This window comes from Flavobacterium sp. W21_SRS_FM3, assembly GCF_052113625.1.
Taxonomy (GTDB): Bacteria; Bacteroidota; Bacteroidia; order Flavobacteriales; family Flavobacteriaceae; genus Flavobacterium.
In genome coordinates this window covers 519042-576712 of sequence record NZ_JBGQOD010000001.1, presented here as the reverse complement: position 1 = coordinate 576712, position 57671 = coordinate 519042, and the positions used below count along the sequence as shown (strand labels likewise).

The window sequence follows — 57671 nt, the reverse complement described above, 5'->3', positions numbered from 1 at the left end:
CTTACTTTGACCCAATTATCATGCTGAGCCAAACGCTAACTTTCCCAGTAGGAAAAAAAGAAGTGGCATCTTGGCCCTTAATAGGCTATTTATGTAAAGTATCAGGAGTGATTTTTGTAGATCGAAAAGACCCGGACAGCAGGCAACAAACCTGCGATCGTATTAAAGATGCTTTAAGCAAAGGGTACTCCGTAATAAATTTTCCAGAAGGGACCACACATGACCTTCCAAAAACAATTGATTTCAATTACGGCTCGTTTGCCATGGCAGCAAAATTAAAGTCGGCAGTGATTCCAGTAGCTATTGATTATAAAGAACGTACAGACGCTTTCATTGGTGACGATACTTTTATACCTCATTTTATGAAGTGCTTTGGTAAACCTACTACAGAAATAAAAATTACGTATTTTCCACCCATTTATTCAGATGATCCTTGTTATTTGCTTACCAATACAAAAGAAATGATTGATAAAGAGTTAATCCGCTTTAGAGAAGAATGGGATAAAGAAGAAAGTAAATAATACTACTGCTTATTGATCGCTTTAATCATAGCATCTTCTTTTAAAACAACCTCGTAGTATTTACTTTCGCCATAAAGTTGGCGAGCAAATTCAGCAGTTAGATAACGCTTGACGATGGCTTTATTTTTAATTAATTTCAAATCAAGTCCGTTGCTCAAAAGAAAATTTTGAAACGTATTAAAATACAAATCGGTTGCGTTCATCTTTTGAACAAACTGTTCAAATGCAATTCCTTTAAACGCTTTTCGATCTTTATCTAATTGCTCGAAAACGAAGTTTCCTACAATTCCAGATTGCATTAAATAAACGGTGTTTTCATTGCCATGTTCCACTTCTAAACCAACGAATAAATCAGGAACGATTCCGCCTCCACCATAAACAATTTTACCTTTTGGTGTCCTGAACTTTAAGCTATCTGCAACTTTAATACTGTCTTTTTCATAGAGTTCTCCGCTGGCAAAACGCGCCTCTGATTCTTTTAAATAGCCAGATTCATCGCCCTTAGCGTATGGTTTTTGAATAGAACGTCCCGTAGGAGTATAATAACGAGCAACGGTTAATCGTACCGCTGACCCATCGTCAAAATCCATTTCGCGTTGTACTAATCCTTTCCCAAAAGATCGTCTTCCAACAATTATTCCTCGGTCATTATCCTGCACTGCTCCAGCCAAAATTTCACTAGCAGAAGCACTATTTTCGTTAATTAACACAAAAACTTTTCCGCTTTCAAAATTTCCTTTTTTAGTAGCAAAAGTTTTTTGGATACGTCCATTCTTATTTTTTGTAAAAACAATTAACTGTTTGTCTTTTAGCAATTCATCAGCGATTTCTATTGCTTCTTCCATGTAACCTCCCCCATTATCACGCAGATCTATCACCAGGGTTGTAGCACCTGATTTCTTTAATCTAAGTAAGGCGCTTTTGAATTCTTCATAAGTAGTTTCGGCAAAGCGGTTAATCTTTACATAACCCGTTGCTGCATTTACCATTACCGCTGCATCAACGCTTTTAAGAGGAATAATATCGCGTTTAATGGTAAGCTTTATTTTTTTATGTTCTGATTTTCTATAAATAGTAAGCTCCACCTCAGACCCTTTCTCTCCTTTTAATGAAGAGAACAAGCTATCACTGGGTAATTTTCTGCCAAACAATTTAGTTTTATCAGCATACAAGATTCGGTCGCCCGCTTTGATACCCGCTTTTGCCGACGGTCCATTTTCAACAGGTCTGATTATTGCCAGAGAGTCATTGTACATATAGAAGTTAACTCCAATACCTACAAAATCACCTTTCATACTTTCGGCAACTTGTACTTGCTCACTTGGCGGAACATAGATGGAGTGTGGATCCAGCTGACCCATGATATTATCTACAGTAACATTGACAATAGAATCTGTATTAACATCATCTACATATTCGTTATCTATAAAATCAATAAGTTTATTGAGTTTGTTTTTTGAACCATTTTTAACCAAGAACTGATTATGATTACTGGTACTCAAAGCACCACCAATAACCACTCCCAGCGCAAGGGTTGCGCCAATAAGCATTGGTAGGTATTTTGGGTTCGTTTTCATTTTATTCTTCTAATACGGGTATATGATCAACAATCACTCCTGCTTTTATCAAAAATTGAATTCCTGAATCATCTCTGTAGCCATTATGATAGACCACTCTTTTTATTCCAGATTGATGAATCAATTTACTGCATTCTTTACATGGCGACAATGTAATATACAAGGTTGCCCCTTCACAAGATTGCGTGGATCTTGCTACTTTTAATATCGCATTCGCTTCTGCATGTAAGACATCCCATCGCGTTAATCCTTCGTCATCTTCACAGCAATTCTCAAATCCCGTAGGCGTACCATTATAACCGTCTGATATTATCATTCGATCTCTAACAATAATGGCTCCTACTTGTTTGCGCTTACAGTAAGAAAGCAAACCCCATTCGGTAGCAATTCTTAGATAAGCTTTATCGTATTTATTCAATTTTTGTACTTCCATTTTTATCTGATCCATATTTCATTTTCGATAATCATTGGTAAAACAACACCAATAATAAATGCCGACATTACAAGTGTCCAATCTCTCTTAGAAAATCTAAAAACAGTTTGAACAATATACGACAAAATTAAAACAATAAAAACAACTACAATCTGCGCTGCTTCTATTCCTAAAGCAAATTCTCCTAAAGGCAATAGTTTTGAAGTAGCAGAACCACCAAGTATAGATTTAAAATAATTTGAAAAGCCAAGGCCATGAATGATTCCGAAAAACAATGTTATAAAGAAAACTAAATTGAGACTTTCCTTTTTATTTGACTTACCTGCGGTAAAAAGATTAAACAATGCGGTAATTAAAATTGTAATGGGAATCAACAGTTCTACAACATTAACTTTAATTGCAATAATTCCAAAAACAGAAAGAAACAAGGCCATAGTATGCCCCAGCGTAAAAATTGACACTAACAACACAATGCGTTTCCAATCTTTAAAAGAAAAAGGTATTGCTAATGCAATTAAAAATAAGACATGATCATAGGAATTGATGTCTAAAACGTGTTTTAATCCTATTTGAAAGTAAATCCAAAATTCTGACATTGGTAATTATATTAAGTTGATTTAAGGGTTGTAAACATACGATTTTTTTAAAAAAAGGGAGTTAGAAAAATCAATTGCTACAGGAAAAATTCAATTATAAGCTAGCCGAAGAAAGAAAAATTAAAAAGAAAATTAAAAATTTAAAAATTGAATTATCTTTGTACGATATAAATAAAAAATTAACTATGTCATTTTCAGATTTATTTGATAGCGAATTCAAACAAAGAAATAAAGGTCACTTTTCATCTATTGTAAGATTAGCATTAGCAGATGGGGTTTTTGCTCCAGAAGAAAAAGAGTTTTTAGACAAATTAGCGATAAGACTTGAAATTTCAGCAGCAGAATACGAAGAAATTTTAGAAAACCCTGCAAAATACCCAATCAACCCTCCTTACTTAAACTCACAAAGAATTGAGCGTTTATTTGACTTGGCACGTATCGTAAATGTAGATCATCATTTAGGAGACAATCAAGAGGTAATGTTGCAAAAACTAAGTTTAGGTATTGGCTTCACTCCTGAAAATGTAGAAGCAATTGTTGCTAAAGCACTTTTATTAGCAGATGAAAAAGCAGACTTTGATACTTTCCTTTCAGAAATTGAAAAAACTGAAAAATTAAGCAAATAAATAAAATAAAAAAGCTTCCAAATTAACGGAAGCTTTTTTTATATCTTTTAGTATTTACTCAACTTGGCATCAAGCATGAATTCTTCGGCTTTCTCGACCATATTGTAACTTCCACAAAAGAACGGCACACGCTCGTGAAGTTCTGTAGGTTGTATTTCCATAATACGTCCAAAACCATCAGAAGCTTTTCCTCCAGCTTGCTCCACTATAAAAGCCATAGGATTGCATTCATACAGCAATCTTAATTTTCCTTTTGGTGCTTTAGAACTAGTTGGGTAGATATAAATACCTCCCTTAATCATGTTTCTATGAATATCAGAAACCAAACTACCGATGTAACGAGAAGTATACGGCCTGTCTCCTTCTTCTGATTGACAATATTTAAGATAATTTTTAACTCCTTGCGGAAAATGGATATAATTCCCTTCATTAATGGAATAAATATTTCCATCTTCAGAGAACTGCATATTAGGATGAGACAAGTAAAAGGTACCAATAGCAGGATTTAAAGTAAAACCATTGACACCATGACCCGTTGTGTAAACAATCATAGTAGATGTTCCATAAATGACATATCCTGCAGCTACTTGATTAATTCCAGGTTGTAAAAAATCATCTATCGTAACTGGGCTACCTATGGGTGTAATTCTCCTATACACTGAAAAGATAGTCCCCACAGAAACATTGACATCAATATTAGATGACCCATCTAATGGATCCATCAACACCACATATTTATTATTATGACTATTATCGCTGCCTTCAACTGTGATAAATTCATCATTTTCTTCTGAAGCAATACCACATACAATCTCGCGATTGATTAAAGTTTGAATAAAAACCTCATTAGCGTAAACATCTAATTTTTGTTGGTCTTCCCCTTGAATATTTTGCTCTCCAGCAGCTCCCACGATATCAACTAATCCCGCTTTATTTACTTTGTAGTTCACTACTTTGGCAGCCAAACGAATGGAATTAATAATTCGGGATAACTCGCCAGACGAATACTGAAAGGCATTTTGGTTTTCAATAATAAATTCCCCTAGGGTCTTGTTGCGTTCTTCCATTACTCAATCGTTGTAGTTAGTTTGAAGTCACAAATATCGTTTTTTTTGTGAAAATGAATTCAATAAAATTTACTTAGTTTATCAGTATTGTATATTTGTCTAAAAATGAACTAATTTACGGGATAGAATTACACTATGTTAAATCAAAAATCCCAAAAAAAACGAAAATCATGATTATCAGAAAAGGACAAAGCGAGGACATGGCTGCTGTATTAGAGTTAATTCAAGAATTAGCCGATTTTGAAAAAGAACCTGATGCGGTTTTAATAACTGTTGACGACTTGATTAAAGATGGCTTTGGTCCCAATCCACTATTCAATGTTTTCGTTGCTGAAGTAGCATCAGAGGTTGTAGGAATTGCATTGTACTATTACCGTTACTCCACTTGGAAAGGTAAAACCATTCATTTAGAAGACCTAGTTGTGAAAGAGAAAATGCGTGGTACAGGAGTAGGTTATGCTTTATACTCAGAAATTATTAAACAGGGTAAAAAAGATCAGGTACGCAGAGTAGAATGGAATGTTCTAGATTGGAATACTCCCGCAATTGATTTTTATGAAAAATCAGGCGCAAAAGTCCTTAGAGATTGGTACGTAGTTCAAATGGACGAAGCAGGTGTCAATGATTTTGTGACCAATAAATTAAAAGATTAAAAAAGTTAGAAGTACAATTTTTGCATAATTTAACATGAGAGTATTTAAATTTGGAGGTGCATCTGTAAAAGATGCCGATGGAATTAAAAACGTTTACAGCGTTTTACAGCAAGTAGGTTATGAAGATGTATTGTTAGTGGTCTCAGCAATGGGAAAAACCACCAATGCACTTGAGGTAGTTATCAAAGATTATTTTGATAAATCATCCTCTTTAAAATCGTCTGTACAGGAAGTAAAGAAATACCACAACCAAATTTTAATGGATTTGTTTGAGGACGACAAACAGGATGTTTTTATTGCTGTTAACAAGCTTTTTGCTGATTTTGAATACTTTTTGAGCCATAATAAATCTCCAAATTATAATTTTGTTTACGATCAAATCGTGAGTTTTGGAGAATTAATCTCCACAACAATCCTTGCTCATTTCATGAACTTCATGGGCATTAAGACAGAGTGGATTGATGTACGCAACTTCATAAAAACAAACGCAAATTATAGAGATGCCGAAGTAGACTGGGAGTTGACTCAAAAAAATATTTCAAAAAACATCAAAAGAAAGTCTTTAAATATCACTCAAGGTTTCTTAGGATCTGATGAGAATAATTTCACTACAACATTAGGTCGTGAAGGATCTGATTACACTGCCGCAATATTTGCTTACTGCTTAAATGCTGAAAGTGTTACCATCTGGAAAGATGTTCCTGGAGTAATGAATGCTGACCCTCGTTATTTTGAAAATGCTAGTTTGCTAAACCAAATTTCGTATCGTGAAGCGATAGAACTCGCTTTTTATGGTGCCACTGTAATTCACCCAAAAACGCTGCAACCCTTACAAAAAAAGGAAATTCCTTTGTATGTAAAGTCATTTATCAACCCTCTGTTAAAAGGAACAAGCGTTTCTAAAGGGACCGCATTAGAACCTTACCTGCCTTGTTTTATCGTAAAAAGGAATCAATTGCTTATCTCTCTTTCTTCTATCGATTTCTCGTTTATTATGGAAGAAAATATTAGCGAAATTTTTGCATTATTTCACCGTTTTAAATTGAAAGTGAATTTAATACAAAACTCGGCAATTAGTTTCTCTGTCTGCGTTGAAGACAAATTTAACAACTTCAATGAGCTAAATGCCATCTTATCAAAAAAATTCAAAGTAGATTTTAGCAAAGAGGTAACTTTATATACTATTAGACACTTTAATGATTTAGCTGCAGAGACTGTAGAACTGGGTAAAAAAGTTATTTTAAAACAAGTGAGTACAGAGACGATGCAAATTGTCACCCAAGAAAACTAAAATTTGTCAAGAAGAGCTTATTTATAGCAAGCCCTAACTTTTCATATAGAATACACTACTTTTGAAGTATAGACGTTATACCCTTTATGCTACAAAAAGTATGGCTATTAGCGATGATTATTTGTTTTTCTGGGCTGCATGCTCAGGAAAACAACTCGCTATACAAAACAAAAAAAATCCCGGTTACTAGAGACACTCTATTTATAGAAAACGTGAGTATCAACTCTAGTTTTTTTGAATTAGTAGACTCTAATAATAATGTTATAGACAAGAAAGCATATACTGTCAATTTTCAATCAGGAAGCCTTATTTTAAATGAGCAATTCGCTATCAAAAATGATTCTATAACTGTCAATTACCTCAAATTCCCAGATTATCTTACTAAAGAATATAGCGCTTATGATTCCAGTCAAATTGTAAGTACCGACATCGCCTCTGAAAAATTATATAAAATAAGTGAGGAACCCACTGAAAAAAACATTCCATTTGACGGTCTCAACACTTCGGGTAGTATTACGAGAGGCCTAACAATAGGTAACAATCAAAATACAGTATTAAACTCTAATCTCGATTTACAGATTACTGGAAAACTCTCCGAAAAAGTGAGTTTAAGAGCTTCTTTACAAGATAGTAACATCCCTTTACAAGATGGGGGCTACTCCCAAAAACTAGATCAGTTTGACAATATTTTTATGGAACTTTTTAGTGACCGCTGGAACATTCGGGCGGGTGACATCTTCCTTGAAAACCACCAAAGTCAATTTCTAAATTTCGATAAGAAAGTACAGGGGCTTTCAGCAAGTTTTGATTTAGGGACTGACGACAATAAAACTACTGTTTTTACATCTGCAGCACTAGTCAGAGGGCAATATGCTAAAAGCAGTTTCCTCGGTCGAGAAGGCAATCAGGGACCTTATAAATTAAAAGGGAAAAACGGTGAACTGTATGTACTTGTAATCTCAGGTTCAGAAAGGGTTTATGTTAATGGACTCTTACTCGAAAGAGGAGAAAATAACGATTATACTATAGATTATAACGCTGGGGAAATTACATTTACAGCCCTATTTTCCATTACTTCCGAAATGAGAATTACTATTGAATACCAATATTCTGATAGAAGTTATAGTCGCTTTGTTAGTTATACGGGTGCTACGCATGAAAATAAAAATTGGGATTTTGGCGGATATTTGTACTCTGAAAATGACATTAAAAACCAACCTTTACAGCAAAATTTATCTATTGAACAAGCACAGATTTTAGCTGATGCAGGTGACAATCAAAGTGCAATGATTGCATCATCGGCTTATATAGACAGCTATTCTGACAATAAAATCCTCTATGTTAAAAAGCTTGTGAATGCAGCAGTAGTTTTCGAATATTCAAATAATCCTGACCTTGAATTATACAATGTCCGTTTTAGCGCAGTTGGTATAAACAACGGAAATTATGTCATTAAAAACGCATCGGGGATTAGTACAATCTATGAATATGTGGCACCTATTAATGGTGTTCCACAGGGACAATACGAACCTATAGTACCTCTCATTGCTCCTACAAAAATTCAGGTAGCCACGTTTTTAGGCAAATACAACCCCTCAGACAAAACTGTTATAGATTTTGAAATTGGCGTTAGTAATGCTGACGAAAATTTGTTCTCTAAAATAGATGATAATGACAACAAAGGATTAAGCGGAAAAATAAATACAAAACAGCGTTTGCTTTCACAAAAAGGAACACTAGATGTTTTTGCTAATTATCAATTTACACAAAAAAACTTTAGATCTGTAGAGCGCATCTACACCATAGAATTTGACCGAGACTGGAATCTTAATCCTGGTCTACAGGCTAATCAGAGTTTGTTAGTGTCAGGTTTAACGTTTAATTTGAGTCCGAAAATAAGTCCTACTGCACATGGTACCTTGCAATATGAATTCCAAAAATTAGATTTCAGTGACCTTTTCTCTGGCAATAGACAACTCATTCACGGTCAATTTCTGTTTAACAATTGGACTGTTCAAGAAAAAGGAAGCTACCTTAAAAGCAACTCAACAACAAGCGATTCTAAATTTGCAAGGAATGACTTCCAAGTGCGTTATCATTTAAATCATAATTGGATTGGTGCCAGTCACCGTTTAGAAGACAATCAACAAAGAGAAATCGCTACAAATAAACACTCACCACTTAGTCAACGATTTTATGAATATGGATTTTTAACTGGTCGTGGTGATAGCACAAAGGTTTATGCTCAGATAGCTTATAAAATTAGAGCTAACGACAGCATACAAAACAGCTTATTGCAAAGAGTTAACATGTCACACACGTATACCTTTCGCTCAAAATTAATTCAAACTACTAAAAGTGACTTAGCGGTGTATGCTAACTATAGAACCTTCACTTTTGAAGATACTTCTCAAAAAGAACAGCAAACACTTAATTCGAGAATCATATACAATGACCACTTCTTTAACCAATTAATTCAGAGCACAAGTGCTTATGAAACGAACTCCGGTTCCTTACCACAACAAGAATTTACCTACTTAGAAGTTCCGGTTGGACAAGGTGTTTACACTTGGAATGATTACAATGGAAATGGCATTCAAGAACTACAAGAATTTGAAATAGCTCCTTTTATTGATCAAGCTAAATATATACGTATTTATTTACCCAATCAACAGTACATTAAAACACATCAAACTAAATTTTCACAATCACTCACGTTGAACCCTACGCAATGGCAAAACGAAATAGGATTAAAAAAAATAGCTTCATTGTTCTATAATCAAACCTCTTTTTTAATTGATCGTAAAACTAAAAATGAAGGCGGTAATTTTGAACTAAATCCGTTCAAAGCTTCACAGGAAAATGTGTTAGGTTTGAGTTCCAATTTTAGAAACAGCCTCTTTTACAATCGGGCCAAACAAAATCATTCAATCACCTATTCGTACTTAAAAAACCAAGCTAAAAATTTATTATCAATAGGATCTCAAGAATCTAAAAATAGTTCTCATCAGTTACAGTATACACATTTGTATCATAAAAGCTGGCTTTTTAGTGCTTTCGCAAAAACAATCCAGACGAGTCTGTTATCTGAAAATTTTGCAGAGATAAACTACAGCATCAGCGGCTACCAATTAGCGCCAAAGATTAGTTACTTATTTTCTAAAAACACTAGCTGGGATCTTTTTTATGAGTTACAGCAAAAAGAAAATCAGATTGGAGCATTAGAAACGCTACTGCAAAACAGGATAGGAACATCATTCTCATATTCAGGCAAAAATAACATAACAATGAATGGCGAGATATCCTTTTACCAAAATAGATTTGAAGAAAGCGAATTTGGAGCTGTAGGTTTTCAAATGCTGGAAGGACTGCAAACGGGGCAAAATCTTACTTGGCGTTTACTATTGCAAAAGAACATCACGCAATTTCTAGATATTAACCTCAACTATCAAGGCAGGAAGAGTGAAAAAACCCAAGCCGTTCACACTGGAAACATTCAATTAAGAGCGTATTTCTAATTTTAAAACAAATGCTTGATCATAGAAAACTAATAAATTAATAGTTTAGTAATCTATTGTAAATACCTCTGAAACATTGTAGCTGTATCTTACACTATTATAAATAGTATAATCTATGAATTTAGACGCAAAATGTAAAACAATATTGGTCGCACCGTTAAACTGGGGCTTAGGTCATGCTACAAGATGTATTCCTATAATCAAGGCATTACAAGATCATAATTATATTCCTATAATTGCTTCCGATGGTGCTGCACTGGATTTATTAAGAAAAGAATTTCCGTATATAAAGGCAATCCGTTTACCGTCCTACCAAATAGAATATGCTAAAAACGGTAAAAATTTCAAATGGAAATTACTGCAAAACAGCCCCAAGATGATGGACGCTATCTGGTCTGAAAAGCAATTAGTTAAAAAATTAATTGAGAAATATGCTATTGATGGCATCATTTCGGATAATAGATTGGGTATTTATAATAAAAAACTCCCTTGCGTATTCATCACCCATCAGCTTAATGTGATGACAGGGAATACCACTTGGTTCACCAGCAAGCTACACCAACACATCATTAAGAAATACAAAGAATGCTGGGTTCCAGATGTGGCTGAGAAGCCCAACTTAGCAGGAGCACTAAGTCACGTTAGTCACTCCAATTTAAATTTAAAATACATAGGCCCTATTAGTAGAATGCACAAAAAAGAGGTGGCTCTAAAATACGATTTAATGATCATCCTTTCTGGACCAGAACCACAAAGAGGACTCTTAGAAGCAATATTAAAAAATGAAGTTCAACGCTTTACAGGAACAGTTGTTTTTATAAAAGGAATTGTAGAAAAAGAGCAAATTAAAGTACAAGAAGGTTACATTTGTTACTATAACTTTATGAATAGTCGTCAATTAGAGCAAACCTTTAACGAGAGCGCTTTGGTACTATGTCGCTCTGGTTATACAACCATCATGGACTTGGTTAAATTAGAAAAAAAGGCGTTTTTTATTCCTACTCCAGGCCAGTATGAACAGCTGTATCTCGCTGAAAAGTTGAAACAAGAAGGCCTTGTTCCCTTTGCTGAACAAGAACGTTTTAAAATAGAAGATTTGAATGAAATCGCAGATTATAGGGGACTGTCTACTTTCAATGAGAAAATAAATTGGCAACAATTATTTGAAGTTTTCCAATAGTAAACAGTATCAAATAAAAAATGACTTTCCATCTTACTGAAGATGCGAAAGTCATTTTTTTATGCTTAGAAAAAAAATTTATTTCTTCTCTATGAATTTTTCGTGCTTGATTGTCTTAGCATTGATCATGAAGTAAACAGATTCAGCAATATTAGTACAATGATCAGAAATTCTCTCAATATGCTTCAAAGCAAGAATAAGATTTGTTCCTGAAACTACTGTTTTCGAATTGTTTTTCATTTCACCAATGATGTTATCAATTGCGTCTGAACTTTTATCTTTAATGGTATTATTTAAAATAAAAATTTCTTCAATTGTTGGTTCGTCAAGATTTTCAAAACACTCATTTGTTTTCAATGTTACCATTTCTACTTCTCTAGCGATAGTGACAATATCAAATTTTGTAATTAACTCGTGCTTTTCTTTAATGCTTTTAGACAATTTAATGATACTCATTGATAAATCACCAATTCTTTCAATTTGATTGCTAATTTGCATTGCCGACATAATAAAACGCAAGTCAGATGCAACAGGTTGTTGCAATGCAAATACACTTTGACAAATATCATCGATTTTCACATCAAGTTTGTCAATTTTATTTTCGGTCTTTTTAACCTCTTTAGTCTCTGAACCTGGTTCTGAAAGCAATGACTTCATTGCTTCACTTACCTGAGATTCAGCTAAGTTACCTATTTTTATAATTATACTTTTAAGCTTTCCTAGCTCTGTTTCTAAGTGTGATGCCATTTTTTGTAAAGATTTAAAGATTTAAAGTTAAACGATTCTGCTTTCAAATCAAAATCAATATTATCCAAATCTTCCTGTTATGTAATCTTCTGTTTGCTTTATAGCTGGTTTTGTAAAGATTGTTTTTGTCTTATCACACTCAATTAATCTACCCATGTAGAAAAAAGCAGTATTATCACTTACACGTCCCGCTTGCTGCATATTGTGCGTTACAATTACAATAGTGTATTTATTTTTCAGCTCATAAATAAGCTCTTCAATCTTTGAGGTAGAAATTGGATCTAAAGCAGAGGTAGGCTCATCCATTAATAATACAGATGGCTGTATTGCTAAAGCTCTTGCGATACACAAACGTTGTTGCTGACCACCTGAAAGCTCAAAAGCGGACTTCTTTAGTTTGTCTTTAACTTCATCCCATAGCGCTACCTGCTCAATAGAAGTAATAACGCGTTCTTCAATTAATTTTTTATCTGTTATCCCATTTACTCTCAATCCGTAAGCAACGTTTTCAAAAATAGTTTTAGGAAAAGGATTTGGCTTTTGAAAAACCATCCCCACATTTTTACGTAAATCATCTACGTTAGTATGCTTTTCATAAATATCTTTTCCATCAATAAGAATACTCCCTGTCATTTGAGTATTATCAATCAAATCATTCATTCTGTTTAACAAACGTAAATAGGTAGATTTACCACAACCAGAAGGTCCAATTAATGCTGTCACAGTATTTTCCTTCATTGATATCGAAATATCGTGTAAGGCCTGAAATTCTCCGTAATTAAAATTTACGTTTTTTGATTCTATTTTATGCATGTTAATTCATTTTTACTTTTTTTCCATAATATTTACGAAGAGCATTCGCTAATAAATTAGAAATTAATACAATTATAATTAAAACAAGTGCCGTTCCATAAGCCATAGCTCTAGAAGCTTCAATATTAGTACCACTTGTAGAGATCACGTATAAGTGATACGGTAAGGCCATTGCTTGATCAAAAATGGAAGTCGGTAATTTAGGTAAGAAATAGGCCGCCACAGTAAATAAAATTGGCGCTGTTTCCCCAGAAACCCTTCCTATTGATAATATTAAACCGGTAATCACATTGGGAAAAGCAATAGGAAAAACTACTTTACTTGTTGTTTCCCATTTACTGGCTCCTAAACCAAAACTAGCTTGTCTAAAGGTATCATCAACAGCTTTTAAAGACTCTTCTGTCGTTCTAATAACAATAGGCAATACTAATAGTCCCAACGTTAAACCTCCCGCTAGAATGGAATCTCCAAAACCCATTTTATTCACAAATAAAGACATCCCAAAAAGTCCAAAAACAATTGATGGTACTCCTGCAAGATTGTTGGTCATTTGCTTGATGATTTTTTTAATCCAACCATCTTTAACATATTCACTCATGTAAATTGCAGCTAAAACCCCTACGGGAAAAGCAAATACCATACTTACTAAAACCAAGCATAGCGTACCTACAATGGCCGGGAAAATTCCTCCTTCGGTCATTCCATTTTTAGGCATTTCAGTTATAAAATCCCAACTAATAACTCCAATTCCTTTAATGACGATAAAAGCTAATATTATAAATAAAAGAGCAACGATGGCATAACTTGTAAAGCTAAATATACCAAAGGCAATTTTTTGATTTCTTCTTTTTTTCTTTGCTAAACTATTCTCTACACTCATCTTAATGTTTTTTATGAGATTTACGGTTTGTCACCATTTCTACTAACATATTAATTCCGAAAGTAATTATAAACAAGATGCAACCTAATGCAAACAAAGCCTCATAATGCAATCCTCCGTTTGGAGCTTCTCCTAATTCTGCCGCAATTGTAGCTGGAATTGTCCTTACTGGCTCTAAAAGTGTAGTAGGAATAACCGCAGCATTACCTGTTACCATTAAAACAGCCATAGTTTCACCAATTGCTCTACCAATACCTAATATAGCTCCCGCTGTAATTCCAGATGCTGAGTACGGTATAACGACTTTATAAATCGTTTGCCATTGACTTGCTCCTAAAGCTAAACTAGCTTCTTTCATTGCACGCGGAGTGTTACGCATTGCATCCTCAGAGATAGTAATAATTGTTGGTAAAGCCATAATCGCTAAAACAACACTACCGGCTAAGCCTGTTTCCCCTACTGGTAAATTAAAGGTACTTTGAATAAGTGGTACAATGATGACCAATCCGAAGAAACCATAGACTACAGAAGGTATACCCGCCAGTAACTCGATTAGTGGTTTTAATAAACTTCGGGTTTTTTTCTTTGCAATTTCGCTTAAATAAATAGCCGCTGCTAATCCTATAGGCAGTGCTAAAAGGATGGCTCCAAAACTCACCCATAACGTACCATATATTAATGGCTTTACCCCCATTTGAGCAATAGGTTGTGCCGTGGGAAACCACTCTTCACCAGATAAAAACTCAAAAACCTTGATTTTATCAATATCTAATTCTCTACCTGTGAATTCTTTGGCTTTATATTTATCAGAGAAGAAAGCAATGATACCAGGAGTTTTAGCTATAAGTTCATTAATTTTATCAGGGAAGTATTCAAAATTTTCTCCTAATTCTTCATCTGTATAATAGTCAGTAATATCACTAGTGCGGAACAATACTATTTGCTGATCTTTTCCGCCTAGTTCTTTCCAGTTCGTGATTTTTTGATCAAAAATGTCCTTTATCTGGGAAGGTTGTAATTTTTTTACTGGATTACTATTTTCTACTGCTAGTAAAAAACCATCATCAATGGGTTTTTTAGTAAAAACACCAGCACCTTCAATGAATAGAAAAAAGACAATTAAAACAACCGTAATACTAGTAGCAGCGCTACTCAGCATCAAAATAGATTCAATTAACTTTTCTTTAATCTGTTTAAAATTTGTTTTCAAATCAGTATGTTTTATTTTTAGCAAAACTACGCTAGCTATTCATGCCTAATGTTTTTACATCATTAACCTTATGTTAACTTAATGTTAAGTAAACTTTGTGGGCTTGAATTTACGATTAATTTTTAAATAAAAAAAGGTTGCCTTTTACAAGACAACCTTCTTTAAGAATATAATAAAAACCGATTATTATATTATTTCAATGGTACATATCCTACTTCAGAAACAATTTTTTGTCCTTCATCAGATAAAGCAAAGTCTACGATAGTTTTCACTTTTGCAGCATTTGTTTTATCAAACATATAATATAAAGGTCTTGATATTGGATACGTTTTATCTTTAGCACTTGCTACAGAAGGCTCAATAAAAGTTTTACCTTGGTCATAAGATACAGCAAGTTGCTTCACTTCTTTAGTTTCATAAGCTAATCCGATATACCCAATTGCCCCTTTAGTTTGACCCACAGCCTGAACAATAGCTCCTGTAGCTGGTAAACTTAATATGTTAGATGCATAATTTTTTTTATCTAAAACTTCATCCTTAAAGAACTCATATGTTCCTGATGATGATTCTCTTGAATAAGCTACAATTTTAGCATCTTCACCGCCTACTTCTTTCCAGTTAGTTATTTGTCCTGTGAAAATTTTCTCTAATTGTTCACGAGTTAATTGAGACACTTTATTTGCTGGATTTACAATTACAGTTAATGCATCGTAAGCAATAATCACTTCTTCTATTTCTTTTTTCATTTCAGAGAACTTCAATTTCTCTTCTGTTTTCATGTCTCTAGAAGCCATTGCAATATCAGTAGTTCCATCGATCAAAGCTGTTAGTCCAACACCTGAACCACCACCTACAACAGTTACACTTACATTAGCATCTTTTTTCATTAAATCTTCTGCTTCTTTTTGTGCCAATGGCAATACAGTATCACTACCTTTTATTGTTACAGAAACTGCTGCTGAAGTATTTTCAGCACCTTTATCTTCTGTTTTAGCTTTACCACAACTTAACATACCAATTAATGGTAACATTAAAAACAATTTAGTTTTATTCATTTTATTTGTTTTATTAGGTTCTATTTTAATTTTTGACAAAAGTATTACTTCAATGTTAACTGGATGTTAAGCCAGTATTATTCAATTTCTATTATTTTAAGTAGACCTTTATTTTTTAAGCACTTCCTAAAATAAGTTTTTTTTAAATTCCAATTTCTACTTGCATACGCACATACCAACTTCCAGAGGTATCACCAGAAATAAATTTCTTGTTTTCATAAGAACATTCTGTCTGCACTTTTAATTTATGTCCGAAAATGTATTTAGAAAGACTCACAGCATATTCATCCGTATCAGGAGTGAAAGCATGAATTTCACTATCTACTGTTTGAGTAGAGAATCTTCCAGCAATTTGATACTTAGAAGGAAAAACATAACTCAATTGTGTATCAAAACCTTCTCCTACAAAAACAGCTTGCGTTTTAGTAACATCTAAAGGATTCACAGTAATAGGATCATCTGACATTCTTGACATATAACTAGCAGTTGCTGACCAACCATTGTATTTTAACATCGTATCAAAAAACAAAGACTGTAAAGTTCTTTTTTCAAAAAGCTCATTCCCTAGTTGCCCTTGAGCTCTACGTGCATTATTATTTTGGCTAAAAGCCCCTGAAATCATCCATTTTGGCGTTTTCTCTCTAATTAAATCTCCTTCTGAATGAGAGCCATTTTTAGTAAATGCTCCCAAAGGGAATAATTCAACTTTTCCTGTCAAAGCAATACCATCGTCTTCTGTTTTAACCCAGTTTCTACCTTCACCTTTAGTTATAGCACCTTTCAATGCATAAGAAAAGTTGTTTGGTTTTTCCTCTGCGTAATCGATAAATACACCAAAATCACGATCGATATTGAATTTAGAGTTATTTATTGTTCTATCTGTAAACTCTAAAGACCCTGAAGAAATGACACGCTGATTATTTCCAGGCAATTTGGTTTGACCAAATGCTATAGTCCATTTATCAGTAGGCTTATAAAAAAGTACTCCATCTAGTATTACATTTTCATTATTTCCTGCTTTAATAACACCTAAATCACCTGCTGAAAATCCTAATTCAACTTTATAACCAAATTTAGGATTGTAAATAAAACCATCTAATTTAAGTCGCATTCTTCTGATTTCACCTTCTACAACTCCAGTCTCTCCATCCGTTTTTTGAAAACCAGCTCTACTTTGAACTCTAAAACCAATGTTAACCTGAAACAAACTGTCTCTTTCTGTAAAACCTAATTTCTTATCAGAATTATAATAAGACTTTAAGTCTAATTTTTTATCTGCAGGTTTTCCTTCTACTTTCCCTTCTTGCGCTGTTGCCAATATTGAAAATAACAGTACTGAACTTAATAAAATATTTTTCATTTTAAGTATAAATTAACATTATATTATTTTTTTGCAAACCTAATATTAATTAAACGCTTTATTATTAAGACAAGGTTACCTTTACAAGAATTTAATGCAACCTTAAAGATACAAAGAAACTTGTTTAAATGTTTTTAGAGCTTGGTAATTTTTTTAAATATCATATAATCAAGACCTTAATCCCTTTTATTTGCTTAACAATAAATTAACATTGCTCAATTTTAGCTACAAAATAGCTACAAAAATTGATCGATTTTTGATAGAAAAATCAGTTCTGAACAAAAAAAAGCGTGTAGTTTAATTAACTACACGCTTTTTTTATACTAGAATACTTAACTGCTAAGTATATGGGCTTTTATTTGTTAGCCCATAGCTTCTTCATAAAAAGTAACCAATCCAGTAGCAATATCATGAGTTCCCCCAACAATATTGATTTCCCCATTCTCAATCATCTGTTTTAAAATAGGGCTTCGTTCCATAATTGCATTTACAGATCGCTTTACATTAATCACTGCTACTTTTTCTACAAATTCTGGATTTGCTGAACTGCGATCAGCTGTTTCAGATTTCTCATCATAAACTGCTGGCTGTATTTTACTCAGTAATGCTGTTAAGTTTCCCATTTCAACATGGTCGCACGCACCTTTCACAGCTCCACAGCGAGTATGCCCCAAAACTACAATCACTTTTGCTCCCGCTACTTTACAGCCAAATTCCATACTACCCAGTATATCTTCATTGATGATATTCCCGGCAATACGTACACTAAAGACATCTCCTAATCCTTGATCAAAAATAAGTTCTGCGGAAGTTCTAGAATCAATACAACTCAAAATAACTGCAAAAGGGTGCTGCCCTTCTACTGTCTCATTTGCTTGTTGTAAAAGGTTGCGATTTGCTTTGAGGTTATTAGCAAAACGCTTATTACCTTCTTTTAAAATTGTAATAGCCATAGCAGGTGTAATGGCTTGCTGCATTTCTTTGTTTAATGTTTTCATACTTTATAAAATAATCATTTATGATAATATACCATTAATTTATAAAGCCAAGATAAACATTTTAAGTAATATTCTATCTATATAATCGGCACAAACGGCTTGCTTTTTACAGCTTTTTCAAGAGTGAAAGAAAACTCAGAACCAATTCCGAATTCACTTTCTACGTAGATTCTCTCTTTATGTGCTTCAATAATATGCTTGACGATAGCCAGTCCTAAACCAGAACCACCCTCTGAGCGAGAGCCGCTTTTATTAACACGGTAAAAACGTTCAAATAGTCGGGGGATATTTTGTTTTTCTATTCCTTCTCCGTTATCGCTTATACGTACTAAAACTTTCTCTTTGGTTAAATTGACGACAGCAACCTCGGTTGTGCCATTAGTTTTACCATACTTAATAGAATTGACAATTAAGTTTTCAATAATTTGCTGGATGCGATCCCTATCTGCTCTTACAAAATTAGGCTGAATATGATAATTTTCAAATGAAAGCGTTATCTTCTTCTTTTCTGCTTTCATTTCAAGTAAGTCAAAAACATTCTGAATAAGTTCTACTATATCAAACTCTGAATAATCTAAATTCAAATCCCCTACTTCCAGCTTCGTGATCATGTCTAAATCTTCTACGATATAGATCAATCGTTCCACTCCTTTTTCGGCACGTTTTAAATATTTTTTTCGAATCGTCTTGTCATCCATTGCCCCATCTAATAATGTGGAGATATAACCTTGAACGGTAAACAATGGTGTCTTTAATTCGTGAGAAACATTTCCTAGAAACTCTCTACGATATTCTTCACGAACTTGGAGCATTTCTATTTCTAATTTCTTATCAGTTGCAAATTTCTTAACCTCTCTAGTCAAGGTTTCCATATCTGTAGTTATGGGCTGATTGATAAAAGTACTCGACTCTAATAAGGATACATCGTCATAAATCTTTTTTACACGCCTATAAATAAAGCGCTCCACTCTATATTGTAGTACTATAAATGAGAAAAGATAAATTATTAGAGTAAATACAAATCCAAACAGCACCAAGCTTTTAAATGTGTAATTGAAAATCATAGTTACTAATAACATCACAAATCCGGTAGAGAAAAGGCATATGTACAAAGCTGATTTTACCGCAAACTTGTAGGTTTTTTTAAAACTAATTTTCATTTATTCAAACATTGTTATGGAGTGATTCGTATTTTTATAGATTGGAAAAAAACAAAGTGTCTTTTGAGTTTTTTTTAGTTAAACTTCAAATTTATAGCCAACACCTTTTATTGTTTTGAAAAAATCTTCTCCAATTTTCTCACGAAGTTTTCTAATGTGTACGTCGATAGTTCTTCCGCCTACAACTACTTCATTTCCCCAGACTTTATCAAGAATTTCATCTCTTTTAAAAACTTTACCTGGTTTAGAAGCTAAAAGATAAAATAATTCAAATTCTTTTCTAGGCAAAGCGATTTCAATATTATCCTTTACAATCTTGTACTCTTCACGGTTAATTTCAATTCCCCCTACATTAAGAGTTTCGCTATTTTGTTCACTCTCTTTTAATCTTCGCAATAAAGCTTTCACCTTACTGACCAATAATTTTGGTTTTATTGGTTTGGTGATATAATCGTCTGCTCCAGCATCAAAACCTGCAACTTGAGAATAATCTTCGCTTCGGGCTGTTAGAAACGTTATAATAACATTACTAAGTTCTGGGATTTTTCTAATGTTCTCACAAGCCTCCATCCCATCCATCTCTGGCATCATAACATCCATTATAATAAGGTCTGGTAATTCTTTTTTAGCTTTTACAATAGCATCTTTACCATTTACGGCTGTAAAAATTTGATAGCCTTCTTGAGTAAGATTGTACCCTACAATCTCTAAGATATCTGGTTCATCATCAACAAGTAAGATCTTCGTGTGTTTTTTTTTCATCTGTAGCAAAATTGTATTTCTCTCGTAGAATTTTACCTCAAATGGTATTCAACAAGGTTAATTTCGAATGTAAATATAATAATAATTCAACTGTTAAAAAATAGCGTTGTTAGTAATTTAATATGGTAACCTTTTGTTAATATTCAAGAAACAAAATAGTAACAGCCCAATAACACAGACTTTACAATACCACCATTACTTTGCAAAAAATTAAACACAACTATGAAACTGAAATTATTCATTTTAACGCTTTTTATCAGTACCCTTACTTTTGCACAAAATAAAGGTACTATTTCTGGAGTACTAACTGATAAAGATTCAAACAACGAAACGCTACCTTTTGCAAACGTATTATTAAAAGGAACACAAATAAACGCTACGACTGATATTGATGGTAAATATTCAATTACTGCACCTGCAGGAGACTATGTGATACAATTTAGTTTCATTGGATATGAATCAATAGAAACTAATGTTACCGTAAAAAGCGGTGAAAAAATCACAATAAGTAAAGCGCTTGGCTCTTCTAGTTACAAACTGGATGATGTTGTAATTACTACAACAGTAAATAAACAAAAAGAGACTGCCTTACTACTAGAACAAAAAAACGCTGTTGAAATCAAACAAAGTATTGGCGCTCAAGAACTAGCTAGAAAAGGGGTTAGTGATGTAGCTTCTGCCGTAACCAAAGTGAGCGGTGTATCTAAACAAGAAGGCTCAGGAAGTGTTTTTGTAAGAGGTTTAGGAGACCGATACAATGTAACTACTTTAAATGGTTTGCCGCTACCTTCTAATAATCCTAAAAATAAAAACATCCTTTTAGATATTTTTTCTACAGATGTTGTAGAATCAGTAGGAATTAGTAAAACATTTGAGTCGCAAAATTATGCTGACTTTGGTGGAGCAAATGTTGATATTGTAGCAAAGAAAATGAGTGGATCTCCTTTTGTTCAAGTGGGAGTAGGTGTTGGTACAAATACTAATGTATCTAAATTGAATCACTTTTATTTGCAAGATGGTCCCTCTTATTTTGGTTTCAAAAAAGTAAGTACACCAAGTAATCCATTATTACCTTACAACTATAGCACGAGTTGGGATAGACAAGAAAGAAAAAATACTTTAAACAATAACTTTTCTTTATCTGCTGGAAAAAAATTCAATGTAGGAGAAAACGGTAGTATTGGAACTTTTATAACTGCTGGTTTTGATGCAGAGAATAAATATAACGAAGGTATTTACAGAACTAACATTACTGCACAAGGTACTGCTAATGCAGATTACTTTAGAAAATCTTACGAATTCAATACAAATTCAACTGTAATGGGTACTGCTGATTATAAAATCAATCGCAACAACTCCATTCTTTACACTACTTTATTTTTAAACTCTACATCACAAGACTACAGTGAATATGATGGTAAAAACATTGAATTTTCAGGATTAGACCAAGTTGGTTTTATAAAACGTGGTACTTTTAATAAAACGCAATTATTAGTAAACCAATTAATTGGTAAGCACAAGTATAACGAAAGACTGGATGCAAATTGGAAAATAGGATATAGCCTACTTGATAACACCATTCCAGACCGCATGCAAAACACCTTTGTACCTTCAAATGATGGATCAACAGCTTATACTTTTTTCAAAAATTCTAGTATTAACAATCACCGTTATTTCCAAAGTTTAAAAGAAAAAGAATGGTCAGCAAATATTGCCGGATCTTACAATTTTGCTAAAATAGCTGATGACGAATTTAAAGGAAAAGCTACTCTAGGATATTCTGGTAAGATGAAAACTGTTGATTTTAATTCGCAACAATATTCGTTTTTTCCAGAAACTAATAAAACGCTTTTCCCAAAGGACGGATTTAACAATACTGATCTCTACTTGAATGACACTAATTTTGATTTAGCAGATGGTGATAGTTCTAGTAAGCTTTCCCAACTATATAGTGGTCATTTAAATATTCATGCTATTTACGGTAACGCACAGTACAATTTCACTGACAGATTATCTGTGATTTTAGGAGGTAGATTTGAGCAAATAGAACAGTATGTTTACTATATGAGTTTAGACGCTCCTGATGGAACTGGTAATACTTACGCACCTGTAAAGTTTTTACCTAGTGTAATTGCAAAATACAAATTGAATGATAAACAAAATTTAAAATTTGCAGCTAGTAACACCTATACTCTACCTCAATTTAAAGAAAAAGTAAAAATACTTTTTCAAGAAGTGGGACAAAGTTATGAAGGTAACGACAAATTATATGCTTCAACAAATTACAATGCCGATTTAAGTTGGGAATTATATCCTAGTAATGACGAAATTCTTTCGGTAACTGCTTTTGGAAAATTAATTCAAAACCCAATCAACGAAATGTATACTAACTCCTCTTCTGGGAACATCACTTGGGCAAACACGGGTGATAAGGCAGTCGTAGCTGGTATTGAATTAGAATTTAGAAAAAACATTTTTGAAGTTAGTGATGCCAATGACTTAAAAGAGAAATTATCTTTCGGATTCAACGGATCATATATGTATCAAGACATGGATTTAAGTAATGCTAAAGTCTTAAATGAAAATGGATTTGGCGCTAATTTTACTTACAAAAATTCAAAACTATCAGGTGCTGCAGACTTTCTAGCAAATGCAGATATGTCTTTTACAAAAGAATTTAAAAATGATAAAGACATTACAGCTACAATAACCTACGCCTATGTTTCTGATAAATTAGCAGTAATAGGAACCTCAGAAAGAGGAAATTTAATTGACAAATCAATTGGGAGATTAGACTTTATTTTAAAATCTAGTTTAACTAAAAAACTAAACATAGGATTGTCTTATAAAAACATATTGAACCCAGTGTACACAAGATTTACTGATCAAAGCAAAGCACCAGTAATTAAAACTGCTGATGTATTAGCCAGTTCTTATAAAATAGGGTCAAATTTAAGTTTGTCTTTAAATTACAAATTCTAATACCCACTTCACATGGCCTTAAAAAGAGGTAGTTGATCATCATTCAGCTACCTCTTTTTTGTTGTAAATAAAGGGTGTAAACTTAACGTTAATGAAATTGGAATCCTTATAGAAATCCTTAACAGCAAAGTAATAATCGCTTAACCTCATAAAAACAGTAAAGCTGTTTCTTTGTAGTGTTAAAAAACATAAACAAAATTAAAGAAAAATGAAAAAATCAATTTTAGCAATTTTAACAGTAGTGACTATTGCATTTACAAGCTGTACTAGTGATAGCCCAGAAACAACTCCTTCTAATACTTTTGATTTAAAAGTAGATGATTTAAAAGGTGAAATAACAAACAAAGAGACGGTAACTTTAGATGCTACAAAAACGTACACATTAACAGGAGGATTAATTGTACGATCAGGTGCTTCTTTGATTATTCCTGCAGGAACAACAATAAAATCAGATCCTACAGCAGATACAGAAAAAGCTAAAACAATATTTATAGCAGTAGAGAGAGGCGCAAAAATTTTCGTTAACGGTACAGCTGCTAAACCTGTAGTTATGACTTCTGGTAAAGCTGCTCCTACTGAAGGTAACTGGGGAGGTTTAATTATCTGTGGTGATGCTAAAGTAAACACAGGTGATAATGGTACATCTGAAGTAGGTGGTTTATTATACGGAGGAAACAATAATGATGATTCTTCTGGAAAAATCAATTACTTGAAAATATCGTACACTGGATCTAAATTTAGTGATACTAAAGAGTACAACGGAGTGTCTTTCTTTGGAGTAGGTAGAGGAACAGAAGTATCTAACATTTACACTTATGAAAGTGGTGATGATGCAGTTGAGTTTTTTGGTGGTGCAGTTAATGCAAGTAACTTAGTACTAGTAAATTCATATGATGATTCATTAGACTACGCAGATGGATACATTGGAACAATTACAAATGTATATATCAATGGTGTATCATTTGGAGGAGTTGAAGGTTCAAATAATGGTCAAAATGACATCGCATTACCAATGACAGATGCAAAAATTACAAACATTTCAATTGTAAAAGGATCTGCTGCTAAATTTACAGCTTCGGAGAAAGCAATCAACTTCAAAGAAGGTGGTGGAAAACAAACTTACACAAACCTATTTGTTGATGGTATTGCAACTTTTGCAAAATTAGATTCAGGAACTGGAGCTACTGCAAGAATTGCTGCTGGAGATTTCAAAGTTAATGGTGCAAATTTTGTAACTGCAAACAATACTACTGCAGTTTATGTAACAAATCAAACTGGCGCTGGCGCTGGTGCAACGCTACCTTCTTGGGCAGATTGGACTAAATAATTACAGTACAAATAAAATAGTAAAATACCTTTCTTAACGGAAAGGTATTTTTTTTTGGTATAGTATTTGTTTTTTGTATATTTACTAAACAAAATTACGCTGATGGCAAAAAATTACTTTTATAGTATTCTTTTATTGGTTTTTTTCTTCACGTTGAGCAGCAATGCCCAAGACAGTAAGCAACAATCAAAAATACAACAAACTACCGTAATTGAAGGTTTGAATTTGTACCCAAATCCCGTGAGCAACGGTAAAGTATATATTTCGACAAAAAATGATGCTGAAAAAGAAATAATCATTTTTGATCTTTTGGGAAAGAAGGTTTTGCAAACAATGATTAATTCAAAAGAATTAAATGTCTCTACATTAAGCCCTGGGGTTTATATTATAAAGATCAATGAACAAAATGCATCTGCCACTCGAAAACTTATTGTAAGATAAAAAGCACTTTGAAAAATAAACCTCAAAGCTCCAACTAAATTTGGAGCTTTTTTTATGCACGCTATTCAGCCGTATTTACAATAAAAAAAATATTAAAATTAATACCTTTGCAAAAAAAATCCTTGATCACTCCTACTGATATATTTACGATTTCCAGCCAAAAGCAATTTGAAAAAATAGCGTTAAAAACTTTTCGTTTTCAATACGAGAACAACTTAGTCTATAAAGAATTTTGTGATTTATTAAAAACAGATGTTAGCAAAGTAAAATCACTGCAGCAAATTCCGTTTCTCCCTATTCAGTTTTTTAAAAGTCACGCAGTCGTATCAAATCAAGAGGAAGTGCAAGCAACATTTACTAGTAGTGGAACCACAGGAATGATTACAAGTAAACACCTTGTAACAGATGTTTCTATTTATGAAGAAAGTTATCGCAAAGGATTTTCAGATTTCTACGGCAATATTGAGGACTATGTAGTACTAGCCTTATTACCCTCTTATTTAGAACGTGAGGGCTCTTCTTTGATTTATATGGTAGAAGACTTAATCCAACTTTCTAATCGCCCAGAAAGCGGTTTCTACCTGCACAATCACGACGAACTTATTCAAAACCTCATCGCTTTAGATGAAGCTGGTCAAAATGTAATCCTAATTGGGGTAACCTACGCTTTATTAGATTTAATCGAAAAGCATCAATTTCAATTGCAACACACCATCATAATGGAGACGGGAGGCATGAAAGGGAAAAGAAAAGAAATGATACGCGAAGAACTACATGAGCAGCTTTGTGCTGGTTTTGGAGTAAATGCTATTCATTCTGAGTACGGAATGACCGAATTACTTTCACAAGCTTACTCCTTAGGAAATGGCGTTTTTGAATGCCCATCATGGATCCAAATCTTATTAAGAGACACTGAGGATGCTTTAAGTTATGTCGCTACCGGTAAAACGGGTGGAATCAACGTTATTGACCTAGCCAATATAAACTCCTGTTCTTTCATAGCCACGCAAGATTTGGGCAAAAAATATCCCAACAACTCTTTCGAGGTATTGGGACGTTTTGATAATTCAGATATTCGTGGTTGTAATTTAATGGTTATTTAAAAGGTTAACCGAATAAACAATTAAACAATCCTTACTACAAAATAATTTTTCTTTCCGCTTTGTAACAACACAAATTGATTATTGATTAAGTCATTAGCAGTTAGCATAAAATCTTCTTTTACTTTTTCTTTATTAACGGAGATAGAGTTCGCTGTCAAAGCGCGTCTAGCCTCTCCATTTGATTTAAAAAACCCTGTTTTTTCATTCAACACGGCAATCATATCTATACCAGCTTCGATTTCTGTTCTAGCAATTTCTGCTTGTGGTACACCATCAAAAACTTCAAGAAAAGTTGCTTTGTCTAATTCTTTTAAATCATCAGCAGTGGCATTACCAAACAATATATTAGAAGCCTTAATTGCTTTTTCTAACTCTTCTTTCGAATGAACAAAAATCGTTAGCTCTTCGGCTAATTTGCGTTGCAACACTCTTAAATGCGGTGCCGTTTTATGTTCTTCGATTAAATTATCGATTGTATCTTTATCTAAAAATGTGAAGATTTTAATGTATTTTTCAGCATCAACATCCGTTGTATTTAGCCAAAACTGGTAAAATTTATATACCGAAGTTTTATCGGCAGTCAACCATACATTTCCGCCTTCTGATTTACCAAATTTAGAACCATCTGCTTTGGTAATCAATGGACAAGTCATCGCATATGCTTTAGCTTCTTCGCCTACATTCATACGACGCACTAATTCAGTTCCAGTAGTAATATTTCCCCATTGATCAGAACCTCCCATTTGTAACAAACAATTGTATTCTTTATGCAAATGATAAAAGTCGTAGCCTTGGATTAACTGATAAGTAAACTCTGTAAAAGACATTCCTTCACCTTCACCTGACAAACGCTTCTTAACAGAATCTTTAGCCATCATGTAATTTACGGTAATACGCTTACCCACATCACGTGCAAAATTGATAAAAGACAACTCTTTCATCCAATCATAATTATTAACTAAAACAGCTGCATTTTCTTCTTTAGAATTAAAATCTAAAAAGCGAGATAAAACCCCTTTAATTCCTTCTACATTATGATTTAATGTGGCTTCATCAAGTAAGTTTCTTTCGTCAGATTTTCCAGATGGATCACCAATCATTCCTGTTGCTCCTCCCACTAATGCAATGGGCTTATGTCCAAAATTTTTCAAATGCACTAATAAAATTATAGGCACTAAACTACCAATATGTAGAGAATCTGATGTTGGATCAAACCCAATATAGGTTGTTGTCATTTCTTTTAAAAGTTGCTCTTCGGTTCCCGGCATGATATCATGAACCAATCCGCGCCATTGTAATTCGGAAATAATATTTTTCATTTTCTAAAAATCAATTTTCACAAAGATAGTTTTAATTGCATAATTTGAAAATCAAACCTATTAAAAATCGAACATTCTATTTATCTTTACAAAATGATATTAGTAACAGGAGGAACTGGTCTTGTAGGCGCACATTTATTACTTCATTTAATTGAATCCGAAAACATTGGATATCAAAAAATACGTGCTACTTACCGGAGTTCTAAAAGCATTGAAAAAACCAAATCCTTATTTGAAAGTTACCAAAAATCCGCTTTATTTAATGTTATCGAATGGGTGCAAGCTGACATCATTGACATTCCCGCTTTAGAAAAAGCTTTCGTAGGAATTGACTATGTTTACCATTGCGCGGCAGTTATCTCTTTTGACCCTAAGGACGAAGCATTGATTCGTAAAACCAATATTGAAGGAACTGCTAATGTGGTGAACTTTTGCCTTAGCAATAATATAACCAAATTATGTTATATCAGCTCAACAGCTGCATTAGGTGATTTACCAGCCAACCAAACGATTATCACTGAAGTAACGGAATGGAATCCTGAAAAACCACATAGCGATTATGCTATTTCTAAGTATGGTGCCGAAATGGAAATTTGGCGCGGACAACAAGAAGGTCTTGAAGTGATTATTGTAAATCCTGGAGTGATTATAGGCGTGGGTTTCCCCGAGCAAGGCAGCGGACAACTAATTAAAAAAGTTGCTGAGGGTATGCTATTTTATACTTTAGGTAAAACTGGTTTTGTCGCGGTGCGTGATGTCGTTAAAATCACCGCCGATTTAATGAACAGTAAAATCACCAACGAGCGATTCACCTTAATTGCTGAAAACATAGATTACAAAACATTCTTAACGATGCTTGCAGATGCCTTACAGGTTAAAGCACCCGCTTATTACATATCCCCTTTCTTTATGGAATTAGGCTGGCGAGTTGACTGGTTTATTTCGTTAGTTTTTAGAACAAAAAGGCAGCTTACGAGAGCTACCGCTACAGCTTCTTATTCAAAAAATGAATTTTCGAACACAAAAATAAAGGAAGCATTAAATATAGAATTCACTCCAATTAGCACTTATATTCAGGAAATTAAAAAGCTCCTTTTGATTAAGTAAAAAATTACTTAACTACTTGAGATTCTTCCGTAAGTATGTTTTTATTTCCTTCCTTCTTCTGGATCGCCTCTAATTTATCAGTTCTTCTTTTTAAATTAATAACAGAATCCGTTTTGAGCAAAGGCTTTTTTAGTTGCTTAGCACTATCAATCTTTAACTTATTTTTATCTTCTATTTTGATTATAGAGTCAATAACTGCTTTCCTATCATCAATACGCTTGATAATTTGATCAAACATATCTTTATATTCAGTGTAATTAGAAGCATAATAGATATTACTTTTTGCAAACTGCAGGCTATCCACTTTATACTTCTTTAGTACATACTCCTTTGGATTTATTTTTATGGTGTCTGCAGCTGTAGGTGTTTGGTATTTGATTCCGTCCAAAAGCGCTAAGTCATACATAATATCCATCATTTGTTCTTTCGCAATAAGTCGGTCGGGTTTTTGAACCACTTCCTCTTTACAGCTAAGAAATACAAATAACACCATCAATAGAACTATTGTCTTTTTCATATTTGCAATTTTAACGATCAAATAACAATCTTTTACCAGCACGTATATCTTTAACCTTAAATGCGTTGTAAACCAGCTTACCATTAACAAAAGTATGGGTAATTCTCGATTTAAAAGTAAATCCTTCAAAAGGAGACCAACCACATTTTGCAAATATATTTTCTTTTTTAACACTCCAAGGCAAACCTGCATTCAAAATTACAAGGTCAGCATAGTAGCCTTCTTTAATAAATCCACGTTTTTCAATCTTGAAAATTTTCGCAGGATTGTGACACATTTTTTCCACAATTTTCTCCACGCTAATTTTCCCTTGAAGATGAGCCTCAAACATCGCCACAACAGCATGCTGCACTAATGGTCCGCCTGAAGGCGCTTTTAAATAAGGTTGTTTCTTTTCTTCAAGCGTATGAGGAGCATGATCAGTCGCGATAACATCAATTCTATCATCCAGTAAAGCTTCCCAAAGTACTTTTCTATCATTAGCTGTTTTAACCGCAGGATTCCATTTTATCAAATTTCCTTTAGTAGCATAATCATCATTAGTAAACCATAAATGATGTATACAAACCTCAGCTGTAATTTGTTTTTTCTCTAATGGAATTTTATTGGTAAATAAATCCATTTCTTTGGCAGTAGAAAGGTGGAAGATATGCAAACGCGCACCCGTTTTTTTAGCAAGTGCAACCGCCTTTGAAGAAGAAATATAACAGGCTTCTTCTGATCGAATCAAATGATGTACGGTTACGGGAACATCGTCACCATACTCTGCTTTATATTTTTCGGTATTGTTTCTAATAGTTTCCTCATCTTCACAGTGAACAGCAATTAATAAGGGCGTGCTAGAAAATATTTTTTCTAAAGTCGCCTCATTATCCACAAGCATGTTTCCTGTAGATGAGCCTAAAAATATTTTGATTCCAGCAACATTTTTAGGATTGGTTTTCAAAACCTCTTCTAAGTTATCGTTAGTAGCTCCCATCATAAACGAATAATTCGCATACGATTTCTCGGCAGCAAGCTGGTACTTTTGTTCTAAAATTTCTTGAGTTACAGCGTTTGGAATCGTATTAGGTTGTTCGATAAAAGAAGTAATTCCTCCCGCTACAGCAGCTCTTGATTCTGATTCAATATCTCCTTTATACGTTAGCCCAGGTTCTCTAAAGTGCACTTGATCATCGATAGCCCCTGGCATTAAATAATTCCCTTCGGCATCAATGATGACACAGTTAGACGACTTAGCGCTAATGCTTTCTGCAACTTCAACAATCAAGTCATTCTCAATTAATACATCGCCTTCAAAAATCGCCCCTTCATTTACTATTTTGGCATTCTTAATTAAAACACTGTTCATTGTATTCTTTTCTTATAATCTGTTAACTAATTTTTTTAATCGTAGTGCTATTACACCAAAAACGGCTTCTCTAATAATGGAGTTACTCATCTTAGATTCTCCTTTTGTTCTATCTGTAAAAATTATGGGCACTTCAACAATATTGAATTTCTTACAAAATGTTCTGTACTTCATTTCAATTTGAAAGGCATAACCAACAAATTTTATTTTATCAAGATTAATATCTTCTAATACCCGCCTCTTATAACAAACAAATCCTGCTGTTGCATCATGAATTTCCATACCAGTGATTAACCTAACATATACCGAAGCAAAGTAAGACATCAACACGCGATTCAACGGCCAGTTTACTACGTTTACACCAGTAACATAGCGAGAACCAATGGCTAAATCAGCATCGCCAAAATGACAGGCATGATACAATTTTTCTAAATCAGTGGGGTTGTGAGAAAAATCAGCATCCATTTCAAATATAAAATCATACTTATGCGCTAGAGCCCACTTAAATCCATGAACATAGGCTGTACCTAATCCCGATTTTTGTTTTCTATTTTCAATAAATAAACGGCCTTCAAATTCCTTCTGCAAAAGAGCCACCTTATCCGCAGTGCGGTCTGGAGAATTATCATCGACAATAAGAATATGAAAAGGCTTGTGTTGCGAAAGCACCGATCGAATAATGCTTTCTATATTTTCAATTTCGTTATAGGTAGGAATTATAACAATACAATCGTTCATATTTCTTCTAATTTCACCGCAAAAGTAACCTTTTTATGGCATTTCATTCATAATAAATTTATAATAAAAACGATTGATATAAAAAATTACTAATTTTGCGTCGCTATGATTGAACATGTACTTCATCCCAGAATAACCGAAAATAACGATTGGGCAACCATTCTATTTGTATTGTCATTCGCTTTAATTGCTTTCACGAAGTCAGTTCATGAGAACCGCTTTGGCGATTTTATGAATTTACTCTTTTCTGATAAGTATGCCACCGTTTACCGCGATAGTAACAATTTAAAAAGTACGTTCACCGTTTCTTTGTTCGTAGTACAAGTGATTTCATTTGCTTTTTTAGCACAACTCACATTAAGTCTATTTGGTTACGCTACAAAGACTGACTGGCTATTATACATCCAAATTAGCACTTTTTTAATCTTTTTCATCTTAGCCAAATACCTGATAGAAAAAATTATTGCTACAGCTTTTAATATAGAAGAATTTATGGAGCAATTTAATTTGCAAAAAGTAAATTATAGAACCTATATAGGACTATTCATACTACCAATTAATATTATTTTATTTTATTACGACACATTTTCAAGAAATATTCCCATCATAATCATTGCTATAATACTATTAGTTAACGCATTAGTGTATTTGATTTCAATAAAAAAATATCAAAATCTAATATTCGGTAAGTTGTTTTATTTTATTTTATATCTTTGCACTCTCGAAATAGCTCCTTATTTTTTCATGTATTATTGGCTAACAAAAGGGAGCGCTTAGAAAAAGTTAAAATATGAAAGTGAAAACAATTTTGGTGTCACAACCCGAGCCTAAAGTAGAAAATTCTCCTTATTTTGAGCTCCAACAAAAGCATAAAGTTAAAATTGATTTCAGACCTTTTATTCATATAGAAGGGGTTAGTGCTAAAGAGATTAGACTTCAAAAAATCGATCTTAATCATTATACGGCAATTATTTTGACTAGTAGAAATGCTGTAGATCATTTCTTTAGAGTGGCTGATGAAATGCGTTTCAAAGTACCTGAAGGGCTAAAATATTTTTGTCAATCAGAAGCAGTAGCCTTTTATTTACAAAAATACGTGGTTTATAGAAAACGTAAAATTTATGTAGGTCCAAAAGATTTTGCTGACTTGTCTCCGCTTATCAAAAAATACAAAGACGAGAAGTTTCTTTTACCTGCTTCAGATCAATTAAATGCTGATGCGCCTACAACGCTTAATGCATTAAAAGTAGACTGGACTCCTGCTGTTTTTTACAAGACAGTAATGAGCGATCTATCCGACTTAGCAGATGTTTATTATGATATATTGGCCTTTTTTAGTCCAACAGGAATTAAGTCATTACTTAAAAACTTTCCTGATTTTCAACAAAACAATACAAGAATTGCTGTTTTTGGTAGCACCACTCAAAAAGAAGCATTAGATAGTGGATTAAGAATCGACATTCTTGCCCCTACTCCTGATACTCCTTCTATGACGATGGCATTAGAAAAATACATTATTGAAATGAACAAAGGAAAATAATCTCCTTTGACATACCATAAAAAAAAGCTGCGTTTATCGCAGCTTTTTTTATTTTAAACAATAAATAAAAATAGGGTTTTATCCATAGTTTTCCTTTTTTAATTAAATTTGATTTCTAATTATAACTAAAATTGGTTTTTTAGTTTTAATAATCAAGTCATGAAAATAAATTCACTAGTTGCAGAAATAGATGGTATAGACAAAGAAATCCTTCGTGATCTGATGAGCGATGCTAGAAAACCAATCCTGCAAATCGCAAATAAAATCGGAATATCAGGGGCAGCCATTCACCAAAGACTAAGAAAACTAGAACAGTCAGGAGTAATCTCTGGATCCAAGTTTGAAGTCAACCACAAGGTTCTTGGATACAACACTATGGCTTTTGTGGGCGTCTATCTTGACAAAGCTGCTCGCAACCTCGAAGCAGTAAAAGAATTAAGAAAAATACCAGAAGTACTTGAATGCCACTACACCACAGGAAACTGGTCAATATTGATAAAAATCATTTGTAGGGACAACGAACATTTGATGAATTTACTAAACACTAAAATACAGGCCATTGAAGGAGTTTCAAGAACAGAAACTTTTATCTCACTAGACCAACAAATTAATAGACAGATTCAGCTGTAATTTAGCAGATTTATTTTAATCAAAATAAAAATCCCAAATCTTAGCAAAAACTTAGATTTGGGATTTTTCCTATTTCATGAGTAACACTTTAATCTCTTCTACTTCCACCGCCCATATAAATGGAAACATAGTATAACAAAGTAGCAATAGAACCTAAAGCCGCCACAACATATGTTCTTGCAGCCCATTTTAATGCATCCTTTGCACCAGCATGTTCTTGTTGTGTAAGCATGCGTTTGTTTTCTAACCAAGCCAAAGCACGATTACTAGCATCATACTCTACAGGCAAAGTAACTACTGAAAATACCGTCGTTGCTGCAAATAATATGATTCCAAAAAGCAACAGCTGCGGAAAACTATTTATTAATAATATCCCTCCCAGTAAAATCCACTGCATATAAGTAGAAGCTACATTAACAAAGGGAACCAGCTTAGAACGCATCGTAAGCCATTGGTAACCCACTGCATGTTGCACAGCGTGTCCACATTCATGAGCCGCTACTGCTGCCGCTGCCGCATTACGCTGGTTATACACCGCCTCACTTAAGTTTACCGTTTTATTCACAGGATTGTAGTGATCTGTCAATTGCCCAGCCACTGATATCACGCGTACATCACGAATACCGTTGTCTGCTAGCATTTTTTCAGCAATCTCAGCACCACTCATCTGATTTTGTAAATGTAATTTAGAATATTGTTCAAATTTGCTTTTTAGTCTTGAACTTACTAACCAGCTAAAAAGCATAATTGCTCCTGCAAGAATTAAATAACCCATTCCCATATATATCGTTTTTTAGTTTTTATAAAGTTACTAATGAAATAGCAAAATCTGCACCAATTTTATAAAATGTCAATTTGGCATCCCATAAATTGCCACAAATAAAAAATCCAAACCCCACATAATGTGAAGTTTGGATTTTTAAATAGTATGTATTCCTATTGCTTAGCCAACCAAATTAATAATTTTACCAGGAACAATAATCACCTTATTAGGCGTTCTTCCTTCTAATTGTTTGATCGTTCTTTCATCTTTCATTATGATTTCCTGAATTTGCTCTTTGGTTAAATCCAAAGGCAACTTAATAGTGAAACGCATTTTTCCGTTAAAGGAAACTGGGTATTCTTTTTCAGATTCTACTAAATGTTTGGGTTCGAATGCTGGAAAAGGGACCGTTGCGATCGAACCTGTATTACCCAACAGACTCCATAATTCTTCAGCGATATGCGGCGCATAAGGCGAAATCACAATTGCCAGCGGCTCTAAAATAGCACGAGAATGACAATTTTGAGTAGATAACTCATTCACACAGATCATAAATTGCGAAACCGAAGTATTGAAAGAGAAATTCTCAATATCATCTGCTACTTTCTTAATTGTTTTGTGTAAGGTTTTTAAGTTGTCTTTTGTAGGTGCCTCATCAGTCACAATCATGTTGTGCTCATCAAAATACAAACGACATAGTTTTTTCAAGAATCCAAACACTCCCGAAATACCTGCTGTATTCCAAGGTTTCGCCTGCTCTAATGGTCCTAAGAACATTTCGTACAAACGCAAAGTATCTGCTCCGTACTCATTACAAATATCATCTGGAGTTACTACATTGTATTTCGACTTAGACATTTTCTCTACTTCGCGACCTACTATGTATTTTCCGTTTTCATCTAAAATGAATTCAGCGTCTTTATAATCTTCTCTCCATGCTTTGAATTTTTCAACATCTAACTCATCTGATGAATTAACCATTGAAACATCTGCGTGGATTGGTTGCACATTTTGTCCTTCTATTTTGTTTTTAGAAATAAATCTATTAGTTCCTTCAACTCGATAAACAAAAGCACTTGTTCCCAAAATCATTCCCTGATTGATCAGCTTTTTGAAGGGTTCTTCGGTAGGTGCAAAACCTTTGTCTTTTAAAAATTTATTCCAAAAACGAGAGTACAATAAATGACCCGTTGCGTGCTCACTACCACCAATGTACAAATCTACAGATTCCCAATATTTCAAGGCTTCAGCCGAAGCGAATTCAGTTTCATTATTAGCATCCATGTAACGCATCCAGTACCAAGATGAACCCGCCCAACCTGGCATGGTGTTCAACTCTAAAGGAAAAATCGTTGTATGATCTACTAAATCCGTATTGACCACTTTATTTGTTGTTGTATCCCAAGCCCAAACTGCAGCGTTCCCTAAAGGAGGCAAACCATCTTCGGTAGGTAAGTACTTTTCTACTTCTGGTAAAATGATTGGTAAATGTTGCGCATCAATCATTTGTGGCAATCCATTTACATAATATACTGGAAAAGGCTCTCCCCAATAACGCTGACGAGAAAACACCGCATCACGCAAACGATAATTGATTTTTCCGAAACCTTGGTTTAATTTTTCTAATGCTTCAATTACTTTCTTAGTTCCTTCTTTATACCCTAAACCTGTCAAGAAATCAGAATCTACTAATTGAAAACCCTCTTTTGCACCAAAAGCCGCCTCTGAAATATCTTTATCGAAAATATTTTTAATGTCTAGCATGCCGCTTTGTCCTTTAAAGAAATTCGCGAAAGCGTAATCACGCTCATCACCACATGGAACCGCCATAACAGCACCAGTTCCATATCCTGCCAGTACATAATCCCCTATCCAAACCGGAATAGGCTCTTTAGTAAAAGGATGTTCTGCATAGGCACCAGTAAACACTCCCGAAATGGTTTTTACATCGGCCATACGTTCTCTTTCAGAACGTTTAGATGATGCTAAAATATACTCATTAACTTTATCTGCATATTCTGGAGTTGTAATTTCTTGAACTAAAGGGTGCTCTGGTGCTAATGTCATAAACGTTACCCCAAAGATTGTATCAGGACGTGTCGTGAAAACATCTATATATCTTTGCTCACTTTCGGCTTTTGACTTTTGACTTTCGACTTTAAAAGAAACCATTGCTCCTATAGACTTTCCAATCCAGTTTCTTTGACTTTCTTTGATGCTTTCGCTCCAATCAATATCATTTAGTCCTTGCAACAAACGCTCAGCATAAGCTGAAATACGCATGCTCCATTGTGTCATTTTTTTACGAACCACGGTGAATCCACCACGTTCTGAAACTCCATTTACAATTTCGTCATTAGCCAAAACAGTTCCTAATCCTGGACACCAGTTTACTTCTGTTTCTGCTAGGTACGTCAATCGGTACTGTAACAAGATTTTCTCTTGAGTTTCTTTTGCGAAAGCATTCCATTCGGCAGCAGTGAAAGGCACAATGTCATCATCGCAAACCGCCTTGACATTAGCATTTCCTTCTTTTTCGAATATTGCTATTAAAGTCGAAATATCTTCGGCTTTGTCGCTGTTTTTATTATACCAAGAGTTGAACAATTGAATAAAAATCCATTGTGTATGCTTATAATAATCAGGATTTGAAGTTCGTACTTCTCTACTCCAATCAAATGAAAAACCTATTTTATCTAATTGTTTACGGTAACCCGCAATTTTATTTCCTTCTTTATCTGAACCTCCATCGATGTTTACACGTGTAGTGTCCTCTGGACGCTGCCCTGTTTGAATAGCATATTGCTCAGCTGGCAAACCAAAACTATCATAACCCATGGGATGCAAAACATTAAAGCCTTGATGTCTTTTATATCTTGAGTACACATCAGAAGCGATGTACCCCAGCGGATGCCCCACATGAAGTCCAGCTCCTGATGGATAAGGAAACATGTCTAGAACATAATGTTTGGGTTTTTCAGAATTATTTGAAGCGGCAAAAGTTTGATTTTCTGCCCAATATTGCTGCCATTTGGCCTCTATTTCGTTCGGATTGTATTTCATTTAGGTGACAAAGTTACAAAGTGACAAAGTTTCTAAGCCTTTCACTCCTGAATTATAAAGCGACAAATTTACGTTTATTGTACGAAAGTTGAAACTTTGGACGTTATTAACTTTAAATAAAGAAATTCTTTATTATTTTTACCCCATAATTAAAGTAAACTATGAGTTCTTCATTTGATAAATTTCAAAAACGCAGATTAATTTCTTCTTATTTTTCAGTAGTACTAAGTGTATTCTTGGTTTTATTTCTGTTGGGAATATTAGGATTGTTCATTATAAACTCTCAAAAATTAGCAAATGATTTTAAAGAGAAAATTGCCATGACGGTATTTTTTAAAAATGAAGCTAACGACAGTATCTTAAAATCTTTTGGAGCTGAATTAAAAAAAGCACCCTATGCTAAATCTACTGTTTATGTAACTAAAGAGCAGGCAGCAAAACAACATACTGATATTATTGGTGAAGATTTCATGACGTTTTTAGGCGAAAATCCATTGCAAAACTCTTTTGACATCCACTTAAAAGCCGATTATGTAGAGAAAGACAGCATTGCCAAAATCGAGACTAAACTGCGTCAAAACCCAATGATTTCTGACATAGTTTATGACAAACAACTGGTTAACTTGGTAAATGACAATATTAAAAAAGTAAGTATGTGGATTTTAATAATCAGCGGATTCTTAACTTTCATCGCCGTTTTATTAATCAACAGTTCGCTACGTTTATCGATACATTCAAACCGTTTTATTATAAAAACGATGCAAATGGTAGGTGCAACCAAATCATTTATTAGAAAACCATTTGTAATGCGCAGCATTAAACTAGGAATTCTAGGTGCCGTATTAGCAATAATAGCACTTATTGGTGTCTTGTTTTATGTCGAAACAAAATTCCCTGACCTAGGCATATTAGACAATAAAGCGCTTATTGGTTTTGTTCTTTTAGGTGTTTTTGGAATTGGAGTTTTAATAACTTGGTTGAGCACTCATTTTGCAACGCAACGTTTTTTGAATTTAAGAACAGACGATTTATATTAATTTACAGCTTAATAAAATAGCTTAATTCAGCATTTGTAAGATGTTGAAACAAATTCAGCCGCAATGAAAAACGAAGACCACAAGCAACAATTTCTTTTCGAAAATATCAATTACAAAATTCTTCTTATAGGAATTGGTGTGATTGTCCTTGGATTTATATTAATGTCAGGCGGAGGAAGTGATGATCCCAATGTTTTTAGCGAAGACATCTTTAACTTCAGAAGAATTAGATTAGCTCCAACAACCGTTTTAATTGGTTTCGGAATTACAATTTATGCCATATTAAAAAATCCAAAAAAAGGATAAATGAATACACTACAAGCTATTGTTCTTGCTATTATTGAAGGAATTACTGAATTTTTACCCGTTTCCTCGACAGGACATATGATTATCGCTTCTTCCTTTTTTGGAATTGTTCAAGATGATTTTACCAAACTATTTACAATTGTAATTCAATTAGGAGCCATACTTTCGGTAGTGGTTTTGTACTTCAAACGTTTCTTTCAAACATTTGATTTTTACTTTAAATTATTAGTGGCTTTTATCCCTGCTGTGGTTTTAGGCTTACTATTTAGCGACAAGATCGATGAACTTCTTGAAAGTCCCGTAACTGTAGCCATTTCTCTTTTAGTAGGTGGAATCATTTTATTAAAGGTCGATGACTGGTTCAACAATTCAGAAGAAACAGAAATCACCTATAGCAAAGCTCTTAAAATTGGTTTTTTCCAATGTTTAGCAATGGTTCCTGGAGTTTCACGCTCTGGAGCAAGCATTGTAGGAGGTATGTCTCAAAAGTTAGCGCGCACCTCTGCAGCTGAATTTTCGTTTTTCCTTGCCGTTCCTACGATGTTAGGAGCAACTGCAAAGAAATGTTATGATTACTACAAAGACGGTTTTGTACTAACCGATGAGCAAATTAACTTATTAATCATTGGAAACATAATTGCTTTTATAGTAGCATTGTTAGCTATTAAAAGCTTTATTGATTTTTTGAGTAAAAAAGGATTTAAGATTTTTGGTTACTATCGTATTGCAGCGGGAATTATATTACTGATTATCCATTATTTCATTCATCCTCTGACAATTATTTAATGACTCCAGAAGACTACTTAAACGGACAAATATTATTAATAGACAAACCTTTGAAATGGAGTTCCTTTCAAGCGGTGAATAAATTAAAATACGCTTTAATTAATAAATTAGGTCTTCCAAAGAAATTTAAAATTGGTCATGCAGGAACTTTAGATCCATTAGCAACTGGTCTATTATTAGTATGTACTGGAAAATTTACCAAAAGAATTTCAGAACTTCAAGGACAAGCTAAAGAATACACCGGAACTTTCTTTATTGGAGCTACAACCCCTTCTTATGATTTAGAAACCGAAGTAGACGAGTCATTCCCAACAGATCATATTGATGATGCCTTGATTCACGAAACTGTAAAACAGTTTTTAGGAGAAATTGATCAAAAACCACCTATCTTTTCAGCTATTAAAAAAGATGGTGTTCGTTTATACGAGCACGCTCGAGCTGGAGAAACAGTAGAAATCGCCAGTAGAAGAACAACGATACACGAATTTGAAATTACCCGGATAGCCCTTCCTGAAATTGACTTTAGAGTAGTGTGTAGTAAAGGTACGTACATCCGGTCTTTAGCTTATGATTTTGGTAAAGCCATGCAGTCTGGATCACACCTTACAGCCTTAAGAAGAACAAAAATTGGGGACTATAATGTGTTAGACGCAACAGATGTGACGCTATTTGAAGAGGGCTTAACACAATAAAAAACACAGCAGCAGTATAATTATACAACTAATGTGTTTCTTATTGAGAATAAATTGCTTCCCAAAAATATATTGGCGACTTGAATTAATTACATTATATAATTAATAATGTATTACTTCTTCACCTCCGAATAACATTTTCGATAAATAATCATAAAATTTTTCAAATAACTTTTTCATAAGGATGTTTTTTAAATTGTGATACAATAGTTAAACACCATTAAAAAGTAAATCAAATAGTAGACTTGGTTAGCAGTCAGCAATATACAACATTTTTAATTTCAAAACAAATTTAGTTTTAACAGTCAAATACTTCCTTTTTTGAATGATAAAACTAAATGCTATATCGTTACAATCCTCTTGTATTCAAACCATTTTTAAAATTTACAATACAAATATTTAAAAATTAGATAAGAAGCAGTAGTCATCGAAGACTTTTAATCACTCTTCAATTTATAACCATAACATCTCCATGCTACAATCATATACACTATATTAACCAAACAGAAATTAATAATGTAGTCTAAGGATTTAAAAAATTAGCTTGTAATTATGTCTTTGTCTAGATCAAGCATCATATCAATAATTTCTAACTGAGTAGTCAAACCTTTATCATGCAAATACCATAATTGCAAATCTGTTTTCGCTTTTTCATCAAGAACTCCGTGTTCTTTCTTATAATTAGCAATTAAATCAGCGGCGCCTTTAGGTCTAGGTCCCCAATGGGCTAGTGCACCACTTGTTTCTTTATTGATAACAATCAGTTTGGGAATAGATTTAGCTTTATTCGTCAAAAACAAATTCATTAATTCCTCATTTTCATCGCGTAAAACGATTTTCATTTCAATTTTACCATCAGATTCAGTCACCATTTTATCGAATATGGGCAACAATTGTGCAGCGTCACCGCACCATCCTTCTGAAATAACTAACCAGATATATTCTCCATTTAATTCCTTTAGTTTAGCAGCTATTTCCTCAGGAACAACTAAAGTTTTTTCTAAGCGATTCATACGCGTATCGTTTAAACTACTGTAATGCGTCAATTCTTTTGACTGCACATCACCTGTAGATTTTTCGATACGAAGTAAATCTGACACTAATTTTCTATATTCTGAATACGAATGGCTATTGAAGAGCGCTTTGGCTATTGAAATTTTCATAGTTAATTGTTATTTAAGGTAAAGTTAGCGAAATAGTTTTTTTAAATTGCTGTTATATCACTTACACATAATCAAAAAGTGTAATTTTATAACATTCAAATACACACAAATGGATTTAAATACAAAATCAATTGGCTTAGTCTTATCAGGGGGCGGAACCAAAGGATTAGCACATGCAGGTGCCATTAAATTTTTAGAAGAAAAAAACATTAGACCTAGTAGAATAGCAGGTACCAGCTCTGGATCAATTGTAGGAGCCTTGTACGCTTGGGGTAAAACTCCAGAAGAAATATTAGATTTCTTTAAATCAATTTACTTATTTCACTGGAGGCATTTTACCTTTAGAAAAGCAGGTTTAATTGACTCTGAATCATTCAAAATGCATTTTCACTCCATTTTTGAAGAAGCTACATTAAGCGATTTAAAAATTCCTATTCAAATCACAGCTACTGATATGGTGCGTGGTCGCTTGAAAATATTTGAACCCGATACTAAAATAATAGATGCTATCTTAGCCTCCTCGGCATTTCCAGGAATTATATCGCCATTTGAAATTAACGGAGAACCCTTTAGTGATGGTGGAATTTTAAACCACTTCCCCACAGATGTTTTGCAAGGACAATGTGACACTATTATTGGCGTTTATGTGAGTCCAATACAAAAAATTGAAGCCAAAGATTTGAATTCTATTCGATCCGTTACTACCCGAGCCTTTGATATTTTATCAGCAAACTCCAACCTGCAAAAATTCAATATTTGTGACTGGGTAATAGAACCCAAAGAGTTAAGCCCGTTCAGTACTTTTGAAATGAATAAAATAAAAATGGAAACTATTTTTAAGATTGGATATGATGCCGCTAAAAAATCATATGAAAAACTAAATTTATAAAAATCAGGCGACACTATTTCAAAAAAAAAGAATATGACTATATTTGCACAAATCAACTCAACATACACATGAAATATAAAAGAATTCTTCTGAAATTAAGTGGCGAAGCTTTAATGGGCGAAAGACAGTACGGTATTGACCCTGTTAGATTAGCCGAGTATGCCGAAGAAATCAAAAAGATTCACGACAAAGGGGTAGAAATCGCCATTGTTATAGGTGGAGGAAATATATTTAGAGGAGTTGCAGGAGCCAGCAATGGTATGGATAGAGTGCAAGGCGATTATATGGGAATGCTTGCAACGGTTATTAACGGAATGGCCTTACAAGGTGCATTAGAAGACAAAGGAATGTTGACCCGTTTGCAAACTGCTTTAAAAATTGAAGCAATTGCTGAGCCTTATATTAAAAGAAGAGCAGTACGCCACCTTGAAAAAGGAAGAATTGTAATTTTTGGTGCAGGAACCGGAAATCCTTATTTTACAACAGATACTGCAGCTGTGTTGCGTGGTGTAGAAATTGATGCTGATGTAATTTTGAAAGGCACACGTGTTGACGGAGTATATGACTCCGATCCTGAAAAAAATGCTTCTGCTTTAAAATTTGACCGTATTTCGTTTGAAGATGTCCTTAAAAAAGGATTGAATGTAATGGATACAACTGCTTTTACATTAAGTCAAGAGAACAAACTTCCCATCGTTATTTTTGATATGAACAAGCAAGGAAATCTTGAAAAAATCTGTGAAGGAGAAAACATAGGAACCGTAGTAAATATATAGTTAACTTTATTTAGGCTTCAGTTAATTTTAAAGCTGAATACTTAAACAGAGTTTCCCAACAATAAATAAGATAAAAATGACCGAAGAAATTGAATTTATATTAGACAGTACTCAAGAATCAATGTCAGGTTCTATTGCGCACTTAGAAAAAGAATTTTTAAATATTCGTGCAGGGAAAGCCTCTCCAGCTATGCTAGGAAGTGTTTTTGTGGACTATTACGGATCTTCAACGCCTTTATCTCAAGTAGCAAAAATAAGTGTGCCAGATGCCCGCACCATAACGTTGCAGCCTTTTGAAAAAAACATGCTGCAAACTATTGAAAAAGCGATCATGATTGCTAACATAGGATTCAACCCAATGAACAATGGTGATTTAATTATCATTAGCGTACCGCCTTTGACAGAAGATAGAAGACGTGATTTAGCAAAACAAGCTAAAGTAGAAGCTGAAGATGCTAAAATAGGTATTAGAAACGCTCGTAAAGATGCTAATACGGAAATCAAAAAATTAGAAAAAGACGGAACATCAGAAGACATCTGTAAAAGTGCTGAAGATGAAGTTCAAAATTTAACGAACAGCTTTATCAAAAAAGTAGACGAACTCCTTGTGACAAAAGAAGCCGAAATAATGAAAGTGTAAGCTTACACATTTCTTAATATACTAAAGCCGAAATTATCAAAAGATAATCTTCGGCTTTATTTTTTATAACACTAATCTAATTACCAATCAATATAAATTTATATAAAAAAACCGTTAATTAAAATATAATTTCTACATTTATATTTTCAATTAACTTAAATACAATTGTATTTGAAAACTCCAAAAATTCTACTTTCTTCTTGTTTATTCAATGTGATTCTACAGAAATCCTGATGGAGCCTACCAAGAAGCCTTATATCAGCACGGAGAAGATAAGTATCAACAATATTCTTAAAACAATTCATAATTGAACCACAGCATAGGAAAAGGAAACTTTTAAATCTAAATTCAAGAAAGCCTGATTGAAAAAAATTGTAAAAAAACAGAAACCTAGTTCACCAAAATAGTCAAAGGAAACGAATACACAACCTATCTTTTGCTGGTCAACAGCTATTTTGAAAAAAACTATTTTTTGTATTATGTAATTAATGAAAGAGACAGTATAGAAAAGGTCGGCTACATAAAATACATTCCCGACACGCCCATTAATTCATTTAATGAAAAAACATTTTCAGGAAAAATAAAAATACTCAAAAATTAAACAAAAGACAAGATCTGAGAGTAGATTCTTAAACGGTCAACATTACAAAAAAACTGAATCTACTACAGCAAAAACAGTAGAGTATTATACTACTACAATCACCTACATAAATCATAATTGTACTAACGGTGGTGATCACAGCTTGGGCGAGACAAGCGAGGTCGGGGTCGGGGTTAACGATGCATACATACTACGAATTTATAGGATTCGATCAAGATTGCCACTCTAGTAGCTACGACAACAGCGGGCCAGTCCCAAGTGAATTCATAAACACCTCTGATGGTTTAGGCGGTGGTGCTAATGCAGATTATGAATTATTTGCATTGGAACAACTTTTAAATCCTGAACAAAAAATATGGCGGGATAATCCATTAAATGATGCTAATAAAAACTAATTATAACATATTTAAAACTAAACCCTACAGATGAAACCAAAGGAAGTGGTTCTCAAATTATATCACAAATAATGTACGATAAGACTCGTGAAAAATTTGACATACTTGCCTCATTGTATTCTCCAAGGAACATAATTACTTCAACTATTGACACAACAACTACAGAGGGAAAGAAATTTAATGAAATCTATACAGAGTTGCTAAATGCTCCTGAATTTAAGAAATTTTTTATAGATTTGTTTAAAGACAACAATCGTTTTAATGTCAAATTTGAAATTGGAACAATTACAAATGGAGCAAATGCTAATACAAATACCGATCTGCCTAATCCTACTTTAAATTTAATTACAATAAGCCCTGCCTTTTTGAAAAGTGCAAACAAAATGGAAATAGCCAAAACCATTCTGCATGAGTGTATTCATGCCTACCTGAATGTAAAACTTTGTGATGGTGATCAAGGGATAAGCATTTCTAACTTAAATAATTTGGATCTATATAATCTTATAAATGAAAAACACAACTGCTTTAATGGAAATCAAGACCAATAAGACCAACATAATTTTATTTATAATTTTATGTTACCTACAATGGTTAAAGTACTTACGGAAGTAAAAGGCAAATTAGTTAGTACTGAAGATGATATAAATATATCAAAAAACAATTTTGTTTCCAAATTATCCAGCTACCAAACCAATGGTAACATTTAACTGGAATGAATGTTTAAACAATCTAGCACTATCAGGCTTATAGAGTTGTTCTTTTTTCCAAAATGAAATTGGGACAATCACAGAAAATGCTTTAACAGGTGAGACTATTGTTAAAGCAATAGATGTTTTTAAAATGAATTATTATAACCAATACAACAATTATGTTCAAATTTATATCCATTAGAAAAATCAGTAGGTATCTTATTTGTAGTGCGATTTTGTATTTTCCTATAAATCTACATGGTCAAGATTTTGATAAAATTAACTCATCAGATACCCTTTATATTTATTTCAAAAAAAACAATTTAAATCAAATAAAAAGTTTAGCTCAAATAAATTCAAAAAATTATAATTACAGTTTATTTTTCGATGTTGAAAATGTAAAACAAAAACAATATTTTACTCTTTATAACTACTCTCTAGGTGTAAAAAATAAGTTGATAAAAAAATCATTCATAAAAAAAAATAAAAACATCGTAATAAATTACGATTATCTAAATAGTTTAGGTTTTTTTGAATCAGAAAAACTATTATTAGCAAAAAAAAAAATATATGTAATTGACTATGACAATATTCGTTGTTTTAAAATTAAGTGCGTAGAAGTTACTATTTTAAGTAGAGAACATTTAATACCAATTGAATAGCAAAACTTTGCATAGACCAGAATTGAAATGCAAGAAAATGATAATTTTAAAACAGATTACTAAATGCTGATTAGGCCTAATTTTAAGAAAAAAGAGGCAAAAAAAACAACGGCTTTATATGAAGTTAAAATCAAGATGATTTTATAATACTTTCAATAATTAATGTACTTACGGAAGTAAAAGGCAAATTAGTTAGTACTGATTATGATATAGATATATCAAAAACAATCTTGTTTCCAAATCATCCCGCTACCAAAACAATGGTAGCGTTTAATTGGAAAGACTGCTTAGATAATATAGCATTAGGTGGCTTGCAAGATTGCGCCTTTTTTCAAAATGAAATAGGAACTTTTTTCCCTGATGGAGAAATTAAAACTATTGTAAACACAGAAAAAATGAATAATTACAATCAATATAAAAAACTATGCGCATCAACTCTTCATTAATCATTAAATATATTTTTATTATTACACTATTTGTGTCTAATACTATTTATTCTCAAAGTTTAGAGAAAATAAAGCTATCAGATACAGTTTATGTATATTTTAAAAAAGATAGGACTATAATCTATAATCAACAAAAACCTCTTGATAATTACATATATACATTCACTTATTTAAGTAAAAATCATATCTATCAAACAATATGGTTTCAACACGATGATAATCGCTTTAATCAAATTATTATCAAAAGAAGAAAATTTATAAAGGAAAATAAGGATATAATGGTTAGTTATCCTTTTTTAAAAAAATTTAACTACAGAGAAGCAACAAAATTATTTGATAACAAAAAAGTATTTTTAATTGATAAAGATGACATAGGTTGTTTTAAAATAAAACTAAAGGAAGTTCAAGTTTCAGGCTTTTACGAACAGAGTATCGAATGATTTAATAATTAGTAGTCTACCCGCATTAAATCTAGAGTTCTAAAGTAGACGAACTCCTTGTGACAAAAGAAGCCGAAATAATGAAAGTATAAGCTTACAGCTATTCAATAATAAAATCCGTCTTGTTATAGAAATAAGACGGATTTTTTATTGCTATTTTTGTCATAACAAAACGAGTTTGTTTCCGTTTTGAAATAAACACTCTCTATGAAGCATTTTTTTTTGCTCTTCTTTTTTACCATTACACTTCAGGCGCAATTTCAAGTCAACGGAATTGTTAAAGAATCTGTGACAAATCTACCATTACCTTTTGCTACTGTTACTACTAACAATGGTAGCAACAACATTACAGATGTCGATGGAAAGTTTAGCTTAAATTCTAAAAATGAAATTACTTCCTTTACTATTTCTTATATTGGTTATGTAAAAAACACAGTTGCTGTGGTAGCAAACAAAAGTTATTATGCGGTTTCCCTAACGCAACAAAGAGATGCTTTGCATGAAGTAGTTGTAAATGCAGAAAACCCTGCTCTAACAATTATTAAAGAAGTGATCCGTTTAAAAGACAACAACAACCCTCAAAAAAGGCTCAGCAGCTTTGAGTTTAAATCTTACAACAAATTGATTGTTACCGCTAATCCGGATTCAGTGAGTGGAACAATCGATTCTGTTTTTGTTCAAAAATCTATTGGAAAAACCTTTTCTAAAATTGATTCTTCTAGCTATAAATTCAAGGAACTCATTAGCAAACAACATTTGTTTCAAACAGAAAAAGTTTCTCAATATCAGTTTCAAGACAATAGGTTAAAAGAAACCATTTTAGGAACAAAAATGGCTGGTTTCAAACAACCTATCTACGAAATTTTAGGATTTAACCTGCAGTCCTTTTCTGTCTATGACAACAGCTACGAACTTTTTGAAACCAATTACAATAGTCCGATTGCAAAGGATGCGCTTAGCGATTACTACTATAAACTACTAGATACTGTTGCTATTAATGGACGTAGTTCATACATGATTTATTTCAAAAACAAAAAGAAAAGTAAAGCAGCAGGATTAGAAGGTGTATTATATATTGATCAGAATAACTACGCTGTTGCTAAGGCCATTATGCGCATCAAAGGCGTTATGGATATTAGTGGTATTCATGAATTTGAATTTGTACCTCAGCAAAATATTTGGTTTCCCAAAAGCAAAACTTTTAAAATTGTAAAAGGGAAGAATGACGACGATATCAAAATATTAGGAGGTACCATTCAGTTTGATGGGGATATGGAAGATAACTTTCAAACTCGTAAAAAAACAGCTTCAGATTATACCTATCTCTTATCAGAGACAAGTAATTTTGATTTTAAATACAACAGCCCTTTAGCATTTAAAAATAAATTTATAGCAGTCGAAATTAAAGAAGACGCTATTAACAAGCCGGAACAATTCTGGAACATTTTTAGAAAAGACAGTTTAGACTTGAGAAGTCAAAAAACCTATTTGGCCTTAGACAGTATTGCGGTAAAAAGAAGAATTGCGAGTCGGTTGCGTTTTGGTCGAAAAATAATTAACGGTTATTTACCGTTGGGCTTTTTTGATATGGATTTAAGAAAAGTCTTTAGCTACAATAATTACGAAGGATTTCGATTAGGTTTTGGTGGTATTACCAATGAACAGTTTTCAAAAAATTTCAGAATAAATGGATACACAGCCTATGGAACTAAAGACAATGACTTTAAATACAATGCTGGCATAGCTGCCCGAACTGATAAATTATCAAATACTTGGTTAGGTATTTCCTATACTGATGACGTAAGTGAAATTGCTCATACCCAGTATTTAATTGATAAAAAACCTTTTAAACTATACGACCCCAGACCCATAAACATCAGTACCTTTTATAATTATGTGAGTTGGAAAACCTATTTAGAAACAAAATTGATTCCTAAAACTGAAAGTATTTGGGAAATTTCCCGTTCCGTGATCGAACCCAAGTTTAACTATGCTTTCAACTTAAATGGTCAATTATATACTCAGTACGTCATGACCACAGCGATGGTTTCATTACAATGGAGCCCTTTTAGCGATTACATGCAAACCCCTATAGGAAGAATCGAAGTAGAGAAACGTTTTCCTAAATTCACTTTCCAATTCACACAATCTTTACCTAAAACTGCAGCTAATGATTTTGAATTTAGCAAATTTGATTTTAAAACAGAGTTTGAAAAGAAGTATTTGAACGGCCAGAAAACCAACTTGCTCTTTGAAGCCGGATATGCTTTGGGTGATTTACCCTTGACTCATTTGTATAACACTTCGCCTAATAATATTACTAAAGAGAGCATCATACAGCGCATAACTTTTGCAGGAAAAAACAGTTTTGAAACCATGTATTTTAATGAGTTTTTCTCAAGTGAATTTGTCTATTTCCAGTTTAAACATGGTTTTAAACGCATTAGCATTATGAAAAAAGTGAAACCGGCACTGGTATTAGTTTCTAGAATGGCATGGGGGGATTTACAAAAACCAGAGCAGCATGTAGGTCTTAACTATAAAACATTAAATAAAGGATATTTTGAATCTGGTATCGAACTGAATCAGATTTTTAACGGTCTTGGATTAACTGCTTTTTATCGATACGGCCCCAATCAATTAAGCCGGTTTGAAGACAATATTGCTATTAAATTAAGTTTTGTTTTGAACTTAGGACTCTAATGACTAGAAACAAATTTTAACCCAATTATAGAAGCTATCAATGTCGTTAAAAAGAATATTCTCCAGAAGGTAGCTGGCTCTTTAAATACAAAAATACCTACTAATACAGTTCCCACTGCACCAATACCCGTCCAAACAGCATAAGCTGTTCCTATGGGTAGTTCCTGTGTTGCCTTGTACAATAACAGCATACTGATACTAAGACAAACTAGAAATCCAACCATCCAATACGTAGATTCGATTCCAGTTGTTTCTTTGGCTTTGCCCAAGCAAGAAGCAAATCCTACTTCAAATAAGCCGCCAATGATTAACAATATCCAATTCATAATTAGGGTTTAATAATTAATACAGAAGGGACGCCAATTAGCCAATCACTATCAGAATCTAGTAGCGATTTCCAACTTTCGAGACTGATAAGCATTAGGTCTTGTTTATCAAGGAATGCCAGATCAACAATTTTCTCTTCCAGAATAGTCAGGTTATTAGGATGTATTTGTTCCAAAGATTTGACGGCACTCTGAATCACAAAATTGTTTTTCACGTGACCATTCACATCTAAAATAGTGATTTTTGAATTGTTATTGTTGATTAATTTTTGGGCATAATCAATTAAGAAAGAATCCTCCGATTTAAAAACAGGAATAAAAACACGATCAATATTTTGAAATTCTTTATCAATTAAAATCCCCAAAGGCATTTTAGTTTTTGCAACAATCTGCCTGGTTCTTTCATCAAAAGGAGAGTTTTCAAATAAACCTTCTTTACCAGTGAACTTATCTAACAATCTATCTGGATTGATAATTCTAGTAGTAAACCCAACCACTTTCCCTAGTAAGGTGCCTTCAAAAATAGATTTCCCTAAACCTACAAGCAACAAGTCATATTCACCTTGGTTTGCTACATCAGCAATTTCATTTTCTATATCTATGGTTACCTTAAATATAGGATTGATTTTTAAATTCAACAACTCTGATTCTTCAAAAATGGGCTCAAAACTCTCCCTTTCTTTTTCTTCCATATTAAAAGTATGGAGTTCATCACTTAATGACAAATGCATCGCAGTGACACTTGAATTATTTCGCTGCTTTTTAGTTAAGCTATTCGCTAATCGCAGCAGCGACTTTCCTTTTTCATTGTTCCCAAAGGAAATTAAAATTCGGTATTTATTATCATTAACCAGTTCCTCTTCATCAGCATTCGATTTACTTTTAAAAACAAAATCAATTAGATCTAAAGCTGGACCTGTCATAAACGTTGTTACCAAAGCCATAATTACCATCATCGTAAAAACTTCTGGTGTTAACACTTTTAACTCTAAACCAATATTTAAAACGATAAGTTCCATTAACCCTCTGGTATTCATTAAAGCACCGATGGTTAAACTGTCTTTCCAGTTTTGCCCAACAAATCTTGCGGCTAAGGCACTACCTAAAAACTTACCCACTACTGCTACCAGTATGATGGCTCCCGTAACCTTCCACAAATAGGGATCGTTAATTAAACCAACTTCTGTTTTTAAACCGGTGAACACAAAAAACAGCGGCAGTAAAAGAATAACGGAAACATCCTCCACTTTTTCTATGAATATCATTCGGAATTTAGACACATCTGGCATAATGGATCCCATCATAAAAGCACCAAATAAGGCATGAATTCCAATTACTTCTGTTGCATAAGACGACAATATCAAGAACAGAAAGAATATAGCCATAACAGGTTTACCAATACTGTCTTTAGAACCGTACAAATCCCCTATTCTTTTCAAAAAGGGTTTAACAATAAAAATCATTGCTAGTACATAGAGGAAAGCCAGTGAAATAACATAGAACGAACCTATAAAATCGCCTGCTTTTACAATCGCAATTACTACAGCAAGCAAACACCAAGCGGTGATATCATCTGCAGCAGCACAGGTGATCACAATGGCTCCTAGCTTTGTTTTATGAATGCCTCTTTCTTGAACAATTCTAGCTAACACAGGAAAGGCAGTAATACTCATAGCAATTCCCATGAACAAACTAAACGACAGAAACTCGACTCCCTCAGGGGCAAATTTATTGTAGACAAAATAAGACAGGCCTATTCCCAGTGCAAATGGAATCACAATACTAGCATGACTAATCACTACAGCTTCGCTGGCTTTGTTTTTTAATACTTTTATATCTAGCTCCATTCCTATCACAAACATGAATAGAATTAAACCTATCTGGCTAAGAAACTTTAAATTACCTAATGACTCAACAGGAAACAGTGCAGCAGAAAATTCTGGAAAATACATTCCCACTAAAGAAGGCCCTAAAACAATTCCGGCTATAATTTCTCCAATAACTGTAGGCTGTCCAATTTTTTTAAATATCCAACCAAAAAGTCTTGCTACAAGAATAATCGTGACAATTTGTGCCAATAAGATGGCTAATGGATCTTGATAGTTTTGCTGCATGGATAAAATAAAGTCATCCCAGGAGCTGCGATTACCCTCATTAACAACCAGAGATTCTGCTCGTTCTAGCTTTTTCCCTTTGCTAATAATCCAATATATCAATACTGAGAAACCACCGGTTACACTTAAATAAAACAAGGTGTTTTTGTATTTTTTTAAATCCATTTTACAGCAGCGTATTAATTTTATAAATCACACAAAGATGTAAAATTCTCCAATATGTTTTACATGTCGAAAATTAATTTTTAATCGGATTTAAAAAGCAAAATAAACAACGACTTATAAAAGACAAACGCATTAAAAAGAATCGAATAATTAATGGCTTTTGCGGTGGTTTTCACTACATTTGCACCCATTTTTATTACATTTATGAAAAAGAAATTAAAAGTAGGGTTTTGGGAATTTGTTGCCCGTATCGTACTTAAAAACAGAATCGTTATACTTGGACTCATACTAATTATAACACTTTTTTTAGCTTTACAATGGAAAAACATTCAGTTTTCATTTACTGAAGCTAACCTTCTTCCGGACGACAATAATATCAATAAAGAATACAATGCCTTTTTAGACAAATTTGGAGAAGAAGGAAACCTGATTGTTGTTGGGGTCAAAAATGATGCTTTTTTTACTCCAAAAGCCTTTGCTGCTTGGAATAAGTTAATGACTGAAATAAAAGCCCAAAAGGAAATAGATCTCGTTGTTTCAATTAACGATTTGAAGCAATTGAAAAAAAATGATTCTTTGCAAACATTTGAATTGATTCCTTTTGTAGATTCTAATAAAACCAATACCCAAGCGTATTTAACAGGCATCAAAAAGGACTTGTTTCAAAACATGCCTTTCTATGAAGGCTTACTTTTTAATAAAAAAAATGGTACGATTCGGTCCGCTATTTATCTCGACAAGAAGATTGTCAATACCTCACATCGTAAAGATTATATAGTAAAGGATTTCATCCCTAAGATAGAAGCTTTTGAGAAAGAGACTGGCATCGATTTACGCGTTTCGGGAATGCCTTATATCCGTACGTTAAACGCAATGAGCATTCTCAATGAAATTAGTTTATTTATTGGCGTTTCTTTATTGCTTACTTCTATAATATTCTTTTTCTTTTTCCGCTCGTTCAGAGCCACTTTGATAGCCATTTTAATTGTGGTTATTGGCGTGATGTGGACCTTTGGTCTTCTAGGATTATTCCATTATCAAATAACAGTACTTACTGCGCTAGTACCTACATTAGTTATCGTAATTGGAATACCTAATTGTATTTTCCTTACCAATAAATACCAGCAAGAATACAGTGCTCATGGTAATAAAGCGCGTGCTTTACAAAGGGTAATTACCAAAGTAGGAACCGCTACTTTGATGACCAACTTAACTACGGCAGCTGGATTTGCCACTTTTATCATAACCAATAGTGAGCTTTTAAAAGAATTTGGTATTATCTCCTCACTGAGTATTATTGCCCTTTTCTTTTTATGTTTAATTGTTATCCCAATATATTATAGCTACCAACCCGTTCCTAAGCAGAAACACTTAGAACATTTGAATCGCAATTACACTAACACCTTTATATCGTGGATTGAAAAAACGGTAAAATACAATCGCCGCCACGTTTATCTTGTAGCTATATTTTTGTTCTTAGTGAGTACCATTGGTGCATTTAAGATTAAAACTTCGGGAAGTTTGATTGAAGACATGCCTAAAAATACAGGTTTTTATAAGGACATATTATTTTTCGAAAAAGAATTTGAAGGAATCATGCCTCTTGAAATCACCATAGATACCAAGAGAAAGAAAGGCGTTATGAAATTGTCAACGTTAAGAAAAATGGATGATCTTCAAAAAACCATTGAAGAGATTCCAGAACTTTCTAAGCCTATTTCGATTCTAAATTTAGTTAAATATTCAAAACAAGCCTATTACAATGGGAATCCAGAATATTATGAATTGCCAAGCTCGCAAGAGCAAAGTTTCATTCTAAGCTATGCTAAAAATGCCACAAAGGACAGCAAGAATAACATTATGAAAAGCTATGTGGACAGTACGGGACAAGTAGCTCGAATTACCACTTTCATGAGGGATATTGGCACTGGGAATATGGCTAAAATCGAAGATAAACTTTGGGCTAAAGCCAATAAAATCTTCCCAAAAGACCGCTACAATGTAGTCATGACGGGTAAAGCATTGGTTTTTGAAAAAGGAACCAAATACTTATTAGATAACTTAGTTACCTCTTTATTATTTGCCGTATTGTTGATTTCATTGTTAATGATTTTCATGTTTCGCTCGTTTAAGATGGTTGTGGTTTCATTAATTCCTAATTTGTTGCCATTGATGATTACTGCGGGATTAATGGGTTATTTTGGTATTCCGCTGAAACCATCCACTATATTAGTGTTTAGTATTGCCTTCGGACTTTCGGTAGATGATACGATTCATTTCTTAGCTCAGTACAGACAGGAACTAACACACAATAATTGGAAAATTAAGAAATCCGTTTTTGCTACAATAAAAGAATCAGGGATTAGTATGTTTTATACTTCTGTGGTTTTATTTGCAGGCTTTTCTGTTTTTATGTTATCAGACTTTGGAGGAACGGTAGCACTAGGCGGGTTAATTGCAATTACACTTGCCTTTGGAATGTTATCAAATCTAATGTTATTGCCGTGCTTAGTATTAACATTAAATAAATCGTTAGCTAACAAGCAAGAGTTTATTGAACCAAAAATTGATGTGCTAAGCAACATGGACGAAGAGGACGATTTAGAACAAATAAATTAAGTCAGCTTTCAAAATAGTATTCGTTTTCAAAAATCCCGCCTCTTTAAGCGGGATTTTTTTTATTCCTAAAACGGAAATTTTTGTGGTTTATTTTTAAAAATGTATATTTGGAATAATGCCATTATAAGACCATAAAATCTAGTAATATATGGTGCGGTATTAATTTTCACTCTAAAAGTGGAGTCCAGTTACCACTCAAAAAACGGGGCGAAATCGAAAAGCCTAATGAGTAGAACTTAAAAGATAAAATAAATGAAGGAACAAGTTGTAGTTGTAGACGATTACTTAAATAAAATAATAAATTTTGCCATAGAATATGCACCCAAACTACTGGGAGGAATCCTTGTACTCTTTGTAGGATTGTGGATTACTAAGTTGCTTACTAAAGCGGTGGGTAGGTCATTAGCAAAATCATCAATAGACCAATCTCTCGTACCTTTTTTAAAGAGTTTGACAAACATCATTTTGAAAGCTTTACTTATTATAACGGTAATGGGAATGATAGGAATCGAAATGACCTCTTTTGTTGCCATTATTGGTGCCGCTGGTTTGGCTGTTGGTTTAGCGTTATCTGGAACCCTTCAAAATTTTGCTGGAGGTGTCATTATTTTGATTATCAAACCTTTTAAAATTGGTGATTTTATTGAAGCACAAGGTTTCTCAGGAACAGTAAAAGAGATCAATATTTTTTCGACACTTTTAAACACCCCAGATAAAAAATTAGTAATTATTCCTAATGGTCCTCTTTCTACAGGGGCGCTTATCAATTATTCGGCTGAGCCTTTGCGAAGAGTTGACTGGACATTTGGAATCGCCTACGGTGATGATGTCGAAAACTTTAAAAAAGCGATTAATTTATTTATAGCGGAAGACGAAAGAATCTTAAAAGACCCCGCTGGTTTTATTGGACTCTCTGAATTGGCAGACAGCTCAGTAAATTTTGCTGTTCGTGTTTGGGTAGATAGTGCTGATTACTGGGGCGTATTCTTTGATATGAATGAAAAAGCATACACAAAATTCCCAGATTATGACCTCAACATTCCTTTTCCTCAAATGGATGTTCATGTTCAAAAACAATAAAAGAATACAGCGATAGCATGCTGATTCATTACTGGTTTATCGAATAAATTATTTCATAAAAAAGCTTTCCGTTTCTAAAAATGGGAAGCTTTTTTTATTGAGGCAATAGTATTAATTTTGATGATACGCTTTCTACTTATTTTTTACTACTTTCCTTTTCTAACGCTACTTCTAAACCTTTGTAGTCAGACAATACCTTAACTATGAATCCTTCTTTATTGATAATAAAATGAGTAGGAAATGTATTAAGCTGCAAAGTTAAATTCATATAGGTCTTCATATTAGGAACGACCGAATAAGAAAGCGGTTTGCGAGCTAAAAATGGTATTAATTGCTCTGGAGCATCTTCGGCTAGACTGAGGAAAACTATGTCTGTTCTATCCTTATCTTTTTCCACTAGTTTATTGACTTCTGGAAATTCTTTAAGGCAGGCTGCACAGTGAATATACCAGCATTTTATAACGACAATTTTCCCTTTAAGATTTTCATTAGTTACTAAATTTCCATTTAAATCTTTGAATGAAAATTCAGGAAACGGTTCGCCTTCCTTTTTTAGATTTTGAATTTCGTTGAAAGCTATTTCAGAAATAGAAGCTTTTATACTGCTATCTGATGTGGATTCAATCTTAAAAAGTTGGTAAGTAAAAATTGTTGAATCGGATTCTAATCGAATGGGAATATACTTTCCTTCACTCAATTTGTTTAAAAAATCCATTTTACTGATTTCTTTTGAATTGGAATCCAATGCAACAAAATCCCTAGATAGTAGAATAGTTTCTTTTTGATAATTGCGCCAGTCTGTGTAGGTTTTCTGAACTTCAAGTGGATTTACTGTTGGTTTACCTAGTTTGGTTTGACCTTGACAAGAAGCAAAAATCACCAGTAGGGAAACGATATAAAATAATTTTTTCATTACAAATGATTTAGATTTAGCATAGGAATCAAATCGTTAAATTTATGAACGGGGCTTGTTAAGACCTCGATCATAAAGCACAATACTTCCTGCAACAGAAACATTCAGGCTTTTCTCGGATTTGAACTTTACTAAATAATGGCATTTTTCAATGGCTTTTTTTGAAAGCCCATGATCTTCAGCACCTAGTAAATACACACAGCGTCTAGGGTGTTCAAAAACCTCTAAGTCAGTTGCCTTGTCATCCAACTCTACTCCTACCAAACGTGCTCCTTTGGGTAAGTTTTTATAAAAATCCTCAAAAGACTCATAATGGAAATAAGGTATTGATTTTACCGCATTGTGTGTATCGCATGCTTGTTTAGCATAGCGATTACCAATAGTAAAAATAAAACTTGCGCCTAAGTTTTGTGCTGATCGCCATAAAACGCCTAAGTTTTCAGGGGTTTTACCGTTTTGTATCCCAATGCCGAAATACTCGGTTATAAAATTATCGTTCATAGGGCAAAAATACAAACTGTTATGTGGCTTGTCAAGTTTTTAATTTATTTAAAATGAAGTAAAAATAGCAATTCCACTACAGCCTAGCCCAGATAGAAGCGGCATCCTTTTATCCCGATTTTGTTTCGGGATAAAAGATATAGCGGATAGCTGGAAAAAGCTCCTAAATATTCAGATTCTGATGCTGATTGCTTGCTTACTACAATGACAATTAAAACAAATCATTTATATTTGCATTTACTATTATTCGATACGCAGTGCTATGGCGCATAGCTTCGCTAAAAATCTAAAAATAAAATGAGACACAAAAGAGTTAAAGACTTACTAAACAGTACCACGACGCTACATGAAGTAAATGCAAAAGGATGGGTACGAACTTTTAGAAATAATCAATTTATCG

Annotated in this window: 54 protein-coding genes (2 of these 54 cut by a window edge); 30 read left to right on the top strand and 24 right to left on the bottom strand. The window is 33.3% G+C overall.

All coding sequences use genetic code 11. From position 1 onward, the window contains the following. Positions 1-521, top strand: the 3' portion of a protein-coding gene (locus tag ACEN2K_RS02615; RefSeq protein ID WP_441757752.1) for a lysophospholipid acyltransferase family protein. It extends 235 nt beyond the left edge of the window; only the last 521 of its 756 coding nucleotides appear in the window; its start codon lies beyond the left edge, outside the window; it ends in the stop codon at positions 519-521. A 2-nt stretch (positions 522-523) separates the two neighbouring features. On the opposite strand, the gene ACEN2K_RS02610 is transcribed toward ACEN2K_RS02615, so the two are convergent. Genes ACEN2K_RS02610 through ACEN2K_RS02600 form a run of 3 tightly spaced genes read right to left on the bottom strand, consistent with a single transcriptional unit; the run spans position 524 to position 3127 of the window. After that, entirely contained in the window at positions 524-2098 is a 1575-nt protein-coding gene (locus ACEN2K_RS02610; protein ID WP_441757751.1) for a S41 family peptidase, read from the bottom strand. 1 nt (position 2099) lies between these two features. Beyond that, positions 2100-2531, bottom strand: coding sequence for a deoxycytidylate deaminase (locus ACEN2K_RS02605; RefSeq protein WP_441757944.1), 432 nt, complete (start codon positions 2529-2531; stop codon positions 2100-2102). A 2-nt stretch (positions 2532-2533) separates the two neighbouring features. Beyond that, positions 2534-3127 (bottom strand): HupE/UreJ family protein, encoded by a 594-nt coding sequence (locus tag ACEN2K_RS02600; RefSeq protein ID WP_441757750.1) that lies wholly within the window; start codon positions 3125-3127, stop codon positions 2534-2536. A 185-nt stretch (positions 3128-3312) separates the two neighbouring features. On the opposite strand from ACEN2K_RS02600, the gene ACEN2K_RS02595 reads away from it, so the two are divergent. Next, a complete protein-coding gene (locus tag ACEN2K_RS02595) occupies positions 3313-3753 on the top strand; it encodes a TerB family tellurite resistance protein (protein WP_441757749.1) in 441 nt (146 codons plus the stop codon). Positions 3754-3800: 47 nt separating this feature from the next. Here the strand turns inward: ACEN2K_RS02595 and fbp are convergent, their stop codons facing one another. Then, positions 3801-4820 (bottom strand): class 1 fructose-bisphosphatase, encoded by a 1020-nt coding sequence (gene fbp, locus ACEN2K_RS02590; RefSeq protein ID WP_441757748.1) that lies wholly within the window; start codon positions 4818-4820, stop codon positions 3801-3803. A gap of 170 nt (positions 4821-4990) precedes the next feature. Here fbp and ACEN2K_RS02585 point away from each other — a divergent pair, with 170 nt between their 5' ends. The 4 genes from ACEN2K_RS02585 to ACEN2K_RS02570 all read left to right on the top strand — a co-directional run bounded on the left by ACEN2K_RS02585 (position 4991) and on the right by ACEN2K_RS02570 (position 11462). Then, positions 4991-5473: a GNAT family N-acetyltransferase gene (locus ACEN2K_RS02585; RefSeq protein ID WP_441757747.1), complete on the top strand. Its 483-nt coding sequence runs from the start codon at positions 4991-4993 to the stop codon at positions 5471-5473. Positions 5474-5507: 34 nt separating this feature from the next. After that, complete coding sequence (locus ACEN2K_RS02580) at positions 5508-6764, top strand: aspartate kinase (protein WP_441757746.1); 1257 nt, start codon at positions 5508-5510, stop codon at positions 6762-6764. Positions 6765-6850: 86 nt separating this feature from the next. Further along, a complete protein-coding gene (locus ACEN2K_RS02575; protein WP_441757745.1) occupies positions 6851-10282 on the top strand; it encodes a hypothetical protein in 3432 nt (1143 codons plus the stop codon). Positions 10283-10397: 115 nt separating this feature from the next. After that, positions 10398-11462, top strand: a complete 1065-nt coding sequence (locus tag ACEN2K_RS02570) for a glycosyltransferase (protein WP_441757744.1) — start codon at positions 10398-10400, stop codon at positions 11460-11462. Positions 11463-11540: 78 nt separating this feature from the next. Here the strand turns inward: ACEN2K_RS02570 and phoU are convergent, their stop codons facing one another. The 9 genes from phoU to ACEN2K_RS02525 form a co-directional block, all read right to left on the bottom strand. Continuing rightward, a complete protein-coding gene (phoU, locus tag ACEN2K_RS02565) occupies positions 11541-12209 on the bottom strand; it encodes a phosphate signaling complex protein PhoU (RefSeq protein ID WP_441757743.1) in 669 nt (222 codons plus the stop codon). A 60-nt stretch (positions 12210-12269) separates the two neighbouring features. Then, entirely contained in the window at positions 12270-13022 is a 753-nt protein-coding gene (gene pstB, locus ACEN2K_RS02560) for a phosphate ABC transporter ATP-binding protein PstB (protein WP_441757742.1), read from the bottom strand. A 1-nt stretch (position 13023) separates the two neighbouring features. After that, entirely contained in the window at positions 13024-13902 is an 879-nt protein-coding gene (pstA, locus tag ACEN2K_RS02555; protein ID WP_441757741.1) for a phosphate ABC transporter permease PstA, read from the bottom strand. 1 nt (position 13903) lies between these two features. Continuing rightward, positions 13904-15112, bottom strand: coding sequence for a phosphate ABC transporter permease subunit PstC (gene pstC / locus ACEN2K_RS02550; protein ID WP_441757740.1), 1209 nt, complete (start codon positions 15110-15112; stop codon positions 13904-13906). Between the two features lie 191 nt (positions 15113-15303). Beyond that, the gene (locus ACEN2K_RS02545; RefSeq protein WP_441757739.1) at positions 15304-16167 is read right to left on the bottom strand and encodes a PstS family phosphate ABC transporter substrate-binding protein; all 864 of its coding nucleotides are present in this window, start codon (positions 16165-16167) and stop codon (positions 15304-15306) included. 142 nt (positions 16168-16309) lie between these two features. Next, positions 16310-17527, bottom strand: coding sequence for a porin (locus ACEN2K_RS02540; RefSeq protein WP_441757738.1), 1218 nt, complete (start codon positions 17525-17527; stop codon positions 16310-16312). A 362-nt stretch (positions 17528-17889) separates the two neighbouring features. Then, positions 17890-18525 carry a carbonic anhydrase family protein gene (locus ACEN2K_RS02535; RefSeq protein WP_441757737.1) on the bottom strand — a complete coding sequence of 212 codons (636 nt, stop codon included), beginning with the start codon at positions 18523-18525 and terminating at the stop codon, positions 17890-17892. Between the two features lie 77 nt (positions 18526-18602). Next, the gene (locus ACEN2K_RS02530; RefSeq protein ID WP_441757736.1) at positions 18603-19685 is read right to left on the bottom strand and encodes a sensor histidine kinase; all 1083 of its coding nucleotides are present in this window, start codon (positions 19683-19685) and stop codon (positions 18603-18605) included. A gap of 78 nt (positions 19686-19763) precedes the next feature. Further along, complete coding sequence (locus tag ACEN2K_RS02525) at positions 19764-20447, bottom strand: response regulator transcription factor (RefSeq protein ID WP_441757735.1); 684 nt, start codon at positions 20445-20447, stop codon at positions 19764-19766. Positions 20448-20669: 222 nt separating this feature from the next. Between ACEN2K_RS02525 and ACEN2K_RS02520 the strand changes: the two genes are divergently transcribed. From ACEN2K_RS02520 to ACEN2K_RS02505, 4 genes are all read left to right on the top strand, one after another. After that, the gene (locus ACEN2K_RS02520) at positions 20670-23429 is read left to right on the top strand and encodes a TonB-dependent receptor domain-containing protein (protein ID WP_441757734.1); all 2760 of its coding nucleotides are present in this window, start codon (positions 20670-20672) and stop codon (positions 23427-23429) included. Between the two features lie 208 nt (positions 23430-23637). Next, positions 23638-24756, top strand: a complete 1119-nt coding sequence (locus tag ACEN2K_RS02515; RefSeq protein ID WP_441757733.1) for a hypothetical protein — start codon at positions 23638-23640, stop codon at positions 24754-24756. A 102-nt stretch (positions 24757-24858) separates the two neighbouring features. After that, positions 24859-25197 carry a T9SS type A sorting domain-containing protein gene (locus tag ACEN2K_RS02510; protein WP_441757732.1) on the top strand — a complete coding sequence of 113 codons (339 nt, stop codon included), beginning with the start codon at positions 24859-24861 and terminating at the stop codon, positions 25195-25197. A gap of 122 nt (positions 25198-25319) precedes the next feature. Next, complete coding sequence (locus ACEN2K_RS02505) at positions 25320-26300, top strand: LuxE/PaaK family acyltransferase (protein WP_441757943.1); 981 nt, start codon at positions 25320-25322, stop codon at positions 26298-26300. Positions 26301-26320: 20 nt separating this feature from the next. Here the strand turns inward: ACEN2K_RS02505 and tyrS are convergent, their stop codons facing one another. After that, entirely contained in the window at positions 26321-27619 is a 1299-nt protein-coding gene (gene tyrS / locus ACEN2K_RS02500) for a tyrosine--tRNA ligase (RefSeq protein ID WP_441757731.1), read from the bottom strand. Between the two features lie 93 nt (positions 27620-27712). Here tyrS and ACEN2K_RS02495 point away from each other — a divergent pair, with 93 nt between their 5' ends. Then, complete coding sequence (locus tag ACEN2K_RS02495; RefSeq protein WP_441757730.1) at positions 27713-28726, top strand: NAD-dependent epimerase/dehydratase family protein; 1014 nt, start codon at positions 27713-27715, stop codon at positions 28724-28726. A gap of 4 nt (positions 28727-28730) precedes the next feature. Here the strand turns inward: ACEN2K_RS02495 and ACEN2K_RS02490 are convergent, their stop codons facing one another. The 3 genes from ACEN2K_RS02490 to ACEN2K_RS02480 are packed head-to-tail and all read right to left on the bottom strand — an operon-like array spanning position 28731 to position 31332. Beyond that, complete coding sequence (locus ACEN2K_RS02490) at positions 28731-29243, bottom strand: DUF4296 domain-containing protein (RefSeq protein WP_441757729.1); 513 nt, start codon at positions 29241-29243, stop codon at positions 28731-28733. A gap of 10 nt (positions 29244-29253) precedes the next feature. Next, positions 29254-30594 (bottom strand): dihydroorotase, encoded by a 1341-nt coding sequence (locus tag ACEN2K_RS02485; RefSeq protein ID WP_441757728.1) that lies wholly within the window; start codon positions 30592-30594, stop codon positions 29254-29256. A 12-nt stretch (positions 30595-30606) separates the two neighbouring features. Next, positions 30607-31332, bottom strand: a complete 726-nt coding sequence (locus ACEN2K_RS02480) for a polyprenol monophosphomannose synthase (protein ID WP_441757727.1) — start codon at positions 31330-31332, stop codon at positions 30607-30609. Between the two features lie 105 nt (positions 31333-31437). Between ACEN2K_RS02480 and ACEN2K_RS02475 the strand changes: the two genes are divergently transcribed. The 3 genes from ACEN2K_RS02475 (at position 31438) to ACEN2K_RS02465 (ending at position 33502) form a co-directional block, all read left to right on the top strand. After that, positions 31438-32109, top strand: a complete 672-nt coding sequence (locus ACEN2K_RS02475) for a DUF4271 domain-containing protein (protein WP_441757726.1) — start codon at positions 31438-31440, stop codon at positions 32107-32109. 13 nt (positions 32110-32122) lie between these two features. Further along, positions 32123-32872, top strand: coding sequence for a uroporphyrinogen-III synthase (locus ACEN2K_RS02470; protein ID WP_441757725.1), 750 nt, complete (start codon positions 32123-32125; stop codon positions 32870-32872). A gap of 159 nt (positions 32873-33031) precedes the next feature. After that, a complete protein-coding gene (locus ACEN2K_RS02465) occupies positions 33032-33502 on the top strand; it encodes an Lrp/AsnC family transcriptional regulator (protein WP_441757724.1) in 471 nt (156 codons plus the stop codon). 88 nt (positions 33503-33590) lie between these two features. Here ACEN2K_RS02465 and ACEN2K_RS02460 read toward each other — a convergent pair whose 3' ends face one another. Continuing rightward, complete coding sequence (locus ACEN2K_RS02460; RefSeq protein WP_441757723.1) at positions 33591-34283, bottom strand: zinc metallopeptidase; 693 nt, start codon at positions 34281-34283, stop codon at positions 33591-33593. 162 nt (positions 34284-34445) lie between these two features. Continuing rightward, on the bottom strand, positions 34446-37328 hold the full coding sequence (gene leuS, locus ACEN2K_RS02455; RefSeq protein WP_441757722.1) for a leucine--tRNA ligase: 2883 nt from the start codon (positions 37326-37328) through the stop codon (positions 34446-34448). A gap of 161 nt (positions 37329-37489) precedes the next feature. On the opposite strand from leuS, the gene ACEN2K_RS02450 reads away from it, so the two are divergent. The 4 genes from ACEN2K_RS02450 to truB all read left to right on the top strand — a co-directional run bounded on the left by ACEN2K_RS02450 (position 37490) and on the right by truB (position 40149). Continuing rightward, positions 37490-38365, top strand: a complete 876-nt coding sequence (locus tag ACEN2K_RS02450; RefSeq protein ID WP_441757721.1) for a cell division protein FtsX — start codon at positions 37490-37492, stop codon at positions 38363-38365. A 63-nt stretch (positions 38366-38428) separates the two neighbouring features. Further along, positions 38429-38671 (top strand): DUF3098 domain-containing protein, encoded by a 243-nt coding sequence (locus tag ACEN2K_RS02445; RefSeq protein ID WP_441757720.1) that lies wholly within the window; start codon positions 38429-38431, stop codon positions 38669-38671. Further along, entirely contained in the window at positions 38672-39457 is a 786-nt protein-coding gene (locus ACEN2K_RS02440; protein ID WP_441757719.1) for an undecaprenyl-diphosphate phosphatase, read from the top strand. Next, on the top strand, positions 39457-40149 hold the full coding sequence (gene truB / locus ACEN2K_RS02435; RefSeq protein ID WP_441757718.1) for a tRNA pseudouridine(55) synthase TruB: 693 nt from the start codon (positions 39457-39459) through the stop codon (positions 40147-40149). The genes ACEN2K_RS02440 and truB overlap by 1 nt, the downstream gene beginning before the upstream one ends. A gap of 539 nt (positions 40150-40688) precedes the next feature. Here truB and ACEN2K_RS02430 read toward each other — a convergent pair. Continuing rightward, on the bottom strand, positions 40689-41312 hold the full coding sequence (locus tag ACEN2K_RS02430) for a thioredoxin family protein (RefSeq protein ID WP_441757717.1): 624 nt from the start codon (positions 41310-41312) through the stop codon (positions 40689-40691). 109 nt (positions 41313-41421) lie between these two features. Between ACEN2K_RS02430 and ACEN2K_RS02425 the strand changes: the two genes are divergently transcribed. The 9 genes from ACEN2K_RS02425 to ACEN2K_RS02385 all read left to right on the top strand — a co-directional run bounded on the left by ACEN2K_RS02425 (position 41422) and on the right by ACEN2K_RS02385 (position 49553). Continuing rightward, the gene (locus ACEN2K_RS02425) at positions 41422-42201 is read left to right on the top strand and encodes a patatin-like phospholipase family protein (protein ID WP_441757716.1); all 780 of its coding nucleotides are present in this window, start codon (positions 41422-41424) and stop codon (positions 42199-42201) included. Between the two features lie 68 nt (positions 42202-42269). Further along, the gene (gene pyrH / locus ACEN2K_RS02420; protein WP_441757715.1) at positions 42270-42977 is read left to right on the top strand and encodes a UMP kinase; all 708 of its coding nucleotides are present in this window, start codon (positions 42270-42272) and stop codon (positions 42975-42977) included. A gap of 76 nt (positions 42978-43053) precedes the next feature. Next, a complete protein-coding gene (frr, locus tag ACEN2K_RS02415; protein WP_441757714.1) occupies positions 43054-43617 on the top strand; it encodes a ribosome recycling factor in 564 nt (187 codons plus the stop codon). 780 nt (positions 43618-44397) lie between these two features. Beyond that, on the top strand, positions 44398-44613 hold the full coding sequence (locus ACEN2K_RS02410; protein ID WP_441757713.1) for a hypothetical protein: 216 nt from the start codon (positions 44398-44400) through the stop codon (positions 44611-44613). Between the two features lie 71 nt (positions 44614-44684). Continuing rightward, complete coding sequence (locus ACEN2K_RS02405; protein ID WP_441757712.1) at positions 44685-45161, top strand: SprT-like domain-containing protein; 477 nt, start codon at positions 44685-44687, stop codon at positions 45159-45161. A gap of 320 nt (positions 45162-45481) precedes the next feature. Beyond that, positions 45482-45964: a hypothetical protein gene (locus ACEN2K_RS02400; protein ID WP_441757711.1), complete on the top strand. Its 483-nt coding sequence runs from the start codon at positions 45482-45484 to the stop codon at positions 45962-45964. A 260-nt stretch (positions 45965-46224) separates the two neighbouring features. After that, positions 46225-46410 carry a hypothetical protein gene (locus tag ACEN2K_RS02395; RefSeq protein ID WP_441757710.1) on the top strand — a complete coding sequence of 62 codons (186 nt, stop codon included), beginning with the start codon at positions 46225-46227 and terminating at the stop codon, positions 46408-46410. Next, positions 46389-46850, top strand: coding sequence for a hypothetical protein (locus ACEN2K_RS02390; RefSeq protein ID WP_441757709.1), 462 nt, complete (start codon positions 46389-46391; stop codon positions 46848-46850). Before ACEN2K_RS02395 ends, ACEN2K_RS02390 begins: the two co-directional genes overlap by 22 nt. 207 nt (positions 46851-47057) lie before the next feature. After that, positions 47058-49553 (top strand): DUF5686 family protein, encoded by a 2496-nt coding sequence (locus ACEN2K_RS02385; RefSeq protein WP_441757708.1) that lies wholly within the window; start codon positions 47058-47060, stop codon positions 49551-49553. Here the strand turns inward: ACEN2K_RS02385 and ACEN2K_RS02380 are convergent. Further along, the gene (locus ACEN2K_RS02380) at positions 49550-49879 is read right to left on the bottom strand and encodes a DMT family transporter (protein ID WP_441757707.1); all 330 of its coding nucleotides are present in this window, start codon (positions 49877-49879) and stop codon (positions 49550-49552) included. The two genes, ACEN2K_RS02385 and ACEN2K_RS02380, sit on opposite strands and share 4 nt — an antisense overlap. 2 nt (positions 49880-49881) lie before the next feature. Then, positions 49882-52158, bottom strand: a complete 2277-nt coding sequence (locus ACEN2K_RS02375) for a cation:proton antiporter domain-containing protein (protein WP_441757706.1) — start codon at positions 52156-52158, stop codon at positions 49882-49884. A gap of 204 nt (positions 52159-52362) precedes the next feature. Between ACEN2K_RS02375 and ACEN2K_RS02370 the strand changes: the two genes are divergently transcribed. Together ACEN2K_RS02370 and ACEN2K_RS02365 are read left to right on the top strand one after the other, a co-directional pair. After that, the gene (locus ACEN2K_RS02370; RefSeq protein ID WP_441757705.1) at positions 52363-54777 is read left to right on the top strand and encodes an efflux RND transporter permease subunit; all 2415 of its coding nucleotides are present in this window, start codon (positions 52363-52365) and stop codon (positions 54775-54777) included. Between the two features lie 252 nt (positions 54778-55029). Further along, positions 55030-55857, top strand: a complete 828-nt coding sequence (locus ACEN2K_RS02365; protein WP_441757704.1) for a mechanosensitive ion channel family protein — start codon at positions 55030-55032, stop codon at positions 55855-55857. A gap of 136 nt (positions 55858-55993) precedes the next feature. On the opposite strand, the gene ACEN2K_RS02360 is transcribed toward ACEN2K_RS02365, so the two are convergent. Then, on the bottom strand, positions 55994-56770 hold the full coding sequence (locus ACEN2K_RS02360) for a TlpA family protein disulfide reductase (protein ID WP_441757703.1): 777 nt from the start codon (positions 56768-56770) through the stop codon (positions 55994-55996). 42 nt (positions 56771-56812) lie between these two features. After that, positions 56813-57271, bottom strand: coding sequence for an RNA methyltransferase (locus ACEN2K_RS02355; protein WP_441757702.1), 459 nt, complete (start codon positions 57269-57271; stop codon positions 56813-56815). A gap of 297 nt (positions 57272-57568) precedes the next feature. Between ACEN2K_RS02355 and asnS the strand changes: the two genes are divergently transcribed. Next, positions 57569-57671, top strand: the beginning of a protein-coding gene (asnS, locus tag ACEN2K_RS02350; protein ID WP_441757701.1) for an asparagine--tRNA ligase. It continues 1334 nt past the right edge of the window; the window shows 103 of its 1437 coding nt (coding positions 1-103); it begins with the start codon at positions 57569-57571; its stop codon lies off the right edge, out of view.

Coding starts and splice junctions, on each gene's coding strand:
- ACEN2K_RS02540 (WP_441757738.1), bottom strand. CDS start 17,527: ATGAAAAATATTTTATTAAGTTCAGTACTGTTATTTTCAATATTGGCA.
- ACEN2K_RS02370 (WP_441757705.1), top strand. CDS start 52,363: ATGAAAAAGAAATTAAAAGTAGGGTTTTGGGAATTTGTTGCCCGTATC.
- ACEN2K_RS02510 (WP_441757732.1), top strand. CDS start 24,859: ATGGCAAAAAATTACTTTTATAGTATTCTTTTATTGGTTTTTTTCTTC.
- ACEN2K_RS02470 (WP_441757725.1), top strand. CDS start 32,123: ATGAAAGTGAAAACAATTTTGGTGTCACAACCCGAGCCTAAAGTAGAA.
- ACEN2K_RS02575 (WP_441757745.1), top strand. CDS start 6,851: ATGCTACAAAAAGTATGGCTATTAGCGATGATTATTTGTTTTTCTGGG.
- pstA (WP_441757741.1), bottom strand. CDS start 13,902: ATGAGTGTAGAGAATAGTTTAGCAAAGAAAAAAAGAAGAAATCAAAAA.
- ACEN2K_RS02525 (WP_441757735.1), bottom strand. CDS start 20,447: ATGAAAAAAAAACACACGAAGATCTTACTTGTTGATGATGAACCAGAT.
- ACEN2K_RS02440 (WP_441757719.1), top strand. CDS start 38,672: ATGAATACACTACAAGCTATTGTTCTTGCTATTATTGAAGGAATTACT.
- ACEN2K_RS02490 (WP_441757729.1), bottom strand. CDS start 29,243: ATGAAAAAGACAATAGTTCTATTGATGGTGTTATTTGTATTTCTTAGC.
- leuS (WP_441757722.1), bottom strand. CDS start 37,328: ATGAAATACAATCCGAACGAAATAGAGGCCAAATGGCAGCAATATTGG.
- ACEN2K_RS02605 (WP_441757944.1), bottom strand. CDS start 2,531: ATGGAAGTACAAAAATTGAATAAATACGATAAAGCTTATCTAAGAATT.
- ACEN2K_RS02495 (WP_441757730.1), top strand. CDS start 27,713: ATGATATTAGTAACAGGAGGAACTGGTCTTGTAGGCGCACATTTATTA.
- ACEN2K_RS02530 (WP_441757736.1), bottom strand. CDS start 19,685: ATGAAAATTAGTTTTAAAAAAACCTACAAGTTTGCGGTAAAATCAGCT.
- pstB (WP_441757742.1), bottom strand. CDS start 13,022: ATGCATAAAATAGAATCAAAAAACGTAAATTTTAATTACGGAGAATTT.
- ACEN2K_RS02585 (WP_441757747.1), top strand. CDS start 4,991: ATGATTATCAGAAAAGGACAAAGCGAGGACATGGCTGCTGTATTAGAG.
- ACEN2K_RS02485 (WP_441757728.1), bottom strand. CDS start 30,594: ATGAACAGTGTTTTAATTAAGAATGCCAAAATAGTAAATGAAGGGGCG.
- ACEN2K_RS02570 (WP_441757744.1), top strand. CDS start 10,398: ATGAATTTAGACGCAAAATGTAAAACAATATTGGTCGCACCGTTAAAC.
- fbp (WP_441757748.1), bottom strand. CDS start 4,820: ATGGAAGAACGCAACAAGACCCTAGGGGAATTTATTATTGAAAACCAA.
- tyrS (WP_441757731.1), bottom strand. CDS start 27,619: ATGAAAAATATTATTTCCGAATTACAATGGCGCGGATTGGTTCATGAT.
- ACEN2K_RS02610 (WP_441757751.1), bottom strand. CDS start 2,098: ATGAAAACGAACCCAAAATACCTACCAATGCTTATTGGCGCAACCCTT.
- ACEN2K_RS02385 (WP_441757708.1), top strand. CDS start 47,058: ATGAAGCATTTTTTTTTGCTCTTCTTTTTTACCATTACACTTCAGGCG.
- ACEN2K_RS02430 (WP_441757717.1), bottom strand. CDS start 41,312: ATGAAAATTTCAATAGCCAAAGCGCTCTTCAATAGCCATTCGTATTCA.
- ACEN2K_RS02520 (WP_441757734.1), top strand. CDS start 20,670: ATGAAACTGAAATTATTCATTTTAACGCTTTTTATCAGTACCCTTACT.
- ACEN2K_RS02580 (WP_441757746.1), top strand. CDS start 5,508: ATGAGAGTATTTAAATTTGGAGGTGCATCTGTAAAAGATGCCGATGGA.
- ACEN2K_RS02360 (WP_441757703.1), bottom strand. CDS start 56,770: ATGAAAAAATTATTTTATATCGTTTCCCTACTGGTGATTTTTGCTTCT.
- ACEN2K_RS02365 (WP_441757704.1), top strand. CDS start 55,030: ATGAAGGAACAAGTTGTAGTTGTAGACGATTACTTAAATAAAATAATA.
- ACEN2K_RS02450 (WP_441757721.1), top strand. CDS start 37,490: ATGAGTTCTTCATTTGATAAATTTCAAAAACGCAGATTAATTTCTTCT.
- ACEN2K_RS02480 (WP_441757727.1), bottom strand. CDS start 31,332: ATGAACGATTGTATTGTTATAATTCCTACCTATAACGAAATTGAAAAT.
- ACEN2K_RS02515 (WP_441757733.1), top strand. CDS start 23,638: ATGAAAAAATCAATTTTAGCAATTTTAACAGTAGTGACTATTGCATTT.
- truB (WP_441757718.1), top strand. CDS start 39,457: ATGACTCCAGAAGACTACTTAAACGGACAAATATTATTAATAGACAAA.
- ACEN2K_RS02465 (WP_441757724.1), top strand. CDS start 33,032: ATGAAAATAAATTCACTAGTTGCAGAAATAGATGGTATAGACAAAGAA.
- ACEN2K_RS02600 (WP_441757750.1), bottom strand. CDS start 3,127: ATGTCAGAATTTTGGATTTACTTTCAAATAGGATTAAAACACGTTTTA.
- ACEN2K_RS02405 (WP_441757712.1), top strand. CDS start 44,685: ATGTACGATAAGACTCGTGAAAAATTTGACATACTTGCCTCATTGTAT.
- ACEN2K_RS02375 (WP_441757706.1), bottom strand. CDS start 52,158: ATGGATTTAAAAAAATACAAAAACACCTTGTTTTATTTAAGTGTAACC.
- ACEN2K_RS02400 (WP_441757711.1), top strand. CDS start 45,482: ATGTTCAAATTTATATCCATTAGAAAAATCAGTAGGTATCTTATTTGT.
- ACEN2K_RS02425 (WP_441757716.1), top strand. CDS start 41,422: ATGGATTTAAATACAAAATCAATTGGCTTAGTCTTATCAGGGGGCGGA.
- ACEN2K_RS02545 (WP_441757739.1), bottom strand. CDS start 16,167: ATGAATAAAACTAAATTGTTTTTAATGTTACCATTAATTGGTATGTTA.
- ACEN2K_RS02380 (WP_441757707.1), bottom strand. CDS start 49,879: ATGAATTGGATATTGTTAATCATTGGCGGCTTATTTGAAGTAGGATTT.
- frr (WP_441757714.1), top strand. CDS start 43,054: ATGACCGAAGAAATTGAATTTATATTAGACAGTACTCAAGAATCAATG.
- ACEN2K_RS02410 (WP_441757713.1), top strand. CDS start 44,398: ATGCATACATACTACGAATTTATAGGATTCGATCAAGATTGCCACTCT.
- ACEN2K_RS02390 (WP_441757709.1), top strand. CDS start 46,389: ATGCGCATCAACTCTTCATTAATCATTAAATATATTTTTATTATTACA.
- ACEN2K_RS02355 (WP_441757702.1), bottom strand. CDS start 57,271: ATGAACGATAATTTTATAACCGAGTATTTCGGCATTGGGATACAAAAC.
- ACEN2K_RS02445 (WP_441757720.1), top strand. CDS start 38,429: ATGAAAAACGAAGACCACAAGCAACAATTTCTTTTCGAAAATATCAAT.
- pyrH (WP_441757715.1), top strand. CDS start 42,270: ATGAAATATAAAAGAATTCTTCTGAAATTAAGTGGCGAAGCTTTAATG.
- ACEN2K_RS02535 (WP_441757737.1), bottom strand. CDS start 18,525: ATGAAAACATTAAACAAAGAAATGCAGCAAGCCATTACACCTGCTATG.
- ACEN2K_RS02395 (WP_441757710.1), top strand. CDS start 46,225: ATGGTAGCGTTTAATTGGAAAGACTGCTTAGATAATATAGCATTAGGT.
- ACEN2K_RS02475 (WP_441757726.1), top strand. CDS start 31,438: ATGATTGAACATGTACTTCATCCCAGAATAACCGAAAATAACGATTGG.
- ACEN2K_RS02460 (WP_441757723.1), bottom strand. CDS start 34,283: ATGGGAATGGGTTATTTAATTCTTGCAGGAGCAATTATGCTTTTTAGC.
- phoU (WP_441757743.1), bottom strand. CDS start 12,209: ATGGCATCACACTTAGAAACAGAGCTAGGAAAGCTTAAAAGTATAATT.
- ACEN2K_RS02595 (WP_441757749.1), top strand. CDS start 3,313: ATGTCATTTTCAGATTTATTTGATAGCGAATTCAAACAAAGAAATAAA.